49 protein-coding genes and 1 pseudogene (1 of these 50 running past the window's edge) are annotated in these 57,671 nt (G+C 33.2%); 12 read left to right on the forward strand and 38 right to left on the reverse strand.

All coding sequences use genetic code 11. The features are described 5' to 3' along the window. Together Q1A01_RS19575 and folP are read right to left on the reverse strand one after the other, a co-directional pair. A pseudogene (locus Q1A01_RS19575) lies at positions 1-3,131 on the reverse strand (hypothetical protein); the annotation flags it as partial. Between the two features lie 171 nt (positions 3,132-3,302). Next, positions 3,303-4,121, reverse strand: coding sequence for a dihydropteroate synthase (folP, locus tag Q1A01_RS19580; RefSeq protein ID WP_299684247.1), 819 nt, complete (start codon positions 4,119-4,121; stop codon positions 3,303-3,305). Between the two features lie 130 nt (positions 4,122-4,251). Here folP and Q1A01_RS19585 point away from each other — a divergent pair, with 130 nt between their 5' ends. The 12 genes from Q1A01_RS19585 (at position 4,252) to Q1A01_RS19640 (ending at position 16,990) form a co-directional block, all read left to right on the forward strand. Continuing rightward, on the forward strand, positions 4,252-4,788 hold the full coding sequence (locus tag Q1A01_RS19585; protein ID WP_299684249.1) for a DUF1599 domain-containing protein: 537 nt from the start codon (positions 4,252-4,254) through the stop codon (positions 4,786-4,788). A 66-nt stretch (positions 4,789-4,854) separates the two neighbouring features. Further along, complete coding sequence (locus tag Q1A01_RS19590) at positions 4,855-6,666, forward strand: BT_3928 family protein (RefSeq protein WP_299684251.1); 1,812 nt, start codon at positions 4,855-4,857, stop codon at positions 6,664-6,666. Beyond that, entirely contained in the window at positions 6,663-7,736 is a 1,074-nt protein-coding gene (locus tag Q1A01_RS19595; RefSeq protein WP_299684253.1) for an ABC transporter permease, read from the forward strand. The genes Q1A01_RS19590 and Q1A01_RS19595 overlap by 4 nt, the downstream gene beginning before the upstream one ends. A gap of 21 nt (positions 7,737-7,757) precedes the next feature. Further along, positions 7,758-8,777 (forward strand): leucine-rich repeat domain-containing protein, encoded by a 1,020-nt coding sequence (locus tag Q1A01_RS19600; protein ID WP_299684256.1) that lies wholly within the window; start codon positions 7,758-7,760, stop codon positions 8,775-8,777. Positions 8,778-9,461: 684 nt separating this feature from the next. Continuing rightward, entirely contained in the window at positions 9,462-10,214 is a 753-nt protein-coding gene (gene tpiA / locus Q1A01_RS19605) for a triose-phosphate isomerase (RefSeq protein ID WP_299684258.1), read from the forward strand. A 166-nt stretch (positions 10,215-10,380) separates the two neighbouring features. Then, positions 10,381-10,893 carry a hypothetical protein gene (locus Q1A01_RS19610; protein WP_299684260.1) on the forward strand — a complete coding sequence of 171 codons (513 nt, stop codon included), beginning with the start codon at positions 10,381-10,383 and terminating at the stop codon, positions 10,891-10,893. Between the two features lie 4 nt (positions 10,894-10,897). Continuing rightward, the gene (locus Q1A01_RS19615; protein WP_299684262.1) at positions 10,898-12,508 is read left to right on the forward strand and encodes a S8/S53 family peptidase; all 1,611 of its coding nucleotides are present in this window, start codon (positions 10,898-10,900) and stop codon (positions 12,506-12,508) included. Next, the gene (gene prmA, locus Q1A01_RS19620) at positions 12,505-13,371 is read left to right on the forward strand and encodes a 50S ribosomal protein L11 methyltransferase (RefSeq protein WP_299684264.1); all 867 of its coding nucleotides are present in this window, start codon (positions 12,505-12,507) and stop codon (positions 13,369-13,371) included. The genes Q1A01_RS19615 and prmA overlap by 4 nt, the downstream gene beginning before the upstream one ends. Before the next feature lie 78 nt (positions 13,372-13,449). Further along, the gene (locus Q1A01_RS19625) at positions 13,450-13,725 is read left to right on the forward strand and encodes an ATP-dependent Clp protease adaptor ClpS (protein WP_299684266.1); all 276 of its coding nucleotides are present in this window, start codon (positions 13,450-13,452) and stop codon (positions 13,723-13,725) included. Positions 13,726-13,847: 122 nt separating this feature from the next. Next, positions 13,848-15,038 carry an ADP-forming succinate--CoA ligase subunit beta gene (gene sucC / locus Q1A01_RS19630; protein WP_299684268.1) on the forward strand — a complete coding sequence of 397 codons (1,191 nt, stop codon included), beginning with the start codon at positions 13,848-13,850 and terminating at the stop codon, positions 15,036-15,038. A gap of 278 nt (positions 15,039-15,316) precedes the next feature. Continuing rightward, complete coding sequence (locus Q1A01_RS19635; protein WP_299684270.1) at positions 15,317-15,658, forward strand: hypothetical protein; 342 nt, start codon at positions 15,317-15,319, stop codon at positions 15,656-15,658. A gap of 117 nt (positions 15,659-15,775) precedes the next feature. Continuing rightward, complete coding sequence (locus tag Q1A01_RS19640) at positions 15,776-16,990, forward strand: DUF4105 domain-containing protein (RefSeq protein WP_299684272.1); 1,215 nt, start codon at positions 15,776-15,778, stop codon at positions 16,988-16,990. Positions 16,991-16,998: 8 nt separating this feature from the next. On the opposite strand, the gene Q1A01_RS19645 is transcribed toward Q1A01_RS19640, so the two are convergent. The 36 genes from Q1A01_RS19645 to Q1A01_RS19820 all read right to left on the reverse strand — a co-directional run. After that, the gene (locus Q1A01_RS19645) at positions 16,999-18,393 is read right to left on the reverse strand and encodes a sugar transferase (protein ID WP_299684274.1); all 1,395 of its coding nucleotides are present in this window, start codon (positions 18,391-18,393) and stop codon (positions 16,999-17,001) included. 36 nt (positions 18,394-18,429) lie between these two features. Beyond that, complete coding sequence (locus Q1A01_RS19650; protein ID WP_299684276.1) at positions 18,430-19,446, reverse strand: glycosyltransferase family 4 protein; 1,017 nt, start codon at positions 19,444-19,446, stop codon at positions 18,430-18,432. Continuing rightward, the gene (locus tag Q1A01_RS19655; protein ID WP_299684278.1) at positions 19,400-20,758 is read right to left on the reverse strand and encodes an O-antigen ligase family protein; all 1,359 of its coding nucleotides are present in this window, start codon (positions 20,756-20,758) and stop codon (positions 19,400-19,402) included. The genes Q1A01_RS19650 and Q1A01_RS19655 overlap by 47 nt, the downstream gene beginning before the upstream one ends. Beyond that, complete coding sequence (locus tag Q1A01_RS19660) at positions 20,745-21,827, reverse strand: glycosyltransferase family 4 protein (protein ID WP_299684280.1); 1,083 nt, start codon at positions 21,825-21,827, stop codon at positions 20,745-20,747. Before Q1A01_RS19660 ends, Q1A01_RS19655 begins: the two co-directional genes overlap by 14 nt. Continuing rightward, the gene (locus Q1A01_RS19665; RefSeq protein ID WP_299684282.1) at positions 21,824-22,933 is read right to left on the reverse strand and encodes a glycosyltransferase; all 1,110 of its coding nucleotides are present in this window, start codon (positions 22,931-22,933) and stop codon (positions 21,824-21,826) included. The genes Q1A01_RS19660 and Q1A01_RS19665 overlap by 4 nt, the downstream gene beginning before the upstream one ends. Before the next feature lie 15 nt (positions 22,934-22,948). Continuing rightward, the gene (locus Q1A01_RS19670) at positions 22,949-23,968 is read right to left on the reverse strand and encodes a glycosyltransferase family 2 protein (RefSeq protein WP_299684284.1); all 1,020 of its coding nucleotides are present in this window, start codon (positions 23,966-23,968) and stop codon (positions 22,949-22,951) included. Beyond that, the gene (locus Q1A01_RS19675) at positions 23,961-25,502 is read right to left on the reverse strand and encodes a glycosyltransferase family A protein (RefSeq protein WP_299684286.1); all 1,542 of its coding nucleotides are present in this window, start codon (positions 25,500-25,502) and stop codon (positions 23,961-23,963) included. Before Q1A01_RS19675 ends, Q1A01_RS19670 begins: the two co-directional genes overlap by 8 nt. After that, positions 25,499-26,638 carry a glycosyltransferase family 4 protein gene (locus Q1A01_RS19680; RefSeq protein ID WP_299684288.1) on the reverse strand — a complete coding sequence of 380 codons (1,140 nt, stop codon included), beginning with the start codon at positions 26,636-26,638 and terminating at the stop codon, positions 25,499-25,501. The genes Q1A01_RS19675 and Q1A01_RS19680 overlap by 4 nt, the downstream gene beginning before the upstream one ends. Then, positions 26,639-28,054, reverse strand: coding sequence for a UDP-glycosyltransferase (locus Q1A01_RS19685; RefSeq protein ID WP_299684290.1), 1,416 nt, complete (start codon positions 28,052-28,054; stop codon positions 26,639-26,641). Next, entirely contained in the window at positions 28,047-28,856 is an 810-nt protein-coding gene (locus Q1A01_RS19690) for a formyltransferase family protein (RefSeq protein ID WP_299684292.1), read from the reverse strand. Before Q1A01_RS19690 ends, Q1A01_RS19685 begins: the two co-directional genes overlap by 8 nt. Further along, complete coding sequence (locus Q1A01_RS19695) at positions 28,834-29,784, reverse strand: polysaccharide deacetylase family protein (RefSeq protein ID WP_299684294.1); 951 nt, start codon at positions 29,782-29,784, stop codon at positions 28,834-28,836. Before Q1A01_RS19695 ends, Q1A01_RS19690 begins: the two co-directional genes overlap by 23 nt. Before the next feature lie 22 nt (positions 29,785-29,806). Further along, complete coding sequence (gene asnB, locus Q1A01_RS19700) at positions 29,807-31,498, reverse strand: asparagine synthase (glutamine-hydrolyzing) (protein ID WP_299684296.1); 1,692 nt, start codon at positions 31,496-31,498, stop codon at positions 29,807-29,809. Then, entirely contained in the window at positions 31,498-32,196 is a 699-nt protein-coding gene (locus Q1A01_RS19705) for an acylneuraminate cytidylyltransferase family protein (protein WP_299684298.1), read from the reverse strand. Before Q1A01_RS19705 ends, asnB begins: the two co-directional genes overlap by 1 nt. Next, positions 32,196-33,353, reverse strand: a complete 1,158-nt coding sequence (gene neuC, locus Q1A01_RS19710; RefSeq protein WP_299684300.1) for a UDP-N-acetylglucosamine 2-epimerase — start codon at positions 33,351-33,353, stop codon at positions 32,196-32,198. The genes Q1A01_RS19705 and neuC overlap by 1 nt, the downstream gene beginning before the upstream one ends. Continuing rightward, on the reverse strand, positions 33,346-34,347 hold the full coding sequence (locus tag Q1A01_RS19715) for an N-acetylneuraminate synthase family protein (RefSeq protein ID WP_299684302.1): 1,002 nt from the start codon (positions 34,345-34,347) through the stop codon (positions 33,346-33,348). The genes neuC and Q1A01_RS19715 overlap by 8 nt, the downstream gene beginning before the upstream one ends. Positions 34,348-34,374: 27 nt before the next feature. Further along, positions 34,375-35,334: a glycosyltransferase family 10 gene (locus Q1A01_RS19720; RefSeq protein WP_299684304.1), complete on the reverse strand. Its 960-nt coding sequence runs from the start codon at positions 35,332-35,334 to the stop codon at positions 34,375-34,377. A gap of 23 nt (positions 35,335-35,357) precedes the next feature. Continuing rightward, positions 35,358-36,500, reverse strand: a complete 1,143-nt coding sequence (locus tag Q1A01_RS19725; RefSeq protein WP_299684306.1) for a hypothetical protein — start codon at positions 36,498-36,500, stop codon at positions 35,358-35,360. Beyond that, positions 36,501-37,604, reverse strand: a complete 1,104-nt coding sequence (locus Q1A01_RS19730; RefSeq protein WP_299684308.1) for a glycosyltransferase — start codon at positions 37,602-37,604, stop codon at positions 36,501-36,503. It lies immediately after the preceding gene. A gap of 17 nt (positions 37,605-37,621) precedes the next feature. Next, a complete protein-coding gene (locus Q1A01_RS19735; protein ID WP_299684310.1) occupies positions 37,622-38,704 on the reverse strand; it encodes a glycosyltransferase family A protein in 1,083 nt (360 codons plus the stop codon). A 70-nt stretch (positions 38,705-38,774) separates the two neighbouring features. Then, positions 38,775-39,752, reverse strand: a complete 978-nt coding sequence (locus tag Q1A01_RS19740; protein WP_299684312.1) for a glycosyltransferase — start codon at positions 39,750-39,752, stop codon at positions 38,775-38,777. Positions 39,753-39,806: 54 nt separating this feature from the next. Then, on the reverse strand, positions 39,807-40,754 hold the full coding sequence (locus tag Q1A01_RS19745; RefSeq protein WP_299684314.1) for a glycosyltransferase family A protein: 948 nt from the start codon (positions 40,752-40,754) through the stop codon (positions 39,807-39,809). An 18-nt stretch (positions 40,755-40,772) separates the two neighbouring features. Continuing rightward, positions 40,773-41,999 (reverse strand): glycosyltransferase, encoded by a 1,227-nt coding sequence (locus tag Q1A01_RS19750; protein WP_299684316.1) that lies wholly within the window; start codon positions 41,997-41,999, stop codon positions 40,773-40,775. Positions 42,000-42,107: 108 nt separating this feature from the next. Then, positions 42,108-42,929, reverse strand: coding sequence for a glycosyltransferase family 2 protein (locus Q1A01_RS19755; protein WP_299684318.1), 822 nt, complete (start codon positions 42,927-42,929; stop codon positions 42,108-42,110). A gap of 24 nt (positions 42,930-42,953) precedes the next feature. Beyond that, positions 42,954-44,480 carry a DapH/DapD/GlmU-related protein gene (locus tag Q1A01_RS19760; protein WP_299684320.1) on the reverse strand — a complete coding sequence of 509 codons (1,527 nt, stop codon included), beginning with the start codon at positions 44,478-44,480 and terminating at the stop codon, positions 42,954-42,956. A gap of 18 nt (positions 44,481-44,498) precedes the next feature. Next, positions 44,499-45,626, reverse strand: coding sequence for a glycosyltransferase family 4 protein (locus Q1A01_RS19765; protein WP_299684322.1), 1,128 nt, complete (start codon positions 45,624-45,626; stop codon positions 44,499-44,501). Further along, the gene (locus tag Q1A01_RS19770; protein WP_299684324.1) at positions 45,623-46,336 is read right to left on the reverse strand and encodes a class I SAM-dependent methyltransferase; all 714 of its coding nucleotides are present in this window, start codon (positions 46,334-46,336) and stop codon (positions 45,623-45,625) included. The genes Q1A01_RS19765 and Q1A01_RS19770 overlap by 4 nt, the downstream gene beginning before the upstream one ends. Then, the gene (locus Q1A01_RS19775; protein WP_299684326.1) at positions 46,317-47,498 is read right to left on the reverse strand and encodes a hypothetical protein; all 1,182 of its coding nucleotides are present in this window, start codon (positions 47,496-47,498) and stop codon (positions 46,317-46,319) included. Before Q1A01_RS19775 ends, Q1A01_RS19770 begins: the two co-directional genes overlap by 20 nt. Before the next feature lie 2 nt (positions 47,499-47,500). After that, positions 47,501-48,631 carry a dTDP-4-amino-4,6-dideoxygalactose transaminase gene (rffA, locus tag Q1A01_RS19780; protein WP_299684328.1) on the reverse strand — a complete coding sequence of 377 codons (1,131 nt, stop codon included), beginning with the start codon at positions 48,629-48,631 and terminating at the stop codon, positions 47,501-47,503. After that, on the reverse strand, positions 48,628-49,269 hold the full coding sequence (locus Q1A01_RS19785) for an acetyltransferase (protein WP_299684330.1): 642 nt from the start codon (positions 49,267-49,269) through the stop codon (positions 48,628-48,630). The genes rffA and Q1A01_RS19785 overlap by 4 nt, the downstream gene beginning before the upstream one ends. After that, entirely contained in the window at positions 49,259-49,966 is a 708-nt protein-coding gene (locus Q1A01_RS19790) for a WbqC family protein (RefSeq protein WP_299684332.1), read from the reverse strand. The genes Q1A01_RS19785 and Q1A01_RS19790 overlap by 11 nt, the downstream gene beginning before the upstream one ends. Positions 49,967-50,100: 134 nt before the next feature. Continuing rightward, a complete protein-coding gene (locus Q1A01_RS19795) occupies positions 50,101-51,558 on the reverse strand; it encodes an HTTM domain-containing protein (RefSeq protein ID WP_299684334.1) in 1,458 nt (485 codons plus the stop codon). Continuing rightward, complete coding sequence (locus Q1A01_RS19800; RefSeq protein ID WP_299684336.1) at positions 51,548-52,813, reverse strand: ABC transporter ATP-binding protein; 1,266 nt, start codon at positions 52,811-52,813, stop codon at positions 51,548-51,550. Before Q1A01_RS19800 ends, Q1A01_RS19795 begins: the two co-directional genes overlap by 11 nt. Then, complete coding sequence (locus Q1A01_RS19805) at positions 52,810-53,628, reverse strand: polysaccharide pyruvyl transferase family protein (protein ID WP_299684338.1); 819 nt, start codon at positions 53,626-53,628, stop codon at positions 52,810-52,812. Before Q1A01_RS19805 ends, Q1A01_RS19800 begins: the two co-directional genes overlap by 4 nt. A 4-nt stretch (positions 53,629-53,632) precedes the next feature. Further along, a complete protein-coding gene (locus Q1A01_RS19810; protein WP_299684340.1) occupies positions 53,633-54,499 on the reverse strand; it encodes an ABC transporter permease in 867 nt (288 codons plus the stop codon). 24 nt (positions 54,500-54,523) lie between these two features. Continuing rightward, positions 54,524-56,983 carry a polysaccharide biosynthesis tyrosine autokinase gene (locus Q1A01_RS19815; RefSeq protein WP_299684342.1) on the reverse strand — a complete coding sequence of 820 codons (2,460 nt, stop codon included), beginning with the start codon at positions 56,981-56,983 and terminating at the stop codon, positions 54,524-54,526. A 3-nt stretch (positions 56,984-56,986) separates the two neighbouring features. Next, positions 56,987-57,671, reverse strand: partial view of a polysaccharide biosynthesis/export family protein gene (locus Q1A01_RS19820; RefSeq protein WP_299684344.1) — the 3' portion only. The gene runs 107 nt beyond the window's last position; the window shows 685 of its 792 coding nt (coding positions 108-792); the start codon falls outside the window, past its right edge; it ends in the stop codon at positions 56,987-56,989.

Here is a 57,671-nt window from a genome sequence, read left to right on the forward strand (position 1 = left end):
TCAATCGTAAATATCGTAGGGTCCAAACCATCTAAAATCTGATTTTCTTGAGTAGTTAAATCAAATACTGATAGACCGTCGGTATCACTACCACTTAATTCATCATCACATAACTCATATGCATCAGGAGCTTCATTAGGCATAGGAGTGTTAAGAATGATTAAGTTTAAAGGAACCACTACAAAACAACCTGCTCCATTAAACACTCGAGCATATACTGTTTGGAAAAATGGATCACTCGTATTGATATAAGACATATTGTCTATCTCTCCTCCTACAGGAGCATTGTTAGCATCTTCTTCTGTAAAGTAATACACAACCGTAAGGTTGGTATCTCCCGCAGTAATCTCTGCATCTACATTTGATAAAACAAAGGCATCAAAAACTCCATCATTATCATCATCACATACTTCTAAATCTGCTGGAACAACAGCTACAGGTAATAAAAAGACTTCTACTGGCAATGGCTCTGTTGAAAAACAACCTGTAATATTATCGGTTACCCTTGCAAATACAATCTGAGGATTAGTAGGCGGTCCTACATTAGTAAACATGGTAGGATCAGGAATCGAAGCATCGGCTGTATTGGCTCCAGCTAAAGTAAGGTGATAGGTAACGGTAACGTTAGGATTAAACCCTCCTGTAATTTCTGTATTTTTAACTGTAAGATCAATAAGGGTAATTGCATCTGAAGTGCCATCTTCATCACAAACCTCTAAAGTAGTGGGGGTTACTGTAGAAGGACTAACATTAACTATGAGATTAAATGTTGTAGTAGCAGAACATCCAGTTATATCATCTATAACTGTAGCAGTAATAGTTTCAAGTTCAGGTATTGTATTTGCTAATGGATTTGGCAACGGACTTGGTAGCGGGTTTCCATTGCCATCTAAATAGGTAACTGAAACACCTGTCTGAGCTCCTATGATATCTGTTTCAACTGTTGACGTATCAAATATATCCAAACCATCATCATCGCATCCATTTATATTCATTAAATCTGGAATTGAATTTGCAGTTGGATTAGGATTAACAATTAAATCAAATGTATTTACTGATTGGCAGCCCGTTATTGTATTTGTTAACGTGGCAGTAATTGTTTCTGTAAATAACACTGAATTCGATAATGGATTAGGTAACGGAGTAGCTAATGGCAAATTATTTCCATCTACATATGTAATGGTAATATCTGTTTGTCCACCAAGTAATGCCGCTTCTATTCCTGAAGTATCAAAAGACATAGAGATACCATCACTAGGGTTTGCGCCATCATCACAAGCCTCTAATGCTGTTACAGGATTTATAATCGGTAATGGATCTACAGTCACGAAGAAACTAGTTATAGAAAAACAATCAGTAAATGCACTATTTTCAACTCTTACAAAAATCTCCTCTTGATTTGCTATACCATTTGTATAGGTAGCAGGATTTGTTATTGGATCTGTATTTGTATTGGCATCTGCTAGTGACGTATGAAATGTCAATAGAAACTGCATAGCATCTTGTCCATTAAGTATTGTATCTTCATTTTGAGTAAGGTCAAACTGAGCAAAACCATTGGTAGGATCTCCATCTTGATTATTATCACATACACTTAGATCATTTGGAGTAATTGCTTCTGGGGTTACAAAAACATGTAAATCAAACATAACTGTCTCAAAACAATCTGTAAGTCCATTATTCTCGACTCTTACAAAAATAGTAGTTCCATCTGCAGCACCAAAAGCATTTGTACCCGTAAGAGCTCCTGTATTCGTATCAGCATCTCCTTGAGATAAGTGAAATGACACAGAAAAATCTGCAGGGTCTAAACCATCAAGAATGGTTATAATCAAACTATCTAAATTAAAATCTTCAGAACCATCGCCATTAACTTCGTCACAGGCATTTTGATCTCCTGGAGAAACAGGTACTGGAACTTCAAAAAATGAAACTATTACATCATCAGTAATTGTACAAGTAGGATCTGTTGGATCAGTAACTTCTACAGTATAGGTATTACTTCCTGGGGTATCTGCTGTGTATGTAGGATTTGTTTCACCTACTTCTGGTATTCCATTAAGAAACCATTGATATGTTGCGGCTACACCTACATCTCCATTTAGAATTACAGTTGTTCCATCACATACATCTTGATCTGGTCCTAAATCTGGATCAAAAGGTGCACTTTGTGTAATCTCAACTTCATCTGTAAGAACTACAACATCACCGTTACAATTTGTATATGTTGCTCTCGCTGTATATACACCAGCCGGGACATTTACAGAAGCGTTAGTACTAATAACAGTTCCTGTATCGTCTAACCATTCAAAAACATATGTTTCTACTCCAATTGGAGAAAACTGCCAAGCTTCATTTGTTGTAGTCCAAGGTGAATCAGAAGTATTACGTCCCGGAGGAACAAATGCTATATTTCCATCATCATTTTGAATTCCAACAGCAGCAGCTCCACCATTCCAAGCTGTACAAACAGGTTTATCTTGTATATATATTTCTATAACATTAGAAAATTCATAAAAAACTGCCATGTGAGTTGCAGTAATATTATTACAACTAAAATAAGGCACATTGAAAAACGAAACAACAAGTGCTCTATTGGGGAACGTACCTAACACTTCATAACCAATTTCTTCAGCATTTCCTACGGATGGATCTATATCGTGTACAGGTGTAAAAACATTTGCTTCACCTAGTGTAGGGTTTGTATTATTAGGTAAATCTTCTGTAAAACCGAAAGCATTCGATGTATCTCCAGGATCTACATCAAAACGAAGTACGCCATTAGAACCTACTTGAAATTGTGTTTCGATATTTCCAAAAAAACAAAAGTCAAAAGGTAGATTATCTACTCCCGACCACTGATCATCCTGATTAGGATTTAATTGGTTTGCAAGACCATCAAATGCAAATGGCGGATTATAAGGAATAGAAGTAACATCGTAGTTCTCGCTAATTGTTTCAAAGGTTTCTAAAAAATCAGCTGTTATAGTAGCCGTATTCCCTCCTCCACAATCAATATTTTGGTCAGGGCCAGCATTTACAAATAAAGAGCCGGGGCCTTGACTATAACCAACTGTAAAACAAAAAGATAAGCATGCTAAAATAAAGCCTTTAGGTAGGATTTTCATCATAAATAGGTTTGTGTGGGCGAAAAATAGGGATTTTTTGTCAAAATTCTGTTAAAATATCACCGCTTTGTATGTCCTAACGTTCAAAAAAGAGAAATGGTATGTGTAGACAAAAAAGTTATTTATTTTACAAAAGTGACGATTAAAGTTATTTGTAAAACAAATTTATATGAGTTATGAAATTAAATTATAGAGCTTTACACATTCAACAGCTTCTTTTACATCATGCACTCTCAAAATAGAAGCTCCATTTTGTAAGGCAATCATATTCAAAGCTGTAGTGCCATTTAAAGAAGTAGACGGAGTTCCATTTAATGTTTTATATATCATAGATTTACGAGATAAACCTGCCAATAAAGGAACTTCTAAAACTTTAAAAAAATCCATTTCCTTTAAGACTGTAAAGTTTTGAGTTGTTGTTTTAGCAAAACCAAACCCTGGATCAATAACCAGATCATTTATTTTATGGCTTCTCGCATATGCGATACGCTCACTAAAATAAGAAGTAATTTCTTTCAAAAGATGTTTATAATCGGTTAAGGTTTTCATCGTTTGCGGTGTACCGCGCATGTGCATTAATATATAAGGAACTCTTAATGCTCCCACTACTTCCATCATTTTCTTATCAAGCATTCCTGCACTAATATCATTTACCATACAAGCACCTGCTAAAATTGCTTTTTCAGCAACACTCGCTCTAAAGGTATCTACTGATAGTAAGACATCTGGATACTGTTTTACAACTTCTTTTATGATAGGTAGTAAACGAGCTTCTTCTTCTTGCACTGATATATCTGTAGCATCTGGCCTAGAACTATAAGCCCCCATATCTATAAAAGTGGCTCCTTCTGTTAGCATTGCTCCAACTTGCGAAAGTACTGCCTCCATATTTTTCTTCCCCCCATCATAAAACGAATCAGGAGTCAGATTTACAATTCCCATTACTTTGGGAACAGATAGATCAATCAATTTTCCTTTACAATTCATATGCATAATCAACCACAATACGTATTTTTACTCTACTTAATAGTCAAGTTGTGAATACTTGTTTTAAACAAACTTACAACCCCATTTTTTATATTACGAATTTTAAGCGAAATTTACGCAAATTCTATATCCATTTATGAGTAATACCTCAACACAGTACGACAACGTTATCACAAAATGCCGAAATCTTTACACAAATAAAATGAAGGATTATGGAAGTGCTTGGCGTATTTTACGACTACCATCTCTTACAGATCAGATTTTTATCAAAGCACAACGCATTCGTGGTTTACAAGAAAACGATGTTCAAAAAGTAGATGAAGGACAAGTTTCTGAATTTATTGGTATTATCAATTATTCGGTGATGGCACTTATACAATTAGATTTGGGAGTGGTAGAACAACCTGATTTAGATCTAGATGAAGCGACAAAAGCGTATGACAAAAAAGTAGCGATTACAAAATCGCTAATGGAAGATAAAAATCATGATTATGGAGAAGCTTGGAGAGATATGAGAGTGAGTTCGCTTACAGATTTAATCCTTCAAAAGTTATTACGTGTAAAGCAAATAGAAGACAATCAAGGAAAAACATTAGTTTCAGAGGGGATTGATGCTAATTATCAAGATATGATTAATTACGCAGTGTTTGCGTTAATTCATTTGGAAGGATAAGTATACAAACTTATTGTAATTTATTAATAGTCCGCTTTCGCGAAAGCGTATAAAACCATTTAAAAAATGAAAATAGCAGTACAAATAGCACGATTCTTAGTTGGTGCTCTTTTTATTTTTAGCGGATTTATAAAATTAAATGACCCCTTAGGATTTTCCTATAAACTCCAAGAATATTTTGCTCCTGAAGTCTTAAATTTAGAATTCTTATCTCCTTATGCACTTTTAATATCTATAATACTTGTTATTGCTGAAGTTGTATTAGGTATTGCGCTCATCATTGGATATGGAAAAAAAATCCCTGTATGGTTTATTCCGTTCTTGCCTAGAATTTTGAGACTTTTAGGATTTAAAAATGTACGTATCAACTCAACGTTACTTCTATTACTCTTAATGATCATTTTTTTTACATTCCTAACCTTCTACTCTGCATATTTCAATAAAGTAACAGATTGTGGATGTTTTGGAGATGCCATTCCATTAGTACCATGGGAATCTTTTATCAAAGATGTCATTCTGTTAGTATTGATTTTATTTCTTTTAGCTTTTCAAAAATATATTCAGCCTGTCTTTAAAAATAAGATAGTACAAAACAGCATTATATTTTTATCTTTTGCCGCCTGTATGTGTTTTGGATACTATGTTTTGATGCATTTACCATGGTTGGATTTCAGAGCTTATAAAGAAGGCTCTAACATTACAAAAAACATGGAAATTCCAGAAGGTGCACCCGAAGCTATTTTCGAGTATCACTGGAAATTCAATGTCAACGGAAAAGAAGAAATAGTCACTACTTCTGGCGGATACCCTCAAGTTGAAGGTGAGTTTGTAGGATATGAAACAGAACAAGTACAAGAAGGTTATATTCCTCCGGTACATGATTTTACAATAGAAAAGGGAGATGACAACTTTACAACAACCTTTTTAGAAAAGGAAAATCTCATTGCAATTGTAGCATATAACATTGACAAGACAGAGCGAGAAGGCTATTATAACATTAGAAAAGTGACTGAAGAAGCCATCCGAAAAGGATATACTGTAATTGGTTTAACTTCATCAAGTCCAAGTGTGCATGAACCCTTTGTTAGGGATTACAAACTTCCGTTTGAGTTTTATTATACAGACGAAACTACCTTAAAAACAATTGTACGTGCGAGTCCAGGTATTGTAAGTCTTGACAAAGGCACCATTTTACAAAAACTACATTACAATGATGCTGAAGATTTGATATTAAATTCATTACCTACAGCAAAACCTCATCTAAATTTTATTTTAAAATACCAACTAGATAGTATTGCTGTATTAGACCAAAAGTATCGAAAACTCATGCAGGTAGCCGAAGGGCCAGAGCGCAAAGCACTAGGAGAATCCTTAGGACTTGATCATGCTGAATATTCAGGAGATTTATGGAAACGTCAAATAGCATTAGACACTAGTAATCTTAGAAAGATAGAGTCTATTTTAAAAGCGGGAATATATCCAGGAAAGTCTCTTGTAGGAACTCCCACAAATATTGCTGCTTGGTCTGTTATTCAACATTCTAATAAAATCCCAGAGTATCTTGACCTTATGAAAAAAGCAGGGAAAGCTGGCGAACTTCCATTTAGACTTGTTGCTATGATGGAAGATAGATATCTAATGAATGAAGGAAAACATCAAATATATGGCACACAAGGAATGACCTATCATAACGGAGAACCCTTTATATGGCCTATAGAAAATCCTGAAGAAGTAAATAAACGAAGAGAAGAAGCTGGTTTTAATAGTACTATAGAAGTATATGCTAAAAATCTTTTTGGAGAAGATTTTGAATACAAAAACATCACATTAGAAGAAGCGGAAGTAAAAAGACTTGCTTCTATTAAAGACCAAGAATGATTTCATATATTTTAAAAAAACTAGGATATGCTGTAGGAACTCTGTTAGGAGTGGTTACTGTCATATTTCTTTTATTTAATGTATTAGGAGATCCTGCTCGCATGATGCTTGATCAAAATGAAGATCCAAAACAACTTGCAGTTATAAGAGCAAAATACGGTTTTGACAAGCCGCTATACAAACAGTATTTATACTATCTTAACGACCTTTCACCTATATCTTTTCACGCAAGTGAACCTAAAAATTATACGAGTCTCCATACTGGAAAATACAATGCTGCTTCTTTATTAACTGTTTCAAAAACAACGATTGTATTAAAATCACCTTATTTACGAGAGAGTTTCCAAAAAACAGGGAAACGCGTCACAGAAGTCATTGGAGAGACATTACCTAATACATTTATTTTAGCTATAAGTGCTATTTCCATCGCTATTATACTAGGTATTTTATTTGGTATTATCTCTGCGCAAATGCGTGACACTTGGATAGATCGAGCTATTCAAATCATAAGTACCTTGGGCATGAGTGTTCCTAGTTTTTTTAGTGCTATTCTATTTGCATGGCTATTTGGGTTTGTACTTCATAAGTATACGAACTTAAACATGACAGGAAGCCTTTACGCTATGGATGATTTTGGAGAGCATATCACCATACAATGGAAAAACCTTATCCTTCCAGCATTTGTTTTAGGTATACGCCCGCTTGCTGTAGTAATACAATTAATGCGTAATTCGCTACTAGAAGTTTATAATCAAGAATACATTCGTACCGCAAAAGCAAAAGGATTGAGTACATTTCAAATTATACGTAAACATGCATTAAAAAATGCACTTAATCCTGTAGTGACAGCTGTATCTGGGTGGTTTGCCTCTATGCTTGCAGGAGCCGTATTTGTAGAATATATTTTTGGTTGGAACGGATTAGGAAAAGAAATTGTAGATGCGTTAAATACACTAGATCTCCCAGTTATTATGGGAGCAGTCATTGTAATTGCTACACTGTTTGTTGTGATTAATATTTTTGTAGATCTTATATATGGATGGCTAGATCCTAAAATACGTTTGTCTTAATTGCACGTTATGCTAAATTAGATGAGTCAGGTTTTAGAAAAAATAAAAATCGCAAAAAAGAATACGGCTTCTTTACTCGACTTATCTGGTATGAATTTGAAAAAGATTCCTACTGAAGTTTTTGAACTTGACTTTCTTACCAATCTTAATCTAAGAGATAATACTATTTCTGAAATCCCAGACGAAATATCAAAACTATCCAATCTAAAAGTTGCCTATTTTGATACTAATAAAATTGAATTCATCTCTAAAGCTTTATATGATCTTAATCAATTAACTGTTTTAAATTTGGGACGCAATCAAATAAAAAGCATCCCCGAAGAAATAGGCCTCTTAAAAAACCTAACAAGATTACTTATTCCAAAAAATAATATAAAAACAATTGACTCTGGTATTGGAGGTTTACATAAGTTACAAATATGTAATCTGAGGGATAACATCCTTGATAAGATACCTGAAGAATTTAGTAAATTAAACCATTTAATTAGACTTGATGTATCTAAAAACAAGTTATCTAATTTTAATGTTGATTGCAGCAAACTAAATCGCCTTGAATGGTTAGATCTGAGCTCTAATGAATTAACTGAAATTTCAAGAACTATTGGAAAACTCAGCCATTTACACCTATTAAACCTGAATAACAACCAATTATCTAAAACACCATTAAACCTTGATTGTCTAAAAAATTTAAAACAATTAAATCTTTCTGAAAATTCCATTTCTTCTTTAGAATTGAATATCAATAAAATGAAAAATTTGAATGACTTAAAAGTATTTCTTAATGATGATATCCAAATTCAACATAAATTCATAAAAAAACTAATTAAAAGAAAGTCTTGGCGAGATAACCAGTTCAAACTACTAATTGATGACAAACAAGCTAAAAAAATACCGCATTTCAAAAATGATTTCACACGAGGTCAGATTGGAGTTATAGATTTTGAGAATAAAAAAATTCCACTAGGTCATTATAAACAGATTGAGCCAGATGTCATTGAAAAATATGGATTAAGAGATCCAAATAGAGAAAGAATATTATAATACTTCTACAACAAAAATCATTGAATTACAAACCTTAAAAAAGAATAAACAAATGCTATTTTTAGGTTAAAGCTAAAAAGTTTATGATATTAATTTGTGACTTTACTTAATAAATTCATAGCACATGAAAACGTTTATAAAATTCTTCTTTTGTATACTCATCGTTGATGTTATAATTTCAATGATACAACTTTATCCCTTACCTCCTAATCTAACATTTATCTCTTCTATTTTGAGATATATCTCGTCTACCCCATTACAATTTATTAGACCTTATTACCCTTATTATGCTCCTGGTTCAATTCAATTTTCGTTAATGCTTATTTTTATCAATACCCTTTTACAAACAACTGCAGTTTATGTGCTTTGGAGGGTATTCAAATTATCAAGGCGTTAATGTTTTACTTTCTTATTTCGTTACACTTTATGCAATGAAATACCAAAAAGGTTCTTTTTTTTCAGGTATCTATAATAGGATGCCTCCCCTACTAAGACTTTCGTAATAATAGCTTTCTTCTCTTATTTTATAAGTAGATTATCAATCTTATTGATATTTTTGTATTTGATACAAAAAGATATTCAATCATCGATCCCACTTCAAAAACGAAGTGAGTTCAACTAACTATTTTGAATACGTTGTTATGTAATTTTCAAAATAGCGTTTCATTAATAAAAAAATCATACATGTCTAGAAAACATATAGTCGCTGGAAACTGGAAAATGAATAAAAACCTGTCTGAAACGCAAGCATTATTAACTGCGCTTACAGAAAAGAAAAATACAGGAGACGCTCAAGTAATTGTTGCTCCTACTGCTATTAATTTGCATGCTGCTGTAACTACACTAGAGGGTAGTGAGATTAAAGTAGCTGCTCAAAACATGCATCAAGCAGAAAGCGGTGCATATACAGGTGAAATATCGGCTAGTATGATTGATAGTGTTGGTATAGATACTGTAATTTTAGGACATAGTGAGCGTCGTGCTTATTTTCATGAAGATGATGCATTACTTACAGAAAAAGTAAATACTGCAATCGCACATGGGTTTACAGTAATCTTTTGTTTTGGTGAAGAACTAGAAGATCGCAAAAACGAAAAACATTTTAATGTAGTAGAAAGTCAACTTAAAAATGCGCTATTTCATCTTACTGCAGCACAATGGTCACATATTGTACTTGCTTATGAACCCGTATGGGCAATAGGTACTGGAGAGACAGCATCTCCAGAACAAGCACAAGAAATGCATGCCTTTATTAGAAATACTGTAAGTACTTCTTATGATACTACTACAGCAGATCAAGTATCTATTTTATATGGTGGTTCTGTAAAACCAGGAAATGCAAAAGAAATTTTTTCAAAACCAGATGTAGACGGAGGTCTTATAGGTGGGGCTTCTCTTAAAGCTGATGACTTTTTTGAAATCGTAAATGCTTTTTAGCAAACTACCTCAAGACAAACCTACGAGACATTTATAAAAAAGACTGGATTTTAATTTCGAGGAAAGCCTCGGAGTATGAAACCCTTTGCGGTGCTAATAAAGCGCTTATTATATTTTAAGAAAACTTTCATAGTATTTTTATACCTTACCCGTATAAACATACACTATGAAAGTTTCTTATTTACTCCTTTTTCTATGCACTGGCATTTGTCTCTCATGCCAAGCACAACAAGTGACTACAAATACAGATGGTTCCATAACGCTTCTTGAAAATGAAGAACAAAATGCGGTATATATTACCAAAGACGGACGTGTGGGAATTGGCAAAAAAAACCCAACAGACAAACTAGAGGTAAACGGACAAATTCATGCAAAATCTGCAAAATTAGATCTTAAAGAATGGGCAGATTATGTATTTGAAGAGGGATATGACTTGGTACGCTTACGCGAAATAGAAAAATACATCAACACCTATGGCCATTTACCAGAAGTCCCAACTACTGCCGAAGTACAAGCAAATGGTATTGAACTAGGACAAATGAATACTCTTCTTCTTAAAAAGATTGAAGAACTCACATTACATCTTATAGAAAAAGAGCATCAGGTTCAAAAACTACAAGAACAATATGATGATCTCCAACAGCAAATCAAACGTATTCAAGCATCTATAAAAGGATAGGATTTTGAAAACAATATACCTTTATATCTTTTTTGGAATACTAAGTAGCTATGCTAGCTACGCACAAGAAGATCGCTTTTATATTAGAGCTATAGATGAAAACATTGAGATTCCAACAATCACTAAAGATTCTGTTGTTTCATATACTGGAGATCATGCAAAATTAACATCAATCTTTAAAAAATATCACGTAAAAGTATTTAGAAAAGGGTTTAAATATGCCGATAGTGACAAATTAAAACGCACATATTTTGTAATTGCCTCTAGTCCTAATTTTCAAAAAGAATTATTGAACGAGGTATCAGACATTTTTGAATTTGGCGAAAGCCTACTCCAAGAAACCCTTAAGATATATGAACCTAATGATTATGGTACGACAAGTACTATTGGAAAAAACCAAGGAGTGCAAGCCTATTTAGATTATTACGATTTTCTAGGCGTACCAGAAGCTTGGTATTATACAACAGGAAGTAAAGATGTTATTGTAGGTATTTCTGATGGATATATAGATCCCAATGATCCCGAATTTGAAGGAAGAACTACAGTCATGAAGAAAAGCTCCTATTCCAAAGGACACGGCTATAGTGTCGCCGAAACTGCTGTCGGAAAAGGTGATAATGGCTATGGTATTGTAGGAGTGTGTTACAATTGTAGTATTTACACCACTACTTATGGTGATTTTAAGTTTCTAAATCAGTTATTAGAATTATCCCGAGCCGGTGCAAAAGTAATTAACTGTAGTTGGGGTAGTACGCTACATTACGAAACAGCACAAGAAGCTATCAATGAAATGAGAGCTAATGGAACTGTGATTGTTTCTGTTCCACACAATGCGTCATTTAAAAAAACGAAGGGAAAAGCACCCAGATATCCTGGCGCATATGAGCATGTTATTTCTGTAGGCAGTGTCCAACATCGTTTTGATGATCCTAAGGAAACGTTACATACCAATGGAAAAGGAAACCCATATGCCATCGGACTTAAAAATTATGTAGGACGAGCTGTAGGCTTTAAAGGAAACAATATTGATGGAGAGCAGTTTATTTTTAAAGCGTCTACAAACAATTTAGATACCTATGTAGACATTTTGGCGCCAGGTAATTTTATATTTAGATATAGTAAATATCTAGAAAATGGGGAGATTTTATATAATAAGGTAGAGAAAACATCTCCTGCAGCCCCTTTAGTTACAGGTACTATAGGACTTATGTTTTCTATTAATCCTTGTCTATCTGTAGATGAAGTAAATAGTATTATAAAATTATCAGCTACCAATATAGATTACATAAAAGCAAATGCTGCATTTAAAGGAATGTATGGCGCTGGTAGCTTGCATACAGGGCGAGCTGTAAAAATGAGTTATAATATGTTACAGCCAGAACTCTATACAGTTATTGAAAATCAAAACTTTAGTCGATGGAACTTTAGGTTAGATGCCCCTTATAAACTCAAAATACAGCATCAAAAATTCACAGATAGTGCTTCTGTGAATTTTACTGCAAAAAACGAGATTTTTATTGAAAATGAAACTGTACTTTTGCCTGGCGAAAATGGAGAAATAATATTGAAAATTGATCCAAACGCGTCGTATAACTGCAAAGAAATTAAAGAATGACACCCATATATTTAGGATATACCTTTACGATAAACCCTCCTGTACCAGCAACAGAAATCTTAATTGCCGAGTTAGGGTATGCAGGTTTTGAAAGTTTTACAGAAACAGAAACAGGAGTCATTGCTTATATCCAAAAAGAGGAAGCATTTCCTGATAATACCCCTGTGAATTTTGAAAGTTTACTCAGTGATATTCAAATTTTAACATCAGATGAATTTACAATTTCCTATACTGCTCAAGAAATTGAACAGGTAAACTGGAATGAAGAGTGGGAAAAAAACTTTGACCCCATTGAAGTAGATGGACGTTGTGCAGTAAGAGCGCCATTTCATGAAAAAACAGCTGTCGAATTTGATATTGTCATTGAACCCAAAATGTCTTTTGGAACTGGCCATCATGAGACTACACATATGATGATAAAGCATCTATTAAAACTAGATGTTACACATAAAAAGACACTAGATATGGGATCTGGTACTGGAGTATTAGCCATTCTCGCTGAAATGAAAGGTGCACAACCTATTGACGCCATAGATATAGATAACTGGTGTTATCTTAATGCTATAGAAAATGCTCAAAGAAATAATTGTCACCATATTTCTGTATATGAAGGTGATGTCTCTTTACTGAAAGACAAAACATATGACCTAGTCATTGCCAATATCAATAGAAATATTTTGCTTCAAGATATTCCTGCCTATGCAAACACATTATCTTCTAATGGGATTTTGTTATTAAGCGGGTTTTATACTGAAGACATTGCATTAATTACAGAAAAATGCAATGAAAATGGACTTTACTTCGTTGGTAACTATGAACGTAATAATTGGGTAGCCTGTAAATTTGAAAAAAGAGAATCCTAAATATTATGTTATAATGCACTACTATTTTAAGTAGTAAGCTATTTATTTTGTAAATTTCTATTCAAAAATTTTGCTCTTATGAGTACTAAAGAAAAATATCAAGAAGACCTAGACGTCCTTACAGAAGAACAAAAACAACATGAAATTGTATTATACAACGATGAAGTAAATACATTTGATCATGTTATTAACTGTCTTATAGGCGCTTGTGACCATACAGAAGAGCAAGCACATCAATGTTCTTTAATCGTACATTACAAAGGAAAATGTACTGTAAAAACAGGAGATTATGATGATCTTAAACCAAGATGTTCTAAACTTTTACAAGCAGGTTTAAGCGCTGAAATAGTATGATTAGTAAGCTTTCTATAAATACTTAGACATAACATTCAATTTTAATCTAAAAACTATTGTGCTCCCGTAGCGCTTTTGTTACTTTTGCACAGCATAAATAAAGCACCATATAAAAAGGTATTATGAATCTACACGAGTATCAAGGAAAAGAAATGTTAGCTAGTTTTGGCGTACGTATCCAAAGAGGTATTGTTGCCACTACACCTGCAGAAGCTGTTGCTGCTGCAAAAAAACTTACTGAAGAAACTGGAACAGGTTGGCACGTTATAAAAGCACAAGTTCACGCCGGTGGTCGTGGTAAAGGCGGAGGTGTAAAACTTGCCAAAAATCTTGAACAAGTAGAAGAAATTGCTGGTCAAATCATAGGAATGAATCTTGTGACTCCCCAAACAAGTGCAGAAGGAAAGAAAGTACATCAAGTACTTGTTGCAGAAGATGTATACTATCCAGGAGATAATGAACCAGAAGAATATTACATGTCTGTCCTTTTAAATAGAGGTACTGGTCGTAATATGATTATGTATTCTACAGAAGGTGGTATGGATATCGAAACTGTTGCAGAAGAGACACCACACCTTATTTTTACAGAAGAAATAGATCCTGCTACAGGATTATTACCATTCCAAGCACGTAAAATTGCTTTCAATCTTGGATTGAGCGGTACTGCTTTTAAAGAAATGACAAAATTTGTTGCTTCTTTATACAAAGCATACGTTTCTACAGATAGTTCTCTATTTGAAATCAATCCAGTACTTAAAACGAGTGATGATAAAATTATGGCAGTAGATTCTAAAGTATCTTTAGATGAAAATGCATTATTCCGCCATAAAGATCTTGCAGCATTACGTGATGAGCGTGAAGAAAACCCAGTAGAGGTTGAAGCAAAAGCGGTAGGACTTAACTATGTAGACCTAGATGGAAATGTAGGATGTATGGTAAATGGAGCTGGACTTGCTATGGCAACAATGGATCTTATCAAACAAGCTGGAGGAGAACCTGCAAACTTCCTTGATGTAGGAGGTACTGCAGATGCAGAGCGTGTAGAAATAGCTTTTGATCTTATTCTTAAAGATCCTAATGTAAAAGCTATCCTTGTAAATATATTTGGAGGTATTGTACGTTGTGATCGTGTTGCACAAGGAATTGTAGACGCTTATAAAAACATGGGGAATATAGAAGTACCTATTATTGTTCGTCTACAAGGAACTAATGCAGATATTGCAAAAGAATTAATAGATAATAGTGGATTGGATGTACAGAGTGCTGTAGAATTCCAAGAAGCAGCAGATAAAGTTCAGGCAGTTTTAGCATAAAACTCCTTAACATTAAGAATAAAAGCTCTTTTAGCGTAAACCGTTAAAAGAGCTTTTTATTTTTAGTGACATTATTATCAATTACTTAGCGTTAACTTTATTTCTTTAAAAGATGTTTTATACGCTTTCGCGAAAGCGTTATTTAATAATCACTCGAATGTTAAGCAGCGTTAATGATCGTTAAACAATGGTTAAACTACACTTGATTATGTAACGAAATACAAGAAATGTTCGTCTCTTTGGTATATCAATCTTTTAATCTTTAAAAACGAACAATTATGAAAAATCTAAAAATCTATGTAGTCGCTATTTTATTAGCCGTAGGAACAACAACATCATTTGCAAGCAACACAACACCTAAAGTTGAGAACAAAAAAGTAGCTGTTACTACTCAAATAGCTGAGTTGCTAAAAAACCCAGAAATGGAAATAAATGAAGACATAGAAGCTAAAGTTACTTTTATGGTAAATAACAAAAAAGAACTTGTAGTTATCAATGTAGATACTAAAAATGAAAGTATAGATGCTTTTATTAAAAGTAGATTGAACTACAAAAAACTAAACACCCTTAAAGTTGGTGAAGAATGGGTACTACCTGTGCGTATTATCCCTGCTGCTTAAGTAGCTAACTGTAAGTTATTAATTTTATAAGCCGAGCTGATCACTCGGCTTTTACTTTTATAAATACATTATGAATAGACCTATTGCTAGTTTATTTTTGCTTCCTATCTTTACCCTATGATAAAGCGGCTTTCTGTAAAATATAGTATTCTTGTTTTAGTATTCCTTTTTATTACTAACCTGCAAGCACAAAATCAGTTTAAACGACTTTCTGAAAATGCAGAAATAAGTTTAATTACAATAGGACCTGGTCCAGAATTATATGATTCTTTTGGACATACAGCTATTAGAGTACATGATGATGCAATAGGTATAGATTGGGTTTTTAATTATGGCCGTTTTAATTTTAATACCCCTAACTTCTATATGAAATTTGCTAGAGGCAAGTTATTATACACCCTATGGGTTACTCCATATGATGATTTTATTGAAGATTACATATATCAACGTAGATGGGTAAAAGAACAAGTATTAGCTTTAAATAGACAAGAGAAGAAACAGTTTTTTGATTTCTTAAAAAATAATGCTAGAGATGAAAATAGAGAATATCTCTATGATTTCTTTTTTGACAACTGTGCTACACGCGCTGTAGATGCTACTGTGATTTCTCTAGATAAGCAATTAGAAGTAGATTACAGCAGTTTTCCTGAGGGTTACACACATAGAGATCTTATTCGCCATAATGTACATTGGAATACTTGGGGAATGCTTGGTATGGATATAGCTATAGGCTCTGTAACTGATAGGCTTGCCACTAAAGAAGAATATGCCTTCTTACCTGATTATACCATGGAAGCTTTTGCTAATTCAAAAATATCAGATGGAACAACAGAAAGACCACTGGTCTTAAAAACTGAAACACTACATACTCCGGAAGAAGAAAACACGTATAAAGAATCTTTTATTATAAGTCCTATTATTATCATAAGTCTTCTTGCATTATTATTACTCTACAAGACCTATAAAGACAATACAAATGAACGCTCGCTAAACTTTATAGACACACTTGTTTTTATATTTACAGGTGTTATAGGAATACTTCTAGCATTTTTATGGTTTGGTACAGAGCACAGTACTACAAAATGGAATTATGACTTACTCTGGGCATTCCCTTTTCACCTCATTGCAGGTTTTGTGATTAGAAAAGCGAGGCCTCCTAAATGGATATATCCTTATGTAAAGCTTTCTATCATCTTATTAGCGCTACTATGCTTTCACTGGATTGTAGGTGTACAAAGATTTGCATACGCACTTATTCCTTTGCTATTAGCATTAACAGTAAGATATCTATATATGCTAAAGATGATCAAAAAGGCTAGAAATATTACGTAAGAAAAATATTATTGCCCTCTATAAAACACCACTGTACTTATTGTTTTAAGCACGATACTCAAATCCATAAATAGGTTTCGGCGTTTTATATAATACAAATCAAATTGCAATTTTTCTAAGGCATCATCGGTAGAGCTACCATAACTCCCCATCACTTGTGCCCATCCTGTTAATCCAGGTTTTACGACATGTCTAGTTTCATAAAAGGGTATTTGTTCTGAGAGTTCTCTTACAAAAACTGGACGTTCAGGTCTAGGACCAATAACACTCATTTCTCCAAACAAAACATTAAAGAATTGTGGTATCTCATCTAATCTTGACCTTCTTAAAAACTTACCAAAACGGGTTATACGACTATCATTTTTTTGTGCCCACATGGCTCCATTTTTTTCAGCATCAGTAACCATGGTACGTAATTTTATGATCTTAAAAGCAAATCCATTACGACCTATCCGTTTTTGTGTGTAAAAAATGGGACCTCTATTTCCTATCAAATTTCCTATTAAAATAAATGGAAAAATTACCAAGAAGAAAGCAATACCTATCAACGCCATGATAATATCAAATAGCCTATGAAATAACTGATAAAACTTATTTTGATTACTCCTGCTAAACGGGAAATAACGATAAAAGTCTTTATCTACATGTTGTACAGGTATACGCTGTGTAATCTCTTCATATACCTGCATATATTCTCTTATAGGAAAACCAGATTCTAGCAAGTTGATAAGTTGTAAGTATAAAGGTTTTGATACACCATCACTATAATCACTTGCAACTACTATTTCAGAAATTCCATTTCTAGAAACGGTAAAGGTTAAATTTTCTATAGGATACTCTTCTACTGTCTCAGGTATGTCCCCTACTTCATTAGAGCTATCGGTATGGATATAACCAACAATTTTATAATTAGGATCTGCTCCTTCTAGGTTATTAATAATTTTCTTAATATCAAATGAATCTCCTACTACAAGTACCCGTTTATAAAAACGAGGCGAAGATATAAGGGTAATATACAACCATCTCCACACCAATATTCCAAAGGCCATTGCGAGGAAAAAGTAAATAATTTGGAGCCTATTTTCTGGAAGTTCAGGTGTGTAAAAAGGAGTTAACAGGTAAAATAATGCTGTTACAGATACCGTGAGAAGTGTATTTTTAAGTGTTGTTTGAAACTTTGACGCTTGTTTTAAGTTATATAATTCAAATACAGTCCCAAAAATATTTAAGTATAATGTTAGTAAGATAATCCACAACCAATTTTCTTGACTTATTTTAAAGTAATCAAAATCAAAAAAATTACCTACTAATTGTAAACAAACAAGCACAAATACAGTATCCAGTATACGTAAAAGGATTTTGCGTTCAGAAATTTCAAAATGAATATCTGGTAAGAGTGCCATAAAGGAGGTTAGTTCGTGTAAATATATTACATTTTTTTAGTCAAGCACATTCTTCCATAAAGTTTTGACTTGATTCCAATCAAAACTTTCGGCTTTTACTCTTCCATTTTTACTTATGGTGTGAACTAACGTTGGCGTTTTTAAAAGTGTACTCAATTTTGAGGTAAATGCGATGACATCTTTCTCTGGTGTTAATATCCCATCCATCTGATCGTTTATTAAAAATGGCATGCCGCCAACATTTGTTGACACAACAGGTAAACCTAGTGCCATTGCTTCAATAACACTAATGGGTGTATTATCAAAGTTTGTTGTACTGATAAAAATGTCATGGCTCTTTCCTAAAGCTATCCATTCTTGTTTTGATAATTTCCCTGTAAAGGTTACTGGCAAATTATGCTCCTTAGCAAATAGTTTACATTCATCAAAACTACTATCTTTTCTAGGCCCTACCATTGTCAATTTTGCCTCAGGATATTCTTTTTGTAATTCTTGCAATACCTTAATAGCCATTATAGGATTATACAGTCCAGCAAAAGAGCGCACCCAAAGGAGATTAGGCTTAAGCGTACTACGTTCTATATATGGATATTTTGTAGTTTCTATCGTATTTGGTATATATTTTAAGTTTATATAACCTGCATCTTTAAAATCATGAAGTAAATACTGAGAAGGCACTATATTATAGTGTGCATTTCCAAAAAATCGCTTACATCTTTTAGGGTTATTTTTTAATCTATACGGTAAATTTCCTCCTCTTAGAATTGGAATGTAATCTAACTTAAAAAGTCGGCACCAATAACCTATAATTATTGCATACCAAAAATTTGTTGTGCTATAAGTATCTATCAATACTGTTTTTGTCTGACTTTTGAGAGAGATAACTGCTCTTATCATGTCCAACATTCTCAATATTTTATTTTGAACTGAAGAAGATACAATAACTTCATATCCTTCATTTCTCAAAAAAACACCTAAGGTTTCAACACTAGTAACGGTTGCTCCTTTATGAGATAGCGCGTTTCCTATGTACAGTATTTTTTTTCTTTTCATTTACAATATTTAAAAGACATAATGAATAAATAAACGCTGGTGCTGCTATACGCATAGAAGAATGGTTAATCGTTAAAAACCAAAAACCAAGCATGGAAAAAAACAAGAAATTACGCCTATTGGTCATTCTAAAAATTAAAGGATAAACACCTAGTATTATAAGTGCTAACAGCCCTGAGATTCCATGCTCTGACAACATTCTACTTAGTTCATTATGAGATGCTGCTAAAACCCCTTCGGTTTCTTCTCTATACTCTTTAATTTTACCTACACCTATACCCGTTAAGGGATTATCAAAAAAGGCAGCTAACTCTGATGAGATAAGTTCTTTTCTTCCTGTACTTATATCTTCCTTTATACGTCCAGCTGCATCTTTATTTGCATATCTCTTATCAATAAGTCCAGATGTTCTTACTGAGGTTAATAAATACGTAAAAGAAGCTGTCAACACAAGAAATAGTATAGGCCCTATAATTCTTTTTTTCTTTCTAACATTTACAGCCTTAAAATAAAATAAAATAAAAGCGACACTAATAACTAAAGCGGTTAATACGCCTCCTCTTGAAAATGTAACAATGCTTCTGTAGGTTAGTAATGATAACAATCCTAAGTTTATAGCTAACAGTATTGTGTTTTTACTATTCGTAAATAATTGCACTACTAAGCAAAACATCCCCATCCCTAAAGCTGTAGAAACTTGGTTAGGCCCAAAACCTCCAGAGGCTGCAAAATTAGATCCCGTACCCGATAAAATAGACCGTGTATCTGGTGTATAAAAAAACAGATACACACCCATGGCAATTGTAGGCATTAAAAGCGACCATAATATATACTGTAACTGTTTTCTAGTAATCTTACGATCAACACAATACAACGATGCAATCCCTAAACAGAAAGGCCCACTCAAATTAAATATAATTGCCTTTCTAAAATTTGTATCATACCCAAGTGTTGAAGAAGCATATACAATACCTGGAATTAATAGCAATAAATACAACCAATACGGTCCAGATTTTCTGGATGTGCCGCTAAAAAAAAGTCCTAATAGTACAAATCCAATAACTCCGTATTTACCTGCTTCCCATATAAAAGCACCTTGCGTCATTCTAAAAAAAACTTCGGCTCCTGTTATATAGGCTGCAGCATATAACGCTTCATTATTCTTATTTCCATTTTTAAATAAGTAAAAAATAAAAACGCCTATTGTCGCTACAAAATAAAGTTTTGCTAATGGCCTAAACAAATAGATCCCGAACCCAATTGCTACATGTATAACAACCAAAAACAGATATGGATTCTTAAATATTTTCAAAACTACTTTTGTATACTTTTATAATTTGATTACGAACATGTTGAGCACTAAAATTATCTTTCACATACTCTTTAAATAAGTGACTATCGATTTGTTGTTTTTCTGTATCCTTAAGATAGTTTTTAATCGCATTGGCCATTTTCTCTTCATCTCCGTACGGAACAAATTTACCATATTCTTTAACGACTTCAGAACAATAGCCTACATCAGTAACAACAACTGATAATTTTGCTCTTCCATATTCTAGTAATGCCATAGGTAAACCTTCTGAAGAAGAGCTTAAAACACCTATATCGCACTGTTCTAATATAGATTCAGGAGTAGACGATTGCCCATATATAAACACATTATCCTGTAATTGATGTTGTTTTATTAATGCCTTGAGCGTATTACTATATGTATCGTCAAAGTCTTTCCCTATCAAATGCAGTGTTGCTTCTGGAATTTCTTTTTGAACAGTGACAAAACTTTGTATTAAAAAATGATGCCCTTTCGGATCTCTCAAGTTTGCTAAACAAACCAGACGCTTTCCAGAAACTCCTTTTAGTGTTTCTTGTAATGGCTTTATATCCTTACTAAAATTTACAAAATTAGGAAGGTATATCACCTTTTGACTTTTCAACTTCTTATGTGCCCAGGTAACTAAATCTTCATTTACGGATATAATCGTATTAAAATACGTAGAACAAAATCGAAGCACTCTCATTTTCATTCCCTTCAAATGTATACTAGCGCCTGAATGATTATGCCATATTAATACAATTGACGGATTTCTAAATTTTAATAATGTTGCAATAAAGTAAGACGTACTATGTGCGTGTACAATGGTAATTTTCTCTTTCTTAATATAAGCATCAAGACGTTTTATGGCATCAAAATCTAAGGTACGTTTTCGGTTTAAAAAAAAATAATTCACATCCGAATGTATCGTAGACACTAATTTACCTTCAAAACGTGATGCACAAAGATGCGATTGCGTTATATGTTGAGAGAGCATATTTGCATATTCTACCGCAATACGTTCTGCGCCACCTAAATCTAAACTATCGATAAGTTGCAATACTCTCATAGCAATTCTAGTATAGAAGATTCAAATTTATCTAACGTATAGTTATGAGACCATTGTTGACCTTCTAAAGACATGTTTTGTAATGTTTCTGTAGCTGTTATCGCTTTCGCGAAAGCGGATACATCTTCCTCCAAAGAAACTTCTAGTAGCATACCTCTTTTTCCGTTACCTAGCATCCAAGCAACACAAGAAACAGGAGTTACTATTGGAATAACTCCCCAGAACATTGCTTCTGCGACTACTTTAGGCCATCCTTCTGACTTAGATGGTAATATCAAAAAATCTGCTTTTTTATACGCCTCTTGGACAACTTCTGTATTTTGATTACCATGTAAGATAGCAACTTCTTCAAGCTGGTGGTCTTTTATATACTTTTCGAGTATAGGACGTTGATTTCCATCTCCATAAAAATCAATCTTCACATCAATTCCTTGAGCAATACATTCGTTTACAAATTCTAACGTATATAAAGGGCGTTTTCCAGGTGCGAGACTTCCTACAAATAAGAATCTATACGGCTTACTATAGGTAGGTGTGATCACCTCAGGGATTTGCTCCTTTTTATAGGTCGCCGTAAAAAAAGGAACTATATTCTTACTTTGATTCGGCCAATCTCCATAGGCGAGTACACTTATATTTTTAGTCAAAAACGTATTCCTAAGTATCCATTTTTGCAATCTATAACTACGAGGTTGTTTTGCTTTAGGGTCCCAATTACCTGCATATTTTGCAGTTTTTCTCTTTTTAGGAAAAAATACCTGAGCAATGCATCCTAACAATCCAATATTTCCCGGACATCTCAAATGAATATGATCTGCACGACGCATAGCGCCTATAATTTTAAAAAAAATAATAGGGGTATAAAAAAAACTAGTAAAAATAGCTGTTATTGATGTAAGCGAAATTTGAGGGATTTTTGTAAAGCGCACATTTGCTGTGTATGGTAAATCAATAGGTGTTACTTCCTGATCTATCTTGTGCCCAACAACCTCAACATGATCTACATGAGCATTCCAAATATTCATCTCCTTCACATAAGGGCCATATCCATAATATCGGCTGTCTTTTAATTTGTGTCGAACATGTGTAACGATAAGAAAATTCATGCTTACTAAAGATCTCTATTTATTTTCAATTTTAGGCTTATTTACCCATAAACTCCACCATCCTACTGTTCTTCCTAATGCTTCTGTGAATGCTTCTGTTCTTGCCTTTTTATTTTTTGAAATACTATTGCTAAAACGTATTAAGGTAAGCAATCCTGAAGTCATGTTCCATTTAAATCTGGCCTTTACGGTAGGCTTAGGGTATTTAACCCTCCAAATATACCACCCATTGCGTACGACCATTTTTCCATAGCTGAATTTATTAGGACGTCCATCTGGATGATGATGGTGATGTAACTGTGCTTTGGTGTTTATATATAAATGGCCTTTTTTTGATAGGCGTAAGGTATAATCGGCATCTTCGTATAAACCATATCCTTCAAAATATTCTGAAAATTTCTGAGATTTCAAAGCACATACTCTATACGAGGCGACACCTCCCATGAGTTGTTCTACTTGGTATATTTTTCCAGAAGGCGGCAAAAAACTAATAGATCTCCCATGAGAGAAATCAGGTAAATGTCCTGGAATTCTATCTGCATCTAATCCCAATTTTTTACGTAATACAAATCTAGAACCGTCAGAACGCACATAGCCATCATAATAAAATTGATTGATAGCAGGTTTAAAATCGGTGGTTACTTTTTTCCAAGATATTTCATTAATGATATACCCGCCTACGCCTATCGCTTCTGGATGTTTTTGGTATGTTTTTAATATTTCTTCAAAGTAATTGGGTTCTAATACAATATCATCATCAAGAAAGCAAACAATTTTGATAGATCCCCCTACTCGATCAATCCCATAGTTACGTTGTTTTGTGAGGCCTCTATGCTCTGGAGGTACTTTATAATAGGTAAGATTTCTGTATACGCTTTCGCGAAAGCGGTCTTGCGTAGCATCATTTGTTGAGCCATCTATAATTAAAATTTCATCTGGATATTTTGATTGAAGTTGCACACTATCTAGCAGTGTACATAATGCCACTGGTCGCATATACGTGCAAACAATCAAACTTAGTGTAACGTCATCCATCTAAAGGTAATTTTTTGGCCCAATAGTCACTTTTATTCCAAGCTTTCTTGAAGTAGGAAATATAAGAAAAAGGATTTTTGATCTGTTGTCTAAAATAGTATTTAAGAAAAAGCACCCATTTATATCCTCTTAACTGTTGTGTTGTAGTATTTTTAATACGGTGATATAAAATTTGTGGTGCTGGTTTGGGTAGTACTTTATCTTCATTCCAAGGAAAAGTAGGTAAACTTCTAAATCCTCCTATAGGTGCTTTGAGATGTAGTATTTGTATATGTGGTGCATAAATGACATCATATCCTAAATTACGTATTTGCACACCAAAATCAACATCTTCTCCGTATCCGTGTTCTAATGCCATATCAAATAAAGCGTTATTGATAATATCACGATGCACTACAGAACAACCAGAACCAAAAGTTTCCCATTGTTTATAGGTCTTGTATTTTTCTACTTCACCCTTTTGTAAATAAGACATATTCAAACAGTGTGTACCTGTTTCTTTTATCGCTTTTGCTATTCGTTCCAAGAGTGTAGCATCAAATCTATTATCATCATCAAAAAGGAATATCCAATCTGCCGTTGTTTTTTTTAATGCTTTATTCCGTGCATTACAAGCTCCTGTTTGATGAATAAACTGATGTTCTATAAGAAAAGGCCATTGCTCTGCTGTCAAATAATCTAATTCGGAGTTACTTTCTAAATCAGGGTTTTGCTCGACAATAATTATTTTTTGAGGTACTACTGTCTGCTTAGAAAAATCTTGAAGGACATCATATAGATACATTTTCCTTCCTAATGTAGGAATGATTACATCTATCTCAAATTTTTCTGATCGTTCTTTTGTAGATTGAATAGGAATTGTAGTCATATCGAAGCCTGTATGATTGTTCTTAACAAATAAAGAGGCATACAAACATGCTATAAGAGGAAATTTCTTTTCATATCGTACGTGACACATGAATAAGAAAAAAAGCCACGATGCTTTAAAATGTTCTTTTGTAAAGATGTATTGTAATGATACGCTTGCTTTGGCTACTGTCTTTTCTTTAGGTGCTGAGTGCAACAATAAAGGCTCGTGATAACAAAGCAATCCAGCAGACTGTCCTTTTTTTGCAAGCGAATTCAAAAAATAATCAAACCCTCTAGTACTGGTAATACTAGTTCCTATTGCAGTAATCACACTTGCATGTATCGCTCCGACAGCACTACTCATGCACCAAGTAGGGAATGTTTTTGATTTGTTTATTTTTAGAAACGGACTATCTTCTACATAGCCTATAGCTGGTGATAAAAAAGGAAATGCAGTATCGCCATAGCTTAGCATACGTCTTTTATGATGCACTAATTCAGGAAACTCTTTTGTATTGAGTTGTTCTTTATTTTCAGAATGACACCAGACAATCCATTCCTCTGGATAACTTTTTGCCATCGCTAACAGGGCTTCTACTGGCTTTTTTTCTTGAATGGATATAGGTATTGCCTGATCATCTATGATCTCTTCTACGATACCGTTTATGTGATATAAAAAGATCATACGTTGCTGATATTTTTATAAAACAAACGATTCTTTTCTGCTATATGATCTTGCGTAAAATGTTCTAAAATACGTTGCCTAGCTTGTACTCCCATCTTTTTAGAAAGCTCCATATCATTCAATAAAGACAACATCGCATTTGCTAATTTCTGAGTATCATCAGGGTGCGCTATATATCCTGTTTCTCCATTTATCATGAGCTCTTTTGCCCACCCTATATCTGAAGTCACCATTGCTTTTTCTAATGACATGGCTTCCAACCATGTCATAGGAAATGCTTCTGCATAACTTGGCAAACAGACTATATGAGCACTTCTTATAGCATCTGCCACTTCGCTGTAAGGAATTTGATCTATAAAAGTGATATGTGATAAGGCATCTTTAGTCACTAAAGATTTTAATAATGCTATCGTGCTCGTACCTGTTTTTGCATCTACCACATCTTTCCCTATAAAAGTTAACTGCGCATTTGGTTCTTCAGCAATCACTTTATTAAAAGCTTCGGCTAGGGCTAACACTCCTTTCTTACGAATGACAGTACCGAAGTATAAAATCGTTTTTGGAACAATCTTAGTATGATCTGGAGTAAACATAGTAACATCTACGCCATTATGTATGGTCGCAATACTCTCTTTTATTCCAAATAATGATGCAGTTTTTGCTGCTGTAAATGCACTTACAGATAGTATGTGATCTGCATGCATTAATGCATTTTTCTCAAAATGAAAGTTCTTCTTTTTTTGAGGTCTTCCTTCTAAGTGACAAAAATAGGTGTCAGATCCATGCAATCGAATGACTACAGGAATTTTAAATTTCATAAAAGCTGTGATCCCGGTCCAATCAGGAGCTTCTATGGCGTTTATATGTTGTTGTTTTACAACTTTATTAATATAAGTATTGATATGTTTTCTATATAAAAACCAACCGCCTACAGGATATTTTTTATGTTTAATAAGATGTAGCGTGACGCCCTGATCTTCTATTACGATATCTTCTGACTGACTAAATACGAATACGGTTATTTTTAATTGCTTTCGCGAAAGCGCAATAGCGAGATTCTTAATACTCGTCCCTATGCCCGCAGCACGTTTGATACGTGGATGAGGATATTCTGGAGTGAGAAAAGCGATATGCATTTAGTTTTGAATAAAAGTTGATGATGTATTCATTAATTTTTCAATCCCTGCCCATATTCTATCTGGCGCTTCTATAGCGGGTTGTTCATTTATAATAGCAAACCAATCTTGAGCAGCTGCTACCGTATCAGGAACTCCTTGTAACATGTTTTCTAATGCATCGGCAATGCTGTCAGGATGGTCCAACCAAATTACAGCTTCAGGGGATGGCATCGATCTAAAGTGAACAAAATCATATAAATATACACCTGGAGCTACTGCTTCTTTCTCATTAAGATAATTATAATTCATATACGCGCAGGGTTTTCCTGCTGTCACATAATCAAATACCATACTCGACGCTAGGTTAATCACAAACTCCGTATGCGCGATTAAGTTAACTTGTAAGTGTATATCTTCTCTTGTAGGTAATATGGTGTTCCACCCATCTCCTATTTTATCCCATAAAGGAGGTAATAGTACAATAACATCTTTAAATTCTTCAATAAAGGCATCATAGCGCGTAGAAAAATCTACGGGACATCTTCTAAAAATAAGTCCTAAATGATGTCCTTTTTTATTTAAAGCACGTATGGCACTTGCTACATCTCTAAGGTATAATTCGTCTTTAGGAGACGTTGTAATATCATCACCACTAAAACAAATATATTTCTTGGTAATATCTAGGTTGTGTTCTTTGTAAAATGCTTCCTTGCGTAATAATATCTCTTTTTGAAAATGTGGTTCAAACTGAGGAGTTCCTGTGACTATAATCTGCTTGGGTTCTATATAACGTTGATAATGTAGTAATTCCTTTTTCATATGGTCGCTCCATGCAAAATAATGATCAGAAGTAACTACTGTTGTGGCTTTAGGAACATTGTCCCAAGAAAAAATATAAGATGCTGTTGGTATGTTTAAATCCTGAGCAGCTGTAAGTGGGGATATTGCTATTAAAGACCGCTGACTTGCACAAAATAAAATGTCTGGTTTTTCTTTTTGAAGCATTTCTTTACAAGAACGATAATAGGCAGTTTTTCGTTCTTGAGCAATCATACGTTTTCGTATGGCTAGTAAGCCTGCTTCAGAGCCATATTTATAACAAAACCATTTTACTAATGCTGTTTTAAATTTAGCCTTTAGGGAACTTTTAGATAAAGGAAACTTATAGGATTGATACACATTATCAGTATCCCGTTTTGTAAACAAGTCTAGTTCTATACGAATGCACGCTGTTTTTAGAATATCGGTAAGCCAATGAGGTTTTTCCTTTTTAAAAACCACTTGACTAAATCCTAACTTTTCTAAATCAAAAGGGGTATGATTCCAAAATAAGATCTCATGCCCTTTCTCTAATCCTTTTTTATAAAAAGACGTGTATGCAAAATTTCTAAGACTAACGCCATCAGGCAATAAGACAAGTACTTTTTTACTCATACGAGGCAATACTAATTGGTTTGTTTGTTTTACGAAGGTCTGCTTGCTTCAAATATAGTACAATCCCTTGATTTGCTACTACACTATGTGCTTTTCGAATAGCATCTGGTGTAAAATCTTTTATTCGATATTCCTTAGATACTGCAGCAGTGTCTTGTGCTATAGGTACTATTTTATTTTCTAAATATGCCTTTACAATTTTAGGGTATACAACTCCAGCTTTTTCAATTAATCTATTCCCTATACTATGAATGGTATCATCTTCATACAATTCTTCTAGACGCAATTGATGTAAAATACCGCCAGCATCTACCTGTATGGTAGCCATATGTATCGTAGCTCCAATACATTCAAATTCATTATTTACAATAGGAAAAAAATTGGTCCCAGAGCCTTTATAATATGGAGATAACCCTAAATGAAGATTGATTACTTTATCAGGGAATTTTTCTAGAATAATAGGTTTTATAATAGAGGTTCCAAATAGCACAATATAATCAACATTATACGCTTCTAAATGCGCTAGTGTCTGCTCAGAATTTATAGTTCCAAACGCCAAAGAAATATGTGGCACCTCAGCTGGAAAATCTTGAAATGCTCCAAAAAACTGCTCTTCTGCCGCGGTTCTATCTTTAAAATGTGTATCTAATAGTTGTTGATCTTCAGGTTCGTATCCCGCGCTATCTTCAATTTTTTTATTTTTTTCTTCGGTAATAACAACTACAAGATCTAACACTGCTTGTAACTGTGCTGCAATATATTTATGTCTAAGATGATTACTAGTGAATAAGGCGATGCGCATGTTCAAAGGCTTTTTGGTTTTTACCTAAAGGCAAGTCATTACAATCAAAACGTTTTAATAACAGTGGATGTTCATCTCCTGTATTAATGCTTCGTTCCATGGTAAATCCTAATTGATGTCCAGTTTCTTTTGCTATTCTTTCTACAGGTGATGCACATGCCTCTTGGCTACCATATGGGTAACTCACATAAGGAATCTCTTGATGGGTAAGTTGCTCTAGATAGTTTTTAGAAGTCACCAACTCTTTTGTAATCTCTTCAGGATCTAAATACCCTAATGGCACATGACTATGTGTATGATTACCAAGCATTCCTAATGCGGCAAGTTCTTTAAGTTGAGCTTCTGACATATATAAATCATTTACCACTTGATTGCTATCAAAATGTGTATCAAAAATACTCTGAATCAAACGATGTTGTTCTTGAAGAGATAATTTAAAATTCAATGTAAATTTTAAGCAAGCTGTTTCTTCATCATCATAGTTGTAATGTATAACAGCCTGTTTCTTCTCTTTATCAGATAATCGTGTTTTTCCTTCGGTATCAAACTTTTTAAGAATATCAAAAAAGTCAGGTGTAGACATTTGAGACCGCAGTAAATGTATCTTATGTACTAAGGTGACTTCTTTTTCAATAAAATTGATACTATTGATAAAGAATAAAGCTTTGACATCTAGCGCATCCAAAATAGGTTTTGCCTTCAAATATTGCTCTTTAAGACCATCATCAAAAGTGATTAACACATAATTTTCAGGAGATTTTATAATCGCATCATAATTAGTGAGTAATTCTTGGGGCGTGATATACGTTCCTATTTCTTTGATAGCAAGTAATTGTTCTCTAAAGAAGGTAGGTGTTACCCCAAAAATACTAGGGTATGGAGTCGTAAAATCGTCTCTTATGTAATGATAATTACTTACAGTGAGCATACAGGGGGCATTAATGATGGTGCTAAGATACTAATAAGCTTGTATTGAGCCATTGCCAAATATGAAAACTACTATCTTGGTCTCCATTTATATAGGCATCCCATTCTTCTTTTAGTTTTTCATACTCAAACCAAGGGTGCCCTTTAAGTGTTTCTATATGCAAAGTCACCCAATCTTGTAGGTCTTCTCCTAGCCATTCGCGCTGTGGCGTTTGCAATGGGCGTTTAGGCGCATACGTAATGGAATCAGATAAATAGTCAGACACAATAGATCGTAATACATATTTCTGAATACCTTCATGAATTTTATAAACTAACGGCTGTGCAAATGCAAACTCCACCAATCTATAATCTAAAAAAGGTTCTCTTAATTCTGTACTAGATTGCATAGAAACCCGATCATTAAAACGCAATGCTCTTGGGATTTTCGTATAAAATAAATCTCGGTATTGTAAATTTAATATACGATCATCAAATGGTGTTGGGTATACTGGTTTTTTAGCTTTCGCGAAAAATTCCTCAGAAAGCACAGACGTTCGAAATGGAGATTTTGACACCCCTTGAATCACACTATTAGAGTTCTTTGTATAATAATCATAACCTGCCCATTGCTCATCCATGCCTTGTCCATCTAATAGGACTTTCACTCCTTTGGAACGTGCCTCTTTAAAAAGTTTACCATAGGCCACTGTAGGCACACCTCCATAAGGTTCATCTTGTTGAGCACTCATGGTTTCTGCAAGAGATGCCAAATCATCTACCTTCAGTTTTACTTTTGTTAATGGATTCTTTGTATGCGCAATCAATCCTTCTACCCAAGGAAGTTCATCGTATCGATCATCTCCTGTATAAAAGGTAAAAGCTTCTATATTTTCTCCTCCTTCTAATCGATTTACCAAAGCTAATAACGCCGAACTATCTAGTCCTCCACTTACATTAAAACCTATAGGCACATCTGCTCTAAAACGAAGTTTAATACTGTCATCTAACAGTTTTAGGTATTGCGACTTTACTTCTTCAAAAGAAAGCTCAGTGTTATATTTCTTTACCTCTTCTTCAAAATGATACCATTTTTGTATGTCAGGTAATGTAGTATGCAACGTTAAAAAATGACCTCCTGGCAGTTGTTGTATACCGTCCCAGAATGTTTCATTGGGCATTCCATAGCTACCATAAGCAAAATAGCTTGCCCATACAGACTCGCTAGGCGATTTAGAAACTCCTGCAGCAAAAAGACTTTTTATTTCAGAAGCAAAGTAAAAGGTATCGTTAACCATCGTATAATAGAATGGCTTCACACCAAAACGGTCTCTAGCAGCAAAAAGGTGTTGTTCCTTTGTATCCCAAATGGCAAAAGCAAACATCCCATTGAGTTTGGACAGACAAGCTCGTCCCCACTTTTGGTATGCGGCTAATAATACTTCGGTATCTGAATGTGTTTTAAAAGAAAATGTAGGTTCTAATTCTTCTTTAAGTTCTATGTAATTATAGATTTCTCCATTAAAGACGATAGTATATCGTTTATCCTGAGAAAAAAAAGGCTGATTTGCCTCTGAAGACAAGTCAATAATAGCAAGTCTATTATGCCCTAAAGCGATTCCATCTTTAAGATATCTTCCTGTATCATCTGGACCACGATGCGTTTGCGCATGAAGCATAGCATCGAGTTGTGTTTGTGAAGCTTTATTTCCTATAATTCCGGCAATACCACACATTAGTCCTGAAACTTTTTAACGAGTTCTTCTGCTATTTTCCAATCCTCCATCGTATCAATATTGACATGCCACTCAGGATCAGACTCTATGTAACTAATACTAGATCCATACAATGAATTTTGCTCTAAAAGCACGTCACTTTTTGTAATATAAATAGCACCATCACGTATATACGCTTCTGGTAAATCTTGGCGTCTTTTAATGATTTCTTTTTCGCCTGTAGCAATATTTAGTTTTCCATCTTCTGTAGCCTCAAATACCCAATGCGGATTGTATTCATGAGGCACTTTTAATACAGAGACTAATGCATCTGTATTTGCTTTCGCGAAAGCGGACACCGCATCATCAATCATAGCTGCGCTACGAAAAGGATTGGTTACCTGTAATAAACATACGGCATCATACTGTTTTCCTTGGGCTTGCATATATCGTAATGCGTGTTGCACGACACCTAATGATCCAGATTTGTCTTCTGCTAATTCTTTTGGTCGTGTAAAAGGTACATCAACACCAAGGTCTTTAGCCAGTGTCATCAACTCCTCATCTTCAGAAGAAAAAATAAGCGTATCTAGTTGCGAGGCTTGCAATCCTGCCGCTATGGTATATTGTAATAAAGGCTTTCCTCCTAGTAACTTTTTATTTTTACCAGGGATTCCTTTACTACCTCCTCTTGCTGGTATAAGACCTAGCACTTTCATTAGTAGGTAATCGTTTTATGGTAAGATAATGGACAAGTTGCCAATATTTCGGCTATTTTTTCTCCAGCTTCTCCATCTCCATAAATAGGAGATGATTCTTTACTAGGCGCTGTTATTTGTTGTTGGATCGCTTCTCGAATAGCTTCTTTGGTATAATCTACATCTATCACATTTGCACCACGATCTCTTCCATGTTGGCGCGTTCCTATATTTACAACAGGCACGCCAAGATAAGCACACTCACGTATACCAACACTACTATTTCCTATCAAACATTTTGAATTGACAAGCAGTCTCAAAAAATCATTCGGTTCCATGTTTTTAAAGAAACGTATGTTTTTTGGGTTTACGCTTTCGCGAAAACTTCTAATTCCGTTACTCGTTCCATCAGATCCTGCATCTACATTAGGCCAAAACCAATAGGTAGGAATACCTAATTCATGTACCACTTCTAGCGTGGTCATGACATCCTTTTTGGCTTGTCCATATTCAGTAGTTACTGGATGTTGCATAACTACTAAATACTCGGCATCTTTAGGAATAGTAGCTCCTACACCACCATATTTTTCTGATGGATGAAACGTAAGTGCTGGATTTTCTTTCACATTTTTGGCAATATCTATAGAGGGACATCCTGTATTATAGACCATCTTTTCTTCTTCTCCTAGTTTAAGCACACGTGTTTTTGCGCTTTCACTCGCTACGAGATGAATATCTGCTAATTTGGTATTGGCATGGCGTACCTTTTCATCTATATTTCCTGTGACTTCTCCTCCTTGAATATGTACTAAAGGAATATTCTGATACGCCGCAGCAATAGAAGTTGCGATCGTTTCAAAACGATCTGCAATAGTTACCACCATATCAGGTTGTAGTTTGTAGAATACGGTTGCGAGTTCCATGACACCTAATCCTGTCGTTTTTGCCATAGCTGTTTTGTTCTCACCTTCCAGTACCATAAATACTTTCTCAGCAATTTCAAAACCATCTTGTTCTATATAATCTACCGCATTTCCATAACGTCCTAATAAAGCAGATCCTGCAATCACGAGTTGCAATTCTAAGTTAGGATGTTTTTTGATAGCTTGTAAAGCGGTTTTAATCCTACTATAAGAAGGTCGTGCCGTTACTACTACACATACTTTTCGGTTACTCATGTTCTATATCAGATTCGGTTAGAAAGTCCCACTTTTGCAATTCTTTTGTAATTGGTCTTCCAATTACCGATTGAAACCGAGAAGCATTTATACCAAAGCCTTTTGGTTTTTTTGCTTCTAAATCTTCAAAAGTTAAGATATGTCCTTTCGGCAACGTTTTGTTTACCGATAAAGATTTTTCAAAAATACGCTTTAATTCGGCATATTGACTATTATTGGATTTATCAATGGGATGTTTTCGCGAAAGCGTAATATTCCGAATACTTTTTACCATTACAGGAATATCTTTAATCTCTATAGAAGATGTGGCATCTGGACCAAAGTCTGTGTGATTAAAGACTGCATGAAACTCTAAAATCTCTGCTCCTAAAGCTGTTGCAGCGATACAAGTTCCAATATCTGCAGAGTGATCTGAATATCCAATAGTTACTTGATATTTATCTTTTAACTCCTGAATCACATTCAATCCATATTGTTCTGGGGCTGTAGGATAGCTGGTGGTACATTGAAGTATGGAGAAATTTACATTCTTATCTTTTAAAAACTTTACTGTCTCATCTAATTCTGCAAAAGAACTCATCCCTGAAGATACAATCACTGGTTTTCCAGTTGCTGCAATTTTTTCTAACAATAAAAAATTATTGACTTCTCCAGACCCTATTTTATAGCGTTGTATTCCTATCTCTTCGAGTAGATCTACTGCTGCATTACTAAATGGAGAAGACATAAATTCTAACCCTGCTGTATCGCAACGTTTTTTGATCTCTATCCATTGGTCTTTAGAAAACTCCATGCGTTTCCAATAATCAAAACGAGTGGCATCTTGATCTGAAAATTTGACTCTAAAAGGTTCGTGAATACTACTCTCGGCTTCGGCAATATGGGTTTGAAATTTTATGGCGTCTATACCCGTTTCTTCTAGTGCATCTATATAATCATACACTTTTTGAATACTTCCGTTATGAGCTTGTGCTATTTCTGCTATGATAAACATGACTTGCTTTATTGGTATCAGATAATTTTAAGAATTCATAATATAATGAATCTTTTCTGTTATCGCGTCTAGTTGTATACGTCTTTGGTCATCAAAAAATGTATCATTTTTTTCTTGAAACATTTGATATGTCTCAATACATTTATTCATTCTTTCGGTATATTCTTTAGTACTCATTGACTGTATTTTGTCAAAAAGCCTATCTGGTGATTTAATTTTATGGTAATCTAAAAAGCTGTTTTCAGGAAATAATTCATAAATACCATTATTTCCATAATAAATGGGAAGACAATAATTAGCTATACTATCCCATATTTTCTCTGTAATATAATTTTGAGACGTTGTGTTTTCAAAACTTAAATTAAAATAATATGCATCCAATAATATCTTTTTTCTAGAAACCCAATCACCATCTCGACTATCTTCTTTTGAAATACCATTTGGCCAGTCTTTTCCATAAATATCCATAAATCCATTTTTATGACCATAAAGAGCAATTTCAGTACGTTTTTTTATTAGGTCAACATCTTCTCCATTAATAAGTATTTTTTCGGTATTCAGTCCTTTATAATAAGACATTAAACCTATTGTCTTACGGTTTTCAATTTGAAAATCAGAAGGTAATGTAGCTATCTTATTTTTAAAGAATTTTAGGTTCATAGGCAACGTACTCGTAAAAACGTTCTGATTATAGATATTCATAATATGACAATCAACAAAACCAAAAAGTTCTTTCTTTATTTCTTTATGATGCGTATCAAAACGCGGCTCATTGGTCCAAATCATGAACTTCTTAGAGTTTGGATATTTTATAAAATATTTCTTCAGATGCGTCCTATTTTGAGCAACAATGATATCTGCTTCCTTAATTGACTTTGTGACATAGATTCCATTTGCATTTAAATAAGGAATATCCATTTTATGAAAGCCCCCAATAGGTGTGTATTTAACATTTCCTACGGTAAAAATTTTAATATCTCTGCTCATAACATTTCTAAGAAAAAAGTAGTTTATAATGATACATATCTTTTTTTGAGTGTATTTTTAAATTGCAAGTATATACTTAAAAGATAATGTTTAAAATGTATTTTTTTTTCTTCTTTTAAATGATCAACTAATTCTATATCAATTATAGTTTTACTATTTAAAAGCGATGCGATATATCTATTTTTATTTTTATGATAGCGCTTCAAATCAAAGACATTGTTAAATTCTTCAATTACTCCAAGACTGTCTAATGTTAACGCGGTGCGCAAGCATTTAGCACAAGAAGTACAATTTTGGCGCTTGATATTAGAAGCTTCTATGGAATTTGTACATACATCTAAATGCTGTCGAACTAATGCATCATCTTGTATAAATCGTGTCCGTTCTACTCGATTTAACTCTGTAACACTCGATGTTACTTTCAAATATGAGGTGTAAAGCTCTGGCAAAATATAATGATCAAAATTACTAGTATCACCAGCTTTCATCACACTCTTTTCCTTAGTATAAGCAGATGCATAATAATACTTCTTAATTAATCCTCCAGTTGCAAAAACACAAGAGAGGTTTAAAAAACTATGCCATTCTTGAAACAGTTCTGAAGTAAACTTGTAGTTATTAGATCTTACTTTAACCAGTGGTAACTTCAATTTATTTGCTGTATTTTCTACATTATTTAAACGATAATTATAATTGATTTGTGTTATTTTACCTCCATACAATCCGTGTGAGCCTGCATCAAAAAAAGTGAGTGCATCGAGTTTTTGTTTTTTTTGTGTACGTGTTTTAATTGTAGTAAAACTATCAACACCACAAGAAAGACCCGTTACAACCCATTCTTTACCTTTTGTTTTAACCAATACTGACTTTGATGCTTTAACAGATATCGTATCTTCAATATTGTAGAGTTTACAAAGCATTGGTAAAACAACAGTATTAAGTTGCTTTAGGAGAACAGTATCTACACAACCATCTACCAATAATGATTCCTTATTTGCTATCATTAATGGTATACAAGCGATAACAAAACTATCATATAATAAATGTTCGTGAGAATTATCAAAATGAGACAACTCAAATGACATGCTATCTTCAAAAGTGTCTATAAAACAAGATAATGTTTTAAATGTCCCTTTAGACTTTAATTTAATATCTGATAGTTTCATTTACTTTATTGTATGATATGCTTTTAATACTTCTCGGGTTACGACTTCTCTATTGAAACGATTATTGATTAAATCTTCATTATGTATAATTCCTTTTTTAGATATTCTATTCTCAATTGCCTTTTTAATTACCTGCATTATATGATTTACATCTTCTGGGTATTCTATTAAATATCCATTTACGGTATCTTCTATTATCTCTGCAGTAGCATTTCCAGGGTTAGATTGAATAGGGATACACCCCGACATAATAGCTTCTATCATTGTATTAGGAGTCCCATCTGAAATACTATTTCCTATATAAAATTCGTGAGTTTCCATTGTTTCTAACAATTCCTTATGATGCATTTTCTTTCGTATCGTTACCTCCTTGATTGCAATTAAATTTTCTTTTTCTAAAAGCTTATAAAATTCATCTGAAACACCAAAGACAAAAATAGAAAGTGTATCTCCCTTATCTTTTAATCTTAAGAGTGCCTTTATTACTGGTAATGCTCTTCCATGTTCATCTTGATACCCTTTTATAATAAAGCTATTTTTCTTTCTTTCTTTCTTAGAAGGCATGTGTTTAGGATATCCTCCACCTCCAGGAAAAACACCTAAATGCTCTCCCACAAAGCCTTCTTTTATAAGGATATGCTTGTCTCTATCACAATCTGTAATTGCATAATCTAAGCGCTTACACACTTGTGAAATAAAAGAAGCTTCTCCTAATTTATTATCTCTAAAATAGATATCACTCCCCCAAGAAGAATACAACCAAGGGATATTTTTATTCTTTTCCATAACACTCAAAATAGGCTTACATCCTATAAATAAAGCAAAACTATGCACTACGTCAGGCTGTATTTCTCTTAAGGCATTTGAAAATGCAGTTTCTACAGGTATATCAAAAACATTAGACAACTTCTTATACAGGTATGGAAGTTTGCGTTTTATAAAGTACCTGCCTTTTTTCTTTAAGATACGTTTTTTCCAATTTGTAATTTGATTGACCCAAGATAAAGATGAGATATATCCTTGATCCTTTATATCAAACCAATAGATTTCGTGATTGCTATCTTCCAATTGAGAAACCCAACGACGAAAATGTATAGAGTTCATGGACACCATTAATATTCTCATAGTGATGATAGATTCATGGTACAAACAATAATTTCTTTAGTTCTATTAAAAGAATAGTTATAAGGAATATTACGATGATTCTTTATGATCGTCTCTAGAAGCATGCTATTTGCCTCTTCCAGCGTTATAAATTGTGGGGTTTTCTTTTTAGCGATTTTCTTAATCGTTGTCTTTAGAGATGTTGCTTCTGGATGTAATTGCACAACAAACTGAACAACTCCATTCCAGACACCTTCAGAGAGCTGAAAACAAAGTGCTGTAATTGCATTTAATGTACTTGTACATTGAACTGTCGTATCGGGTGTATCTAAAGCTTTATATTTTAACGCATCAGGAAGAACTCCCCATTCATTCCCTATATTGGATTGTATCTTTTTATGCTTTCGCGAAAGCTTAATATACTCATAATTCACGCGTTCTAAATAGTGATGATAAGGTGCTGTACTTTCTTTAGACCTATAAAATTTAGGATGCCATTGATGTAATAATAATGCTTCATCTTGGTTAAAATGAACAGGAATTCCTTGATTACGTAAGCGCACATGAACATCTGTATCTTCAGATCCCCAACCGTGATAGAACTCATCAAAACCATTCACTCCTTTAAGAATAGCAGTAGGAAATAATGTCATTCCGGTCGCTTCTTCATTTGTATAGAACTTTACCTGATATGTTTCAAATTCTTTTTCAAGTTTACTTTCTTCTTCTGTAAGAATTCCAACTTTAAAATAATGCACCTCATCAGGACGCATATAGTGTTGAATTTTGGTTACAAAATTAGGATGAAATAACATATCCATGTCGGCCACCATGAAATAGGGTGTATCACATAATTTTAAAGCAATATTTATAGCGCGTGTTTTTTGCCATAACTGACCTTGCGTTGGGCAATTAATTAAAGAAACCTTCTCTAATGAATCTATAAAACTTTGAAGATCATCTTGATACATTGACTCACTTCCGTAGTCTACAACAACAACTTTCACTTGCCCATTTAATTGCTGAGCAATAGTATTAAGTGTACGTTTTACAGTAGACATACTTCTATTCCGATTAGGAATAACAATGGTCAAATTCATGATTGTATATTTTAATTAATCTTTTTTATACATAAAAGTAGTATGACTTCTAGTTGAATTCTTCACAACCTTATTTCAGTACTATTTTCTTAAATATTTTAAATAAGGTTTCTTTAAACGCATAAGGTATAAGCGATTTAGAATGGTTGGTCTTAATGCCTTCAAATTCTGAATCACGTATTTTTTCTCCAGATCTATGTTCTAACTTTTCTATGTTATGATCTAAACTATTTCCCATATGATAAGCAAAAGTATCTACGGTAGATAATCGATACAAACCAAAAACGTCTGACAAAACATCTATAAAATTCTTTTCGTAACCATCTGCAAATTTCATTTTAGGAAATGCTCCTTTCTTATCAAAAAGAACACTTTTATACGTTGCTACAAAATGTCCTGATCCCACAATGGCAGGTTGATCTCCTTTCAAATAATATTGTTTTTCATTCCAATCATACCGGGCATTACTCCTTTTTAACATGTAATTATTTGTAATCCCTTCTGCATATAAATTTAGATCCTCTTGTGTTACGATATCTTTGTACCCCATTTTACCCAAAAAATAAGTATTCAAGAAAAGTGATGTATTGTATTTGAGCCCATGACTAGGAGAAGGCAATGGAGCTACCACCCCCGCTTTAGAATGATCTTTAAATATTTTGAATACGGCTTTTTCCCATCCTTTCATAAATAACACATCTGCATCTGTACAGGTCACAAAAGGTTCATAACACGATCGCATTTCATTTAATACAGCGTATACCTTCCCTTTGTTTTCATTATACGTTACTTTCTTATCTATACGATCCTTGTAAGAGGCTATGACGGCATCAACCTCTGCAATAGAATTGTTGTCTATTATTGTAATAGCTGTTGTCTCTGGATTAATTGTTTCTACAAGGCTTTTCAGAGAATGCTTAAAAACGGCTACCGTTTGTTTATAATACTCTTCCTCTATATTTGGAATATAAACAGGCATAATAATACGATGCCTATAGTGGTGATTGGCTTCGTTTTTAAGTTTTTCTGGATTTACTCCTTTACGCATAGACTAACTTATTTTCTGACAGTAAAAAACATATCAGAATTTGAGGATAGGAAATTACTCATCTTTCAATAAAAAATATCCTTTATTACATAAAAAATAAGTACAAAAAGCTAGTTGCACCTTAAGTTTATATCCAACAGATAAAGGTGCTTTACTTTCTAATAATGCTTTATAAAATTTCCTAGCTAATGTAAAATTTTTAATTATTATTTGCTCTCTTATACCGTGCTTCATTAATTTGATTAAATACTTCTTTGTTTGATCTGTAAGTGCTGCCGAATGTTTTACATATGTATTCCAATTTACCTGAAATGTAGAACTATCTTTTGTATCCGTTCTTTTTCCATAAGAAATCGAATTATCGTGTTTTCTTAGATATACTAATGGCTCATCAATAGTAGCGTATTTTTCGAGAACTGCAAGTATTTTTATAAAAAAATCACGCTCTTGAGATCGATGCAACTGTTCATCAAAAGTGATTTTATGTGTTTTGATAAAAGAACTTTCTATAAGCGGTGCTTGGGTAAGCCATTTAATTTTATCTACAATAAAATCATTAAAAAAATCTTCCGAAATAATATGTTGTGATCTCAGTCCTAGTTCTTTTTTGGTGGCATGATCAAATACCATTGTTTGGCATACATTAAATACCGTATTTGTAGTACGTATAGATGCTAGTTGTTTTTCTAATTTAGTAGCTACCATTAGATCATCACTGTCAAACCAATTTACATAGGTTCCGCTACTTATAGAGAATCCGTAGTTTCTACACGCATTTGCTCCTTTAGGTAATGCATCTGGACGTTTATGTAGGGTGATTCTTGAGTCCGCTTTCGCGAAAGCGGAAACAACATCCATCGTCGTATCTGTACTCCCATCATCTATTACGATACATTCCCAGTATTCATACGTTTGCTTTTGAATAGACAAAAGTGTTTCCCCTACAATATCGGCTCTATTATATACAGGAATTATAATACTCACTAATGGTGTTGCTTTCATCTACTTAATATAAAACGATTATAGCATATTATGATAATAGTTGTCAATCATATGAGAAATATCAAAGCGATCTACCGCCCACTTTCTAGCCTCTATGCTCATAGATTGATAGTTCTTTTTATCAGCAATTAAATCTTCAATTTTTTCTACTAAACGTGAGACATCTTTCTGAGGAACTAACCTATTGTTTTTTTCAGGAACTGTATATGACACCCCTCCACTATCAAAGCCCACAACTGGCACTCCCATAGACTGAGCTTCTATTGTAACAACACCTTGCGCCTCTTCTCTACCTCTAGCGTTTGTTATAGAAGTCATTAAAAATATAGCGGTTTGCTCTAGATGTTCTTTTACTTGTTCTTGTGTTCCTTTTCCATATAATAAAACATTTTTTTCTAATGCTAAGTCTTTAATTAGTTGAGTTAACTCTTGAAATAAAACTCCTTCACCTATAATTGTATAATGTGGATGATATCCTTTGTTTACTAATTCTTTTACTGCTAAAATACCATAGCGGTGTCCTTTCAGTTCTATAAGACGTCCTATACTTAATAGGTTTATTCTTGAGTTTCTACTTGGAATCTCTTTAGGGTACATAGTGGGTTTATAATACGTTGTATGTATCCCTACAGGTATTGTTTCTAATATCGCAGACGGACATCCCAAGGAAGCTACTTTTTCTTTTAAATACGGTGTATTAATTGTTACTTTATCTGAAACTTCAAATAATATCTTATACTTATCGCGTAATCCTTTTTGCTCTTTTTCATTTTTAAAATATGCATCATACCCATGAAAAGTAATCATCATCTTAGATTTTAAAAACCCAATCTTTTTAAGACGCGTAATAAAAGTTGCGGCATCTGCAAAATGTACATGGATTACTTTTGCTTTTCTATAAGGTTTATAATAGTTTATTAAAAAGATATCGCTTAATGATATCTTTCTTTTTTTTAAGAAGGCATACTTAATAAAATAATAAGCAGTTTTAGGATTTAATAAATATCTAAATGCTAATGTATAGCGTTCCTTCTTTTTGATAGGTTCTGTAAAACATGATGTTTTATCTAGTATCTTATAAGTAGAAATAATATCCTTTTGAGCACTTTCAGCAACGGCATGTAATTGTGATGTTAGTACCTGTACATCATAGCCTTTCTTAATAGCTGCTACAACGTTAGAAACTACAAACGTTTGAGAAACTAAAGGAAACTCAGATACTATAAATACAATGTCTTTATTCAAAATAGAATTACAAATTACGTTGGTTACTTATATATCTTTCTTGATGTATTTGCTATATGGTTTTAGTATTTCAACTATAGCCACAAATTTCTTTCTTTAAACCTTTATTTATTTTTTCAATATCCTTGAAAGCATTTTTGTAAAGATGGTGAAAATTTTAAAAGCATATTTATTTTTACTAATCCTAAGCATTGCTTTAATGAGTCTGCTATGCTTCTCTTTTTTTAAAACCTGTAGCTCCTCATAATCTGAATAGAATCTTGTAAAATTATCTCTTAAACTCATCTCTCTTTCTTCAGCAACTACCTTCTGATGTTCTGAAGTACTAGAGATACCATAGGTATCAAAATTAGAAACTATTATAGCTACATGTTCATACGTAGCATTGTGATTAAAAAGTGCGTTTACATAATAATCCCAATCTGCAACTATTTTAAATTTCTCTTTATAGAGACCTACTGTTTTAAACAATGTGTTTTTAAAAAACAGTGATGGATGCGGCAAACTACCTGCATGAAAAAAATAATAAAAACTTAAGGTATCTGGATACTTTCTGATCTTTTCAGATGTTTCTGATTGCATCGCTAAATCTCCATAATACATATCTTTCCCTCCTTTTAATACAGGAACCATTGATGTAATACTACTTTCACTTCGCAAGGAGTCTCCACTATTTAAGAATAATAAATAATCTCCTGAAGCATTTCTAATCCCTTTATTCATGGCATTGTAAATACCTGTATCTGGTTCGGAAATTTTGATAGTACTTGCAAAACCATAATCTTGAAGCACATCTTTACTTCCATCTGTAGAATTACCGTCAACAATAACATGTTGTATATCTGTATAGGTTTGGCATGCTACACTTTCTAATGTCTTCTTCAGGCCATTAGCATTATTGTAATTTATCGTTATAATTGAAATTTTCAAATTATAGGTTCTTAAGGCTTGTTTTTATGTATCTATATTTTTGATGAATGTTTCTACATCAAAAAAGTGTTTTTCTACTAAGTTTATTTTACTATCTCTAAAATCCCACCACTTAGATTTTAACAAATTTTCAATTATCGCATCTTCAAATCTATATTTTACAACTTTTATAGGGTTTCCTACGGCAATAGCATAAGGTGGTATGTCTTTAGAAACAACAGCCCCAGCTCCGATAACAGCACCATCACCAATAGTAACTCCATCTAGGATCGTAACATTCATCCCGATAAAAACATCATTTCCAATATAAATAGGGCTTGTTTCTTGAATCTTATCGGTTTTACTTAAGCTAATTCCATTTTGTTTTTTAGTAGAGTAAAACATAGGATGCGTAGAAATTCCATCTACAGGATGTATTCCCCAACCTGAAATTAAATTAGGTCCAATAGAGCAATACTTTCCTATAATGGTATTATTAATTGTAGCATTGTAGGATACATATGTATAGTTACCTATTATCGTATTATTCAATTTATAATCAGGATATAATTTCACATTTTTCCCTAAATAGCTTTGTATACTTGATGTGATTACTGTTGTCGTCTTAGCATTTTTTAATTCAGGAAAAAACTTGAATCCAACACGCCTAATGAATGTTCTTATTTTTTTCTTTAGGTTCTTCTTTTGTAAGGGTTTGGTTCGATTTTTCTTATAAAATTCAACAATACTGCGAGCAGCTGTTTTGTTTTCTTCTATGGTTATTTCTTTTACGGCAATAGTAGGCGCCAGTATTTTATTTTCAAAATCATCGGTGGCGCCATTATGAACTCCTGTATTATCAAATCCTATATTATTCACTAAAGAAACTGAGGGGTATAAAGTGTATCCTCCTTGAAGAATTACGGATACATGCCATTTTACAAACCACGTATTTAATCGGCCTGAAATATTATGAGCTAACTGACTGCTTAGATAATCACTTCCAAATTGATCTACTTCTTGCAATAAGTTTTTATCTTTAATTTCCCTCCACAAGTCTATAGCACTTGTATTAAAGTGATTCCAAGACGATTTCCAAGTTGCCCATCCCCAGCATAATGCTACTTTAAAGAAAAAAGTTTCTGGCAATGTTTCTTTATGTGGATACATAAATCCTGAAATATGCATTACTTCTTTATGGTCCTTATAGAATTGTAATGCATCATTCATATAGTTTAAAAATCCTTTGGAAGTAACAATATCATCTTCCAAAACGATTACCTGTTCATGTTTATTTACAACGGTAGTAACGCCATCTATAATATTTGCAGCCAATCCAATATTTGAAGTACGCTCTATAATATGAACTTCTTTACACCACTTTGACTGTTTAAGAATTCGTCTTGTTTCTTCTATCTTTTCAATATTTTTAGTGCTAGCGTTGTCTTTAGGGCCATCTGCGTAGATGTAAAGTATAGATTCATTAGCACCATCATTATTTTTAAGCGCCTCTAGTGTTTGCAGTGTATGCTCGGGTCTATCATATACAAATAAAACTATTGGGCTTGGCATAATGTTAAATATTGACACTTATTTATATTGTAAGATAGCATTTTCGAGAACTTCATCTATGGTTTGAATATGATGGGAAATCGTATATTTTTCTAAAACACGTTTTCTTCCATTTTGTCCCATAGTAGTTGCTTCAGATTTATTCTTTAATAGTCTGATCATTAATTTAGCCATTTCGTCTACATCTTTTTCATCACATAAAAGACCTGTTTCTTCTTCTACAATCACATCTCTTATGCCTCCATGTCGTGTAGAGATTACAGGAAGACCAGAAGCTTGTGCTTCCATGATGGCCACTGGTGTTCCTTCCATATCACCAATATCACTTGTTATACTGTGCTGCACGTATGCTCTAGATTCAGAAAGTATATTTCTAAATGTATCTGGTTTAATAATTCCTAAAAAAGAAACTGCAGCTGTCATTTGATGATATGCTACTAAATTTTGACAAGTATTTAATAGCGGACCATTACCTGCTAAAAGAAGCTTTGCATCTGGTACTTCTTTTAATGCTTTCGCGAAAGCGAGTATCGTAAAATAAGGCGCTTTTTTATCTACAAAACGACCTATCCCCACAAATTGTTTTTTAGTATATGTAGGGGTTACTTCTAGAAATGCATCATTAGGGCCACAAGGCGTATATGTTATTTTTGAAGCTTCACACCCTAAATTAATAAGCCTCTCTCTCATTTCTGTAGAGACTACAATGACCGAAGCAGCACGTTCAAAAACTTCTGAATAATTATCACATTCTTTTATAACACTATCTACAGAGGCGTCATAACCGTGAAAATGTACAACAAAAGGAATGTCTACTTGCTCTAAAAATGGTAATAAGTTATGTGCATGAGGTCCAAATTCAATTAATATGACATCAATATCATTAGTAATCATTGATTGTATAAGAACTGACCATCTGAGGTATTTTGTATCTGGTTTTTTAAGTTTACGTGATATTTTGGTTAATAATGAGGACGAACTATGATGTAAATTCATCGTAGAGTTCTCTAATTTAATATCCTTACGCGTTCCATAATAATAAAAAACATTTCCATCTAACATTGTTTTATGGGCGTATACAAACGTCTCTGAATACACAGCTTCATTAGGAGAAAAAAGAGCAATATTTTTATGTTTTTTTGTCATTTACGCGTAATTCCAGTAAGTCCTGTGATCATTTGACTTTCTTTAAAATCTATTTTTCTATTGTGATCCATTTTAATCAATTTCTTGATCACTGGTTTTAATAGGAAAGATAATACCTTTCTTTTAGTATTTGGAATCATACTTCTACGAACCCATAACCCTAACATTTGAGCCATTGATGCATGCCAGCCTCCTGTTGCTTGTATTTCTATTGTTTGAAACCCCACTGCCGTTAATTTTCTTTTTAGTGAAAAAGGCGTGTATCTATACTCATCATGAGGCACTTCATGCAATGGCCATAAAAAAGGGACTGTAAAAAAGAACACTCCTCCAGGCTTTAATACCCTATAAACTTCTTTTAAAATTTTATCTGGATCTGGGCAATGTTCAAGTACTTCTGTCCCAAATGCGCAATCAAAACTATTATCTTCAAAAGGCATTACCTCACCATCCCAAGTTACGTCTGGTTGCACTGATGTATCATAAGCAATTGCCGTCTCTATATCTAAACCTACATATTTTTCAACTTGACTATTATTTAAAATATACTCTCGATATGGCATTTTACCACATCCTATATCTAACAGCGTTCCTTCTAATTTAGGAAGTGATCTCTTAAGAGCATTAAATATAGAGGTCCTAATATAATACCTATCAAGGTTTTTTATTTCAAAGGGTATGTTTATAAAATCATTTCCCATGTTCTTCATAAAGTTTTTCTAAGATAGAAATTGTCTTGGCAACACTGTGTTTATTCAAAATGAAATTCTGCTGCACTACAGCTAACTTATGCAGCTTTTCAGAAGATTGTAATACTTCATAATTATAGTTTACAAAAGCTGTTATATCTGTAAAGCTTGGAAAAACTCTTCCTTCTTCAGCATCTCCTCCCCTATATGCAAAGTCCCATAATACTTGAGGGAGTCCGCCTAGTGCGACTTCGATAGCCGCATAGCCTGCAATTTGCTGATTGGTTGCCTGAAACCAAGCAATATCAATGGTATCGTGAAGAAGCGTTTCTTTAATCGATGACGTATGACCGCAGAAAGTTACTTTATCTCTTATATACATATAATCAAGTTGTCGTAATAATCCTATTTCTTCAGGATCTCCTCCACCATATATATTCAAGTGTACATCTAGTCCTTTTTCTAAAAGTAATTTAAAACCGTATAAATACGGATCTAATGGCTTCATTCGACTAAGACGTGTAAAAATTGCTATGGTTATTTTTTCAGTAGTATCAGTATTCTTTTTCACATAAGTATTGCATTCCATACTTAAAGGGTAATACGTATGCTTATACTGTGAGAACTCTTCTAATTCATTAGATAATATATCAGATTCAAAGCCAGATACAAAATTATAATGCGCATCTTTTTCAAAACTCTTATAGATATTCTCTCCCTGAAACCTCCCCATTAATAAATGAATAAGTCCATGACTAATGGTTATTTCTCGGCTAATACATAGGTTATTGTATACACCAATTCCTGAGAAACTCACCACATCATATCTATCTAATAAACTAAGAATGATCTCCTTATTTCTCGCTTTTATATGTGATGGTTCTTGTGATTCTAGATGAAGTTTTTTCTTCATCTTTCGTTTTAATTTATGAGAAAAAGAAATTGCTTTTTTTTCTTTGACCAATAAATCGTTTAAAAAAAGTATTTCGCACCCTACATCAAGCGTTGGTTGATAATAATATTCTTCTTTAAAATTAACATCACTATTAAAGGGGCTTACTTTTAAAACATCAACTTGAAATTTTTCTTTATTTAATGCTTTACATATCTCATACACATATCGTTGTCCACCAGCTTGAACAAAGTCATAAACAACCCATACTATTTTTGTTTTTTTAGACATTGTTACTTTTTTTCAAAAAAAGAATGAATTGCATGTATCACTAATTGTACTTCTTGATCTGATAATTCATAATAGAAAGGAAGTCGTACGAGACAATCTGTATATTTTTCAGAATGGGGTAATGATGCCGTTTCATTAGTCTCTAAATAATAGTCGCTTTTATGTAAACTTAAATAATGAAAAACTGCATGTGCACCATTATTTCTTATATGTTGAATCAATTCATTACGATCTTGGGCCGTATTACATATCAAATAAAACATATGCGCATTATTTGTAGCATATTCCGGAATAAAAGGTAATTGTACGTTACCCGCATCGCCTAATTCTTTTAATCCATCATAGTAAGTATTCCAAAGATGTAAACGTTGTTTTTGTATACTTTCAATATTTTCTAGTTGTGCATATAAAAATGCCGCAATGACTTCAGATGGCAAAAATGAAGACCCTGTATCTACCCATCCATATTTATTAATCTCTCCTCTAAAGAAAGAAGCTCTATTGGTTCCTTTTTCCCATATGATTTCGGATCTTGGTATTAAAGCTTCATCATTGATAGCGAGCATTCCTCCTTCTCCTGAAATTATATTTTTAGTTTCATGAAAAGAAAATGCAGAGAGATGTCCTATACTTCCCAATGCTTTTCCTTTATAATAAGAGTCAATAGATTGTGCTGCATCTTCTACGACATAAAAATTATGCTTTCGCGAAAGCTTCATAATCGGGTCCATATCTACGGCGACACCCGCATAATGTACAACTACTATTACCTTAGTCTTTTCTGTTAGTAAGCCTTCGATTTTTTGTGCATCAATATTAGGATTTGAATCCATTGAGTCTGCAAATACGATCTTAGCCCCTTCCCGAATAAATGCTAATGCTGAAGAAACAAATGTATAACTCGGAACAATGACTTCATCTCCTGGCTTAATATTCAATAACAATGCTGCCATTTCTAGCGCATCAGTACAAGAAGTCGTTAGCAAGCATTTCTTAAAACCGTACGTATCTTCAAAAAATGATTGACACTTTTGTGTAAAATTTCCATTCCCAGAAATCTTACCCGAAGCTACAGCTTCATTGATATATAAAGTTTCGTTACCTGTTAGATATGGTTTATTGAAAGGGATCATAAAAGGTTCATCTTTTTTTTAAGAAATCTCATAGGGTTTCCTACAACTGAGCTATCATCAGGTATTTCATATGTCACAACCGTTCCTATACCGACAATTACATTTGCTCCAATTCCAACACTATTTGAAATCAAACTACCTGACCCTATAAATGTTCCTGAACCTATCTTAATATTTCCGTTAATGATAGCTCCAGGTGCTATAAATGTTGCCATTCCTATAGTAGAATCATGACTAATAGTCACAGTATTATTAAGTAATACTCCTGAATGAATAATCACGTTTTGATCTATATTACACATAGGATAGACTATGACTCCTTCTTCTATTTCAGCAGTTGGATGAACAAAAGCAGATGGATGAATAAAAGTAACTAATTTTCTATTTGCTTTTTTAAGCTGTAAAATAATATCTCTTTTAACGTTCAAATTTTTATAACCAAGAGCAACACAAAACTCGTATTCTTTAAACGTTTCATTTAAAAAATCTTTAAATGGAAATGATCGTTCGTCTTTATTTTCAAATTTAATATCATCAAAAAACAAAGCATCTTCATTAATATCTGATTCTTCGTTTAAGAATTCAAACAATTGTAATCCAAGTGCTCCAAAACCAACAAAAGCTATTTTACGTTTCATTCTTAAAACTTTTCATGTAATGTATTGCTTCTTCCCCAGTATTAAATATAAGGTCTAATATACTAACACCATGTTCAAAATCTTCAAATAATTGATTATACTCAGGATATCCTGAATAATCAACATAAGAAACATTAATTTGATTATCTGCAAAAGCTTGTTCATCCATATATGATTTGGCTGCAGGACCAGAAAGGTAATCTGTTATTTTTAGTTGTTTACAGACACCTATTAACCGTTCATTTTTATCTCCTTGCAACATCAAATCTTTACTCCTTATAATTTCAGTTTCTATACCTAATATTTCATTTATAGTTTGAATGAATAATAAGTTAATATCTGTAAGATATGATGAAAAAGAATTTCTTAAATAGAGCTCTTCAAAAATATCTTTATAAAGATGAAAATAAGGCGCCTTATTATAATTTTGTACTATTGTTTTCCAGTGTTTTTTTCTCCATATATCATTAGATATTTGAGCTTCATTAATCTTTTGCCCAAATTTCCCACTAAACGAAACTGGAATCGTAAGCCATTGCACACCAGCCTGTGTCTTTATTATATTACGATTTCTCCAGTCATTTTTAGTGTACTGCATTTCATCATAAATAACGACAGTATCTACACTATTAATAGCATCAAAATAGCCTTTCCAAGGAATATAGTTTGATTGTATAACAAAAAGACGTTTACTCATACTTTAGATTACTTTATACAATATATCTTTTTTCTTAAGAAACCATGATTCATAACATTCATATGATATATGACTTAATAAATTCTGTTTATTACTTGAATTATTTTTCACATACCCCACAATAAGTTATTCCTTTAATAAATATCTTCTATAATTTTAATTTGAAAAGAAGCTTGTTTATCTTTCCATATTATCTGACCAGCAGATTTCCAAGGTACTTTTCTTTGTTTTTCTATATATCCTTTTTCCCACTGAAAATTTTCTGGTAAGTCTATTCTTTTCGCGAGTATTTCAAAACTTGTATCATCTAGCGATATCTTATTTTTAGCAGCCCAATCTGCAGTCAATCTCATAATTCCATTTTCAAAGTCTTGCTGATCTATAGTAGGACTATTCACTCTAAAGTATATATAAGCCCAATTGGGACCCTTAACAATGTCTTCATTAAGAGCTCCATTTTCCCAAACATAAGGTAACCAAGTCTCATTTTCTTTTCCAATATGTTTTACTGCTACGATATGATTATAGTTTTCAAAATGATGATCTATAAAAACGCCATGAGGCCCTATCCCAAAGGCTCTTATAGAAAAATTTTTAACTCTTGCCGTATATCGTTTTAAGCTTCGTAATTTTATTTTATTATACAAACGAGTGGTATAATCACTCAATCCAGAATTATGATTAAATGTTACATTCGCTTGAAGTAATACTAATACTAGAAATAAAATCTTAAATGATTTTATTTCTATATTTTTTAATTTAAAAGGCTCATCAGACAATTCAAGTTTCGTAAACTTTAAAATTATTTTATCAATCCAACCAACAGGCAACGCCAAAATATAAATCGCGATCATTCCTAAGGCAAAAAGAGGAATTGGAAAAACAATAAAAATACCTATATGTAACAATATTCCTGATATCGCTGCATATAGTCTAGACCATTTATGCCATATTAAAAAAATAAATAAAGTCTCAAAAGCAAGTGTATAATATCCTAATATCAACATTAACCATCGTTGATCTAACATCCAATTAGGTTCTAATAATGTTGTTTGTGGAATCACCGCAGGTAACCAGACGCCCATGCCTGTCATCCAAATTTCAGATTTAAATTTAAAGAAAACAGAATCAAAATAGAGCATCCCAATACCAAAAAACAAAGGTATAGAATAAAAAAACACGGGAACCTTTCTACTCTTTTTATCAGAGAAAAAACGCTCCAATGACAAATTCTCATCTAACGGCATAAATATCATTAAAAAATTCATGATGGTATAAATACAATGCATGTGATATTCAAAATTATTATTAGAGGATATAAAAATGAGTGTAAACACATAGTTGGCCATTGCCATGTATCTTGTTTTATATCCTAAGATCATAGACACAACAACTCCCATCCATATCAAAATAGATGGCCCTAATTGAAGGTCTGAAACTTCTATAAAAGGAATAGGGTCATAAATAAATTCTTTATACTCATATATAAAGAATACTTCAAAAAGCAGAACAGTATTATAACATATGCGAAATAAACTTAACCCTGAAGGAGAAATATTTTTTGTAAATAAAAGGTGCAATCTACTCAACATTCCATTTGATTTTAGGTCTAATTAAACCTTGTATTTTTCCTAAATACCCCAACTCACGCTTAGCATCTTTTACTTGAAATTGTAAAAACTCTTTATTTGAATATAGGATTTGCATATCTTTTGTATGAACATACATATGAATTTGGTAATGTTCATCATTTAAAAAATTGGCTGGTATTTCTGCAGCCACTTCTGTCTCTTTAGAAAGGGCACAATCAAATTTATTACCAGTGCCAAAGACTACATCTCCTTTTATTGTCATTAAGTTAAACCCAACGGATAATCTTTCCTGTTTAGTTAAGTTAACCACTCTTATTCTAACATTGACTTCTGATGTCACATCTATAATATCATCTTTATGTACAGAACTTCCATTCTCAATAGCTCCTGCTACAATCTTAACCTTATCATTTCCATAGGCAGATTCCAAATCAGAAAACTCAAAACTCCTATTGGATAAAAAGTCTGATTTTAGATAATTTTGAATCACTTCAGTTGGATCTCCATCATCTAAAATAGCACCGTTTTTAAGACTAATCACTCTTGTACACAAGGCTTCTACAGAAGACATATTATGACTTACAAAAAGTACGGTTCTTCCTCCAGAACTGGAAATATCTTGCATTTTTCCAATCGCTTTTTTCTGAAACTCTGCATCACCTACAGCAAGCACCTCATCTACCACCAATATTTCGGGTTCTAGAAAAGCCGCAACTGCAAATCCTAAACGAACGCGCATCCCACTAGAATAACGTTTTACGGGGGTATCTATATACATCTCACATCCCGAAAAGGCTATAATCTCATCTATTTTACCTGAAATTTCAGCTTTGGTCATTCCTAGTATGGCACCATTTAAAAAGATATTTTCTCTACCTGTTAACTCAGGGTGCATTCCTGTTCCTACTTCTAGCAAACTTGCTATACGTCCACGGGTTTTAATAGTTCCTGTTGTAGGTGCTGTTACTCTAGATAATAATTTTAAAAGTGTCGATTTTCCTGCGCCATTTCTTCCTATAATTCCTAATACCTCTCCTCGTTTTACTTCAAAATTAATATCCTGTAATGCCCACACATATTGAGAACTCGCTTTTGCACTTCGATCATTGACACTTCCTAATTTTAAATACGGATCTTCTTTACCTCTTATTTTATGCCAAAATCTATTAAGATCATGAGAGAGTGTACCTAGCCCTACAAGTCCTAATCGATATTGTTTGGATACATTTTCTATTTTTAATATAATATCACTCATAGAAATTCTTTTGGAAATGCATTTTTAAGTGCTGTGCGTACTTCTTTTATTTTTTTAGCATCTGGTACTGCGTCGACCTCAGAAAAAATTGCCTCATAAGCATCTAACGGTTTCTTTTCATCTATAAATACGGGGGTATAAGGTGTGATTCCAACAGATAAAAAATAATCGGCATATTTTACATTATCACCACTCAATTTATTTGAAAACTGCACCCAGATAGCTGGAATACCATATGTTTGTGCAACAATAACTCCATGTAATGAAGAGCTTATTATTTTTTTACACTCCAACATACGGTCAGTGATAAAGAATATATCATCATTAATAAGATTGAGTACTGTTACTTTATCTTTATCGTTATACCATTCTGACACGATATCCTGATCTACATAATGAGGAATAAACCCATATTCGTATTTCTTTTCTATTGTGGGTTGATAAAAGTCTGGCAACAAAATAGCTGGATCCCCATATATTTCGGGACATGTATATCCAAGTTCAAGTATACGCTTTCGCGAAAGCGGACCCCGAACAGCACAAAATGTAGCATTAGAAAATTGATCTTTTCTAGATATAATACCACTTCCCCAAACAGTTGCCTTGGGCTGAGTATAGGACATGATACTTCCTATAGCCATCAAATATGATTTTTTAAACCAACTCTTTTTTTTCTGAGGTGCATTATAAAAAGAAGTTTCTTTTCCGCTCACCCAAGAGACTATTTGAGCAGAGAGTATGTCTCCGTAGTTTTCTTGATTTTTATTTTCAAAAATCTTAGATGACCAATAAAAAAGAGGAATCTCTTGTCTCATACTATTATACGGTATCAATAAACGTTCGCTCTGTTTTATTAAAAATAATAAGTCCCACTAAAAGTAGCACAATACTAAGTCCAAAACTTAAAAACAATCCTTTTAGATTAGGACTTCCTGTATTTAATAGCATATAACGATACGACTCTATAACCTGCGCTACAGGATTATACTCTACGACCCAATAATATTCAGATAATTTTTCTTTTACCAAAGCTAATGGATACATCACAGCAGACAAATAAAGTAAGAGTTGTATTCCAAAAGAAATAAAAATATTAAAGTCTCTATATTTTGTAGTAAATGCACTTAAAATCATTCCTACACCTAGCCCTAACATCGCCATTGTTAAAATCACAATTGGAAGTAAATAGATAGTATGACCAACACCTATCTCCTTCCCTTGATATAATAAAAAGTAAAGAAAAAATACAATAAAAATAAGGAGTTGAATTGCATATTTAAACAATCCTGATGTTACTTTAGATAAGGGAGATATAAAACGAGGAAAATACACTTTGCTAAACAGATTAGCATTTGTTGTAAATGTAGAGGATGTATTTGTTAATGATTGTTTAAAATAAGACCATAATGTTATTCCTGAAAGATTAAATAAAAATGAAGGAACTGTTCCTGTATCTATTCCTGCTACATTATTAAATACCAATGTAAAAATCACAGAAGTAAATAACGGCTGAATCAAAAACCATAAAGGTCCCAATACGGTTTGTTTATATACTGTAACAATATCACGTTTTACAAATAATACCAACAAGTCTCGATAGCGCCATATCTCTTTAAAATTAAGATCTATAAACTTGCCTTTGGGTTTTATTTCATATAACCACTCTGTATCTTTCACTTTATTCAAAATAGTATAATTAACAGGTTTTAATTATTTTCTTCTAAACATTCTCTTCATTTTTCTGCGCCAACGTTTAAAGAATGACATGCTCTTACCATCATCGTGATAACCATTACCATATGCTCCATAACCATAGCCATAACCATAGCCATAACCGTAGCCATACTTTCCTTTACTTTGGAAATAATTTAAGACAAAACTTACATTACTGATCTCTCCTTTTGAATGTTTTTCATTAATCAATCCTAACATTCCCTTTTTAGTATACCCCTGACGTATCATATACAAAGAAGCATCTGCATAATTCATAATTTCAAGTGCATCAGCTACAAGGCCTACAGGAGGCGTATCTAAAATAATATAATCATAGTTCTGTTTTAACTCTTCCATAAACTCTTTCATAGCATCACTTAACAGTAATTCTGAAGGATTAGGAGGCACAGGACCTGATAAAATAATATCTAGATACGGAATACCACTTTCTTGTTTAATTTCATCTACCGCATTTTGACCTATTAGATAGTTAACAACACCTACTTCATTAGATATTTCAAAATCATCAAATATTTTAGGCTTCCGTAAATCAAGACCTACTAGTACAGTTTTCTTTTCGCTTAAAGCGAAAACAGATGCAATATTAATAGATGTAAATGTTTTTCCTTCACCACTTACCGATGAAGTAACTAGTACTGTTTTTGCACCTTCTATATCTTGTTTGCGATACATAAATTGCAAACTAGAACGTATTCCTCTAAAGGCTTCTGCTATGGAAGACCTAGAACGATCTCTCACCACCAAATTATTACGATGCTTACTCTTTCCTATAACACCTAGTATAGGGATTTTTGATAATTTTTTGATCTCATCTGGTGTTCCGATTTTGGTATTAAAAAACACCAGTAAGAAAACCAACACCAGAGGAATTACTCCTCCTACTATCGTTGCTATAATATAATTAAGGCGTGTGTTAGGACCTACTTGCCCTCCTCCTACATCTTTTGCTTCATCTATAAAAAGAATATCTGAAACATTAGAAGCCTTAATAATGGTAGCTTCACTGCGCTTTGACAAATACAAGTTATATGCATTTTGACTCAAGGTAAACTTTCGTTGAATATTTGCAAGTTCTTGTTCTTCTTGAGGAAACGTACGTAATTCGGACTCTGCCGCACTAATATCACTATTGACTTGTCTAATTTCTGTATTGATAATATCTGTAGATGATGTTATATTTTCAAGAAGCACTTCCTTTTCAGCATCAATACTTCGGTCTATCTCTCTAAATTTTGGATTCCCCTCTTTAGCTGAATATCGTAAATCACTACGCTCTACAGATAATGCTATTATTTTACTTACACTTGAAGCAATATTTGGCTCTTCTATTCCTGATACAGAAGGAGCAGGCACACTACTATAATCAGTTCTGGATGTAAGGTAATCTTCTAAAATTCTGTAATAAGACAAGCGTTGTTGTAATCCTTCTTTTTTATTATCGTATTGCTTTAACTTCTCAGTTAATGTAGCAGAACCTCCTTTTAAGGCAACGTCTATATTTTTATTTTTAAACTCATTAAGTTCGTCTATAACATCTTGTAAATCTTCATTACGATCTACCAAACTACTATCTATAAATTTTATAGTATTAGTAGCAAATAGGTTTTTACGATTTAACTGATCCTTTTCTCTTACAATAACAGACGCATTTAAATAGTCTACTATACGATTTTTATTAGTACCCGAAAGACTTAATTCCAGAATAGAAGAACCTCTTGGAGTTTGCAAAATGGTAATACCTTGGTAACGCATTACAACACTATTAAAATTACCAAAACTCACATAGTATTCTTTTCCAGCTCTAGGCAATACGTCAGTAGCTTGAAATACTCCTTTTAAAAATGGAAAATTTAAAGTATCTCCTAATCGTACAGTTTCTCTAAATTCTGGAGTAGGGACTGAAGCATTTTGATATTCATATGTACTGTAATTATAAAGCCTTGCCCTATTACTCGTAAAAGGAATCGAAAGCTCAAAGAGATCATCTCCTAAATCTTTTACTGTAATACGCTTATTATAGACTTGTCCTTTAGTATCATCTAACTGAAACTTAAATGGCGTTTTACCATAGACGTCTATTAAATTGTATTTACCTTGTTCTAAATAGTTAATATAATATTGTAAGTAAGAAACTACTTTTTCATTATGTGTTCGGGATTTGAAGAGAATTATATTTGTCTGTACTTTATCTGTAGTTCCTCCCCAATTAAACACAAGACTTGTATTACCGGTAAATAAAGGGTTTTGATCATCTTTTATAGAGATCATATTACTAAGTCTATATACTGGCTGCTTTCTTATATTGTTGTAATACGCAACTCCGTATGCAATTGCTAAACAGATTATAAAAAGTGGCCAAAAACTCAGTACTTTAAGTAAAAACCCTTTAAAGTCAAAAAAACTACCCGAGTCTTGTATGTCAAAATCTTCATCCATAACTTATAGACGTGTAAATAATAATATCGTTGTGGTAAGTGCTGTCACTACCGTAAGTATCGTTCTAAAAGTATCAAGACCCGTTGTACCTGAACCAAAACTCTTTTGTGGCAACGGATTTACAACAATCATATCATTAGGTTGTACATAATAATATGGAGAATTCATGGCATCAATAGTGGTAAGATCTATGTGATGGACTTTTTGTCCTCCTGGATATTGTCGTATAATAATAACATCTGTACGGTCACCTGTAATTGGAATATCACCTGAGTTTGCAATAGCCTGCATCACAGATAATTTTTCTGTGAGTTCTGTTTTAATTCCAGGACTTGATATTTCTCCTACCATTGTATAACGTATCCCTGCAAGTTTAACAGTTACAAAAAGATCTGATTCTCTTTCAAAATAGTCTTTGAGTAGTCGCTGCTCTATAATACCTCGTATTTCTTCAGTAGTGCGTCCTAATACATTTATTTCTCCTAATGTTGGCATACGTATATTACCATGCCTATCTACTGCAAAACCGTCATAATAATATCCTTCGTCTAAACTTGTAGATCCTGAACCAATAGGATTAAAGAACTCAACAAGTTCTTGATCTAAAGCTTTCAAGCGAATACTTAAAACATCACTTACTTGAACTCTATAGGGCTGTTGTTGTAAATGCAGACTAATTATGCTGTCA

The organism is uncultured Dokdonia sp. (assembly GCF_947492815.1).
Classification (GTDB): domain Bacteria; phylum Bacteroidota; class Bacteroidia; order Flavobacteriales; family Flavobacteriaceae; genus Dokdonia.

What these genes read in the sequence shown, in the direction of transcription:
- folP (WP_299684247.1), bottom strand. Translation starts at nt 4,121, where the DNA reads ATGCATATGAATTGTAAAGGAAAATTGATTGATCTATCTGTTCCCAAA.
- Q1A01_RS19585 (WP_299684249.1), top strand. Translation starts at nt 4,252, where the DNA reads ATGAGTAATACCTCAACACAGTACGACAACGTTATCACAAAATGCCGA.
- Q1A01_RS19590 (WP_299684251.1), top strand. Translation starts at nt 4,855, where the DNA reads ATGAAAATAGCAGTACAAATAGCACGATTCTTAGTTGGTGCTCTTTTT.
- Q1A01_RS19595 (WP_299684253.1), top strand. Translation starts at nt 6,663, where the DNA reads ATGATTTCATATATTTTAAAAAAACTAGGATATGCTGTAGGAACTCTG.
- Q1A01_RS19600 (WP_299684256.1), top strand. Translation starts at nt 7,758, where the DNA reads ATGAGTCAGGTTTTAGAAAAAATAAAAATCGCAAAAAAGAATACGGCT.
- tpiA (WP_299684258.1), top strand. Translation starts at nt 9,462, where the DNA reads ATGTCTAGAAAACATATAGTCGCTGGAAACTGGAAAATGAATAAAAAC.
- Q1A01_RS19610 (WP_299684260.1), top strand. Translation starts at nt 10,381, where the DNA reads ATGAAAGTTTCTTATTTACTCCTTTTTCTATGCACTGGCATTTGTCTC.
- prmA (WP_299684264.1), top strand. Translation starts at nt 12,505, where the DNA reads ATGACACCCATATATTTAGGATATACCTTTACGATAAACCCTCCTGTA.
- Q1A01_RS19625 (WP_299684266.1), top strand. Translation starts at nt 13,450, where the DNA reads ATGAGTACTAAAGAAAAATATCAAGAAGACCTAGACGTCCTTACAGAA.
- sucC (WP_299684268.1), top strand. Translation starts at nt 13,848, where the DNA reads ATGAATCTACACGAGTATCAAGGAAAAGAAATGTTAGCTAGTTTTGGC.
- Q1A01_RS19635 (WP_299684270.1), top strand. Translation starts at nt 15,317, where the DNA reads ATGAAAAATCTAAAAATCTATGTAGTCGCTATTTTATTAGCCGTAGGA.
- Q1A01_RS19640 (WP_299684272.1), top strand. Translation starts at nt 15,776, where the DNA reads ATGATAAAGCGGCTTTCTGTAAAATATAGTATTCTTGTTTTAGTATTC.
- Q1A01_RS19645 (WP_299684274.1), bottom strand. Translation starts at nt 18,393, where the DNA reads ATGGCACTCTTACCAGATATTCATTTTGAAATTTCTGAACGCAAAATC.
- Q1A01_RS19650 (WP_299684276.1), bottom strand. Translation starts at nt 19,446, where the DNA reads ATGAAAAGAAAAAAAATACTGTACATAGGAAACGCGCTATCTCATAAA.
- Q1A01_RS19660 (WP_299684280.1), bottom strand. Translation starts at nt 21,827, where the DNA reads ATGAGAGTATTGCAACTTATCGATAGTTTAGATTTAGGTGGCGCAGAA.
- Q1A01_RS19665 (WP_299684282.1), bottom strand. Translation starts at nt 22,933, where the DNA reads ATGAATTTTCTTATCGTTACACATGTTCGACACAAATTAAAAGACAGC.
- Q1A01_RS19670 (WP_299684284.1), bottom strand. Translation starts at nt 23,968, where the DNA reads ATGGATGACGTTACACTAAGTTTGATTGTTTGCACGTATATGCGACCA.
- Q1A01_RS19675 (WP_299684286.1), bottom strand. Translation starts at nt 25,502, where the DNA reads ATGATCTTTTTATATCACATAAACGGTATCGTAGAAGAGATCATAGAT.
- Q1A01_RS19680 (WP_299684288.1), bottom strand. Translation starts at nt 26,638, where the DNA reads ATGCATATCGCTTTTCTCACTCCAGAATATCCTCATCCACGTATCAAA.
- Q1A01_RS19685 (WP_299684290.1), bottom strand. Translation starts at nt 28,054, where the DNA reads ATGAGTAAAAAAGTACTTGTCTTATTGCCTGATGGCGTTAGTCTTAGA.
- Q1A01_RS19690 (WP_299684292.1), bottom strand. Translation starts at nt 28,856, where the DNA reads ATGCGCATCGCCTTATTCACTAGTAATCATCTTAGACATAAATATATT.
- Q1A01_RS19695 (WP_299684294.1), bottom strand. Translation starts at nt 29,784, where the DNA reads ATGCTCACTGTAAGTAATTATCATTACATAAGAGACGATTTTACGACT.
- asnB (WP_299684296.1), bottom strand. Translation starts at nt 31,498, where the DNA reads ATGTGTGGTATTGCCGGAATTATAGGAAATAAAGCTTCACAAACACAA.
- Q1A01_RS19705 (WP_299684298.1), bottom strand. Translation starts at nt 32,196, where the DNA reads ATGAAAGTGCTAGGTCTTATACCAGCAAGAGGAGGTAGTAAAGGAATC.
- neuC (WP_299684300.1), bottom strand. Translation starts at nt 33,353, where the DNA reads ATGAGTAACCGAAAAGTATGTGTAGTAGTAACGGCACGACCTTCTTAT.
- Q1A01_RS19715 (WP_299684302.1), bottom strand. Translation starts at nt 34,347, where the DNA reads ATGTTTATCATAGCAGAAATAGCACAAGCTCATAACGGAAGTATTCAA.
- Q1A01_RS19720 (WP_299684304.1), bottom strand. Translation starts at nt 35,334, where the DNA reads ATGAGCAGAGATATTAAAATTTTTACCGTAGGAAATGTTAAATACACA.
- Q1A01_RS19725 (WP_299684306.1), bottom strand. Translation starts at nt 36,500, where the DNA reads ATGAAACTATCAGATATTAAATTAAAGTCTAAAGGGACATTTAAAACA.
- Q1A01_RS19730 (WP_299684308.1), bottom strand. Translation starts at nt 37,604, where the DNA reads ATGAACTCTATACATTTTCGTCGTTGGGTTTCTCAATTGGAAGATAGC.
- Q1A01_RS19735 (WP_299684310.1), bottom strand. Translation starts at nt 38,704, where the DNA reads ATGAATTTGACCATTGTTATTCCTAATCGGAATAGAAGTATGTCTACT.
- Q1A01_RS19740 (WP_299684312.1), bottom strand. Translation starts at nt 39,752, where the DNA reads ATGCGTAAAGGAGTAAATCCAGAAAAACTTAAAAACGAAGCCAATCAC.
- Q1A01_RS19745 (WP_299684314.1), bottom strand. Translation starts at nt 40,754, where the DNA reads ATGAAAGCAACACCATTAGTGAGTATTATAATTCCTGTATATAATAGA.
- Q1A01_RS19760 (WP_299684320.1), bottom strand. Translation starts at nt 44,480, where the DNA reads ATGCCAAGCCCAATAGTTTTATTTGTATATGATAGACCCGAGCATACA.
- Q1A01_RS19765 (WP_299684322.1), bottom strand. Translation starts at nt 45,626, where the DNA reads ATGACAAAAAAACATAAAAATATTGCTCTTTTTTCTCCTAATGAAGCT.
- Q1A01_RS19770 (WP_299684324.1), bottom strand. Translation starts at nt 46,336, where the DNA reads ATGAAGAACATGGGAAATGATTTTATAAACATACCCTTTGAAATAAAA.
- Q1A01_RS19775 (WP_299684326.1), bottom strand. Translation starts at nt 47,498, where the DNA reads ATGTCTAAAAAAACAAAAATAGTATGGGTTGTTTATGACTTTGTTCAA.
- rffA (WP_299684328.1), bottom strand. Translation starts at nt 48,631, where the DNA reads ATGATCCCTTTCAATAAACCATATCTAACAGGTAACGAAACTTTATAT.
- Q1A01_RS19785 (WP_299684330.1), bottom strand. Translation starts at nt 49,269, where the DNA reads ATGAAACGTAAAATAGCTTTTGTTGGTTTTGGAGCACTTGGATTACAA.
- Q1A01_RS19790 (WP_299684332.1), bottom strand. Translation starts at nt 49,966, where the DNA reads ATGAGTAAACGTCTTTTTGTTATACAATCAAACTATATTCCTTGGAAA.
- Q1A01_RS19795 (WP_299684334.1), bottom strand. Translation starts at nt 51,558, where the DNA reads ATGTTGAGTAGATTGCACCTTTTATTTACAAAAAATATTTCTCCTTCA.
- Q1A01_RS19800 (WP_299684336.1), bottom strand. Translation starts at nt 52,813, where the DNA reads ATGAGTGATATTATATTAAAAATAGAAAATGTATCCAAACAATATCGA.
- Q1A01_RS19805 (WP_299684338.1), bottom strand. Translation starts at nt 53,628, where the DNA reads ATGAGACAAGAGATTCCTCTTTTTTATTGGTCATCTAAGATTTTTGAA.
- Q1A01_RS19815 (WP_299684342.1), bottom strand. Translation starts at nt 56,983, where the DNA reads ATGGATGAAGATTTTGACATACAAGACTCGGGTAGTTTTTTTGACTTT.